The 55,367-nt window shown below is 61.8% G+C and carries 59 protein-coding genes; 31 read left to right on the top strand and 28 right to left on the bottom strand.

The genetic code is table 11. The annotated features are described in order from the left end of the window. The 3 genes from VFF99_RS05845 to moaA form a co-directional block, all read left to right on the top strand. Positions 1–373 (top strand): NapC/NirT family cytochrome c (locus tag VFF99_RS05845; protein ID WP_325015879.1); only part of this gene is annotated, 373 nt, incomplete at its 5' end. A gap of 197 nt (positions 374–570) precedes the next feature. Further along, complete coding sequence (tatA, locus tag VFF99_RS05850) at positions 571–786, top strand: Sec-independent protein translocase subunit TatA (protein ID WP_325015881.1); 216 nt, start codon at positions 571–573, stop codon at positions 784–786. Positions 787–799: 13 nt separating this feature from the next. Further along, positions 800–1,783 (top strand): GTP 3',8-cyclase MoaA, encoded by a 984-nt coding sequence (gene moaA / locus VFF99_RS05855; RefSeq protein WP_325015883.1) that lies wholly within the window; start codon positions 800–802, stop codon positions 1,781–1,783. 28 nt (positions 1,784–1,811) lie between these two features. Here the strand turns inward: moaA and VFF99_RS05860 are convergent, their stop codons facing one another. The 4 genes from VFF99_RS05860 to VFF99_RS05875 are packed head-to-tail and all read right to left on the bottom strand — an operon-like array spanning position 1,812 to position 4,405. Continuing rightward, positions 1,812–3,170, bottom strand: coding sequence for a HAMP domain-containing sensor histidine kinase (locus tag VFF99_RS05860; RefSeq protein ID WP_325015884.1), 1,359 nt, complete (start codon positions 3,168–3,170; stop codon positions 1,812–1,814). Beyond that, positions 3,167–3,907 (bottom strand): response regulator, encoded by a 741-nt coding sequence (locus tag VFF99_RS05865; RefSeq protein ID WP_325015886.1) that lies wholly within the window; start codon positions 3,905–3,907, stop codon positions 3,167–3,169. Before VFF99_RS05865 ends, VFF99_RS05860 begins: the two co-directional genes overlap by 4 nt. 7 nt (positions 3,908–3,914) lie before the next feature. Further along, positions 3,915–4,037 (bottom strand): hypothetical protein, encoded by a 123-nt coding sequence (locus VFF99_RS05870; RefSeq protein WP_325015888.1) that lies wholly within the window; start codon positions 4,035–4,037, stop codon positions 3,915–3,917. Continuing rightward, positions 4,034–4,405 carry a GFA family protein gene (locus tag VFF99_RS05875; protein WP_325015890.1) on the bottom strand — a complete coding sequence of 124 codons (372 nt, stop codon included), beginning with the start codon at positions 4,403–4,405 and terminating at the stop codon, positions 4,034–4,036. The genes VFF99_RS05870 and VFF99_RS05875 overlap by 4 nt, the downstream gene beginning before the upstream one ends. Positions 4,406–4,685: 280 nt before the next feature. On the opposite strand from VFF99_RS05875, the gene VFF99_RS05880 reads away from it, so the two are divergent. Next, complete coding sequence (locus tag VFF99_RS05880) at positions 4,686–5,102, top strand: organic hydroperoxide resistance protein (RefSeq protein ID WP_325015892.1); 417 nt, start codon at positions 4,686–4,688, stop codon at positions 5,100–5,102. A 72-nt stretch (positions 5,103–5,174) separates the two neighbouring features. Here VFF99_RS05880 and VFF99_RS05885 read toward each other — a convergent pair whose 3' ends face one another. Continuing rightward, positions 5,175–5,981: an SDR family oxidoreductase gene (locus VFF99_RS05885; RefSeq protein ID WP_325015894.1), complete on the bottom strand. Its 807-nt coding sequence runs from the start codon at positions 5,979–5,981 to the stop codon at positions 5,175–5,177. Positions 5,982–6,073: 92 nt separating this feature from the next. On the opposite strand from VFF99_RS05885, the gene VFF99_RS05890 reads away from it, so the two are divergent. The 4 genes from VFF99_RS05890 to VFF99_RS05905 all read left to right on the top strand — a co-directional run bounded on the left by VFF99_RS05890 (position 6,074) and on the right by VFF99_RS05905 (position 8,999). After that, positions 6,074–7,030 (top strand): GlxA family transcriptional regulator, encoded by a 957-nt coding sequence (locus VFF99_RS05890; protein ID WP_325015896.1) that lies wholly within the window; start codon positions 6,074–6,076, stop codon positions 7,028–7,030. Positions 7,031–7,307: 277 nt separating this feature from the next. After that, a complete protein-coding gene (locus VFF99_RS05895) occupies positions 7,308–7,709 on the top strand; it encodes a DUF4148 domain-containing protein (protein ID WP_325015897.1) in 402 nt (133 codons plus the stop codon). A 53-nt stretch (positions 7,710–7,762) separates the two neighbouring features. Beyond that, positions 7,763–8,479, top strand: coding sequence for a cytochrome c biogenesis CcdA family protein (locus VFF99_RS05900; RefSeq protein ID WP_325015899.1), 717 nt, complete (start codon positions 7,763–7,765; stop codon positions 8,477–8,479). Between the two features lies 1 nt (position 8,480). Next, positions 8,481–8,999, top strand: a complete 519-nt coding sequence (locus VFF99_RS05905; RefSeq protein WP_325015901.1) for a thioredoxin family protein — start codon at positions 8,481–8,483, stop codon at positions 8,997–8,999. Positions 9,000–9,080: 81 nt separating this feature from the next. Here VFF99_RS05905 and VFF99_RS05910 read toward each other — a convergent pair whose 3' ends face one another. Both VFF99_RS05910 and VFF99_RS05915 read right to left on the bottom strand, forming a co-directional pair. Beyond that, positions 9,081–9,296, bottom strand: coding sequence for a 4-oxalocrotonate tautomerase family protein (locus tag VFF99_RS05910; RefSeq protein ID WP_325015903.1), 216 nt, complete (start codon positions 9,294–9,296; stop codon positions 9,081–9,083). Between the two features lie 46 nt (positions 9,297–9,342). Next, positions 9,343–10,086: an SDR family oxidoreductase gene (locus VFF99_RS05915; protein ID WP_325015905.1), complete on the bottom strand. Its 744-nt coding sequence runs from the start codon at positions 10,084–10,086 to the stop codon at positions 9,343–9,345. Between the two features lie 145 nt (positions 10,087–10,231). Here VFF99_RS05915 and VFF99_RS05920 point away from each other — a divergent pair, with 145 nt between their 5' ends. From VFF99_RS05920 to VFF99_RS05960, 9 genes are all read left to right on the top strand, one after another. Next, positions 10,232–11,164, top strand: a complete 933-nt coding sequence (locus tag VFF99_RS05920; RefSeq protein ID WP_325015907.1) for a LysR family transcriptional regulator — start codon at positions 10,232–10,234, stop codon at positions 11,162–11,164. 178 nt (positions 11,165–11,342) lie between these two features. Then, positions 11,343–14,444 (top strand): response regulator, encoded by a 3,102-nt coding sequence (locus VFF99_RS05925; protein WP_325015908.1) that lies wholly within the window; start codon positions 11,343–11,345, stop codon positions 14,442–14,444. A gap of 19 nt (positions 14,445–14,463) precedes the next feature. Beyond that, the gene (locus tag VFF99_RS05930; protein ID WP_325015910.1) at positions 14,464–15,285 is read left to right on the top strand and encodes a CheR family methyltransferase; all 822 of its coding nucleotides are present in this window, start codon (positions 14,464–14,466) and stop codon (positions 15,283–15,285) included. Positions 15,286–15,296: 11 nt separating this feature from the next. After that, on the top strand, positions 15,297–15,887 hold the full coding sequence (locus VFF99_RS05935) for a chemotaxis protein CheB (RefSeq protein WP_325015912.1): 591 nt from the start codon (positions 15,297–15,299) through the stop codon (positions 15,885–15,887). A gap of 3 nt (positions 15,888–15,890) precedes the next feature. Beyond that, complete coding sequence (locus VFF99_RS05940; protein WP_325015913.1) at positions 15,891–17,042, top strand: hybrid sensor histidine kinase/response regulator; 1,152 nt, start codon at positions 15,891–15,893, stop codon at positions 17,040–17,042. 98 nt (positions 17,043–17,140) lie between these two features. Further along, positions 17,141–17,431, top strand: coding sequence for an autorepressor SdpR family transcription factor (locus VFF99_RS05945; protein ID WP_325015916.1), 291 nt, complete (start codon positions 17,141–17,143; stop codon positions 17,429–17,431). Continuing rightward, positions 17,428–18,093, top strand: a complete 666-nt coding sequence (locus VFF99_RS05950; RefSeq protein ID WP_325015918.1) for an SdpI family protein — start codon at positions 17,428–17,430, stop codon at positions 18,091–18,093. Before VFF99_RS05945 ends, VFF99_RS05950 begins: the two co-directional genes overlap by 4 nt. Next, entirely contained in the window at positions 18,090–18,719 is a 630-nt protein-coding gene (locus VFF99_RS05955) for a phosphatase PAP2 family protein (RefSeq protein WP_325015920.1), read from the top strand. Before VFF99_RS05950 ends, VFF99_RS05955 begins: the two co-directional genes overlap by 4 nt. Positions 18,720–18,847: 128 nt before the next feature. Next, the gene (locus VFF99_RS05960; protein ID WP_325015922.1) at positions 18,848–19,714 is read left to right on the top strand and encodes a DUF6544 family protein; all 867 of its coding nucleotides are present in this window, start codon (positions 18,848–18,850) and stop codon (positions 19,712–19,714) included. A 14-nt stretch (positions 19,715–19,728) separates the two neighbouring features. On the opposite strand, the gene VFF99_RS05965 is transcribed toward VFF99_RS05960, so the two are convergent. The 3 genes from VFF99_RS05965 to VFF99_RS05975 all read right to left on the bottom strand — a co-directional run bounded on the left by VFF99_RS05965 (position 19,729) and on the right by VFF99_RS05975 (position 25,606). Then, the gene (locus VFF99_RS05965; protein ID WP_325015923.1) at positions 19,729–21,813 is read right to left on the bottom strand and encodes a hybrid sensor histidine kinase/response regulator; all 2,085 of its coding nucleotides are present in this window, start codon (positions 21,811–21,813) and stop codon (positions 19,729–19,731) included. Positions 21,814–22,156: 343 nt separating this feature from the next. Next, a complete protein-coding gene (locus tag VFF99_RS05970) occupies positions 22,157–23,914 on the bottom strand; it encodes a DUF4214 domain-containing protein (protein WP_325015925.1) in 1,758 nt (585 codons plus the stop codon). A gap of 162 nt (positions 23,915–24,076) precedes the next feature. Continuing rightward, positions 24,077–25,606 (bottom strand): heme peroxidase family protein, encoded by a 1,530-nt coding sequence (locus VFF99_RS05975; protein ID WP_325015927.1) that lies wholly within the window; start codon positions 25,604–25,606, stop codon positions 24,077–24,079. A gap of 427 nt (positions 25,607–26,033) precedes the next feature. On the opposite strand from VFF99_RS05975, the gene VFF99_RS05980 reads away from it, so the two are divergent. Continuing rightward, a complete protein-coding gene (locus VFF99_RS05980) occupies positions 26,034–26,720 on the top strand; it encodes a response regulator transcription factor (RefSeq protein WP_325015929.1) in 687 nt (228 codons plus the stop codon). 24 nt (positions 26,721–26,744) lie between these two features. Continuing rightward, positions 26,745–28,100, top strand: coding sequence for an ATP-binding protein (locus tag VFF99_RS05985; protein ID WP_325015931.1), 1,356 nt, complete (start codon positions 26,745–26,747; stop codon positions 28,098–28,100). Between the two features lie 60 nt (positions 28,101–28,160). Here the strand turns inward: VFF99_RS05985 and VFF99_RS05990 are convergent, their stop codons facing one another. From VFF99_RS05990 to VFF99_RS06025, 8 genes are all read right to left on the bottom strand, one after another. Beyond that, positions 28,161–28,610 (bottom strand): DoxX family protein, encoded by a 450-nt coding sequence (locus VFF99_RS05990; protein ID WP_325015933.1) that lies wholly within the window; start codon positions 28,608–28,610, stop codon positions 28,161–28,163. Between the two features lie 56 nt (positions 28,611–28,666). Further along, positions 28,667–29,671, bottom strand: coding sequence for an alpha/beta hydrolase (locus tag VFF99_RS05995; protein ID WP_325015934.1), 1,005 nt, complete (start codon positions 29,669–29,671; stop codon positions 28,667–28,669). Positions 29,672–29,674: 3 nt separating this feature from the next. After that, complete coding sequence (locus VFF99_RS06000) at positions 29,675–30,460, bottom strand: DNA-binding domain-containing protein (RefSeq protein WP_325015936.1); 786 nt, start codon at positions 30,458–30,460, stop codon at positions 29,675–29,677. Beyond that, on the bottom strand, positions 30,457–31,290 hold the full coding sequence (locus VFF99_RS06005) for a DUF692 domain-containing protein (protein ID WP_325015938.1): 834 nt from the start codon (positions 31,288–31,290) through the stop codon (positions 30,457–30,459). Before VFF99_RS06005 ends, VFF99_RS06000 begins: the two co-directional genes overlap by 4 nt. A gap of 64 nt (positions 31,291–31,354) precedes the next feature. Next, a complete protein-coding gene (locus VFF99_RS06010) occupies positions 31,355–31,639 on the bottom strand; it encodes a hypothetical protein (RefSeq protein WP_325015940.1) in 285 nt (94 codons plus the stop codon). A 42-nt stretch (positions 31,640–31,681) separates the two neighbouring features. Further along, positions 31,682–32,446 (bottom strand): alpha/beta hydrolase, encoded by a 765-nt coding sequence (locus VFF99_RS06015; protein ID WP_325015942.1) that lies wholly within the window; start codon positions 32,444–32,446, stop codon positions 31,682–31,684. 24 nt (positions 32,447–32,470) lie between these two features. Beyond that, positions 32,471–32,743, bottom strand: a complete 273-nt coding sequence (locus tag VFF99_RS06020) for a DUF2282 domain-containing protein (RefSeq protein WP_325015943.1) — start codon at positions 32,741–32,743, stop codon at positions 32,471–32,473. Positions 32,744–32,969: 226 nt separating this feature from the next. Beyond that, a complete protein-coding gene (locus VFF99_RS06025) occupies positions 32,970–34,403 on the bottom strand; it encodes a PLP-dependent aminotransferase family protein (RefSeq protein WP_325015945.1) in 1,434 nt (477 codons plus the stop codon). Positions 34,404–34,533: 130 nt separating this feature from the next. Between VFF99_RS06025 and VFF99_RS06030 the strand changes: the two genes are divergently transcribed. The 4 genes from VFF99_RS06030 to VFF99_RS06045 are packed head-to-tail and all read left to right on the top strand — an operon-like array spanning position 34,534 to position 37,748. Then, positions 34,534–34,971, top strand: a complete 438-nt coding sequence (locus VFF99_RS06030; protein ID WP_414691506.1) for a carboxymuconolactone decarboxylase family protein — start codon at positions 34,534–34,536, stop codon at positions 34,969–34,971. Positions 34,972–34,982: 11 nt separating this feature from the next. Beyond that, complete coding sequence (locus tag VFF99_RS06035; RefSeq protein ID WP_325015947.1) at positions 34,983–35,429, top strand: cupin domain-containing protein; 447 nt, start codon at positions 34,983–34,985, stop codon at positions 35,427–35,429. 35 nt (positions 35,430–35,464) lie between these two features. Beyond that, complete coding sequence (locus VFF99_RS06040; protein WP_325015949.1) at positions 35,465–36,673, top strand: NAD(P)/FAD-dependent oxidoreductase; 1,209 nt, start codon at positions 35,465–35,467, stop codon at positions 36,671–36,673. Between the two features lie 19 nt (positions 36,674–36,692). Beyond that, positions 36,693–37,748, top strand: coding sequence for an alkene reductase (locus VFF99_RS06045; protein ID WP_325015951.1), 1,056 nt, complete (start codon positions 36,693–36,695; stop codon positions 37,746–37,748). 11 nt (positions 37,749–37,759) lie between these two features. Here VFF99_RS06045 and VFF99_RS06050 read toward each other — a convergent pair whose 3' ends face one another. The 3 genes from VFF99_RS06050 to VFF99_RS06060 form a co-directional block, all read right to left on the bottom strand. Continuing rightward, complete coding sequence (locus VFF99_RS06050; RefSeq protein WP_325015953.1) at positions 37,760–39,739, bottom strand: putative bifunctional diguanylate cyclase/phosphodiesterase; 1,980 nt, start codon at positions 39,737–39,739, stop codon at positions 37,760–37,762. Between the two features lie 134 nt (positions 39,740–39,873). Next, positions 39,874–40,341, bottom strand: coding sequence for a hypothetical protein (locus VFF99_RS06055; protein ID WP_325015955.1), 468 nt, complete (start codon positions 40,339–40,341; stop codon positions 39,874–39,876). 23 nt (positions 40,342–40,364) lie between these two features. Beyond that, positions 40,365–41,063 (bottom strand): pirin family protein, encoded by a 699-nt coding sequence (locus VFF99_RS06060; RefSeq protein WP_325015956.1) that lies wholly within the window; start codon positions 41,061–41,063, stop codon positions 40,365–40,367. 168 nt (positions 41,064–41,231) lie between these two features. Between VFF99_RS06060 and VFF99_RS06065 the strand changes: the two genes are divergently transcribed. After that, positions 41,232–42,146 (top strand): LysR family transcriptional regulator, encoded by a 915-nt coding sequence (locus VFF99_RS06065; RefSeq protein ID WP_325015958.1) that lies wholly within the window; start codon positions 41,232–41,234, stop codon positions 42,144–42,146. Between the two features lie 6 nt (positions 42,147–42,152). On the opposite strand, the gene VFF99_RS06070 is transcribed toward VFF99_RS06065, so the two are convergent. Continuing rightward, a complete protein-coding gene (locus tag VFF99_RS06070) occupies positions 42,153–42,725 on the bottom strand; it encodes a cupin domain-containing protein (protein ID WP_325015960.1) in 573 nt (190 codons plus the stop codon). A gap of 194 nt (positions 42,726–42,919) precedes the next feature. Here VFF99_RS06070 and VFF99_RS06075 point away from each other — a divergent pair, with 194 nt between their 5' ends. The 6 genes from VFF99_RS06075 (at position 42,920) to VFF99_RS06100 (ending at position 49,687) form a co-directional block, all read left to right on the top strand. Next, positions 42,920–44,188, top strand: coding sequence for a M20 family metallo-hydrolase (locus VFF99_RS06075; RefSeq protein ID WP_325015961.1), 1,269 nt, complete (start codon positions 42,920–42,922; stop codon positions 44,186–44,188). Between the two features lie 61 nt (positions 44,189–44,249). After that, complete coding sequence (locus VFF99_RS06080) at positions 44,250–45,608, top strand: MFS transporter (protein ID WP_325015963.1); 1,359 nt, start codon at positions 44,250–44,252, stop codon at positions 45,606–45,608. Between the two features lie 49 nt (positions 45,609–45,657). Next, positions 45,658–47,121, top strand: coding sequence for an amidase (locus tag VFF99_RS06085; protein WP_325015964.1), 1,464 nt, complete (start codon positions 45,658–45,660; stop codon positions 47,119–47,121). 67 nt (positions 47,122–47,188) lie between these two features. Beyond that, positions 47,189–47,647, top strand: a complete 459-nt coding sequence (locus tag VFF99_RS06090; protein ID WP_325015966.1) for a RidA family protein — start codon at positions 47,189–47,191, stop codon at positions 47,645–47,647. Positions 47,648–47,809: 162 nt separating this feature from the next. Then, positions 47,810–48,553 (top strand): EAL domain-containing protein, encoded by a 744-nt coding sequence (locus VFF99_RS06095; RefSeq protein WP_325015968.1) that lies wholly within the window; start codon positions 47,810–47,812, stop codon positions 48,551–48,553. Between the two features lie 210 nt (positions 48,554–48,763). Then, a complete protein-coding gene (locus VFF99_RS06100; RefSeq protein WP_325015970.1) occupies positions 48,764–49,687 on the top strand; it encodes a LysR family transcriptional regulator in 924 nt (307 codons plus the stop codon). Between the two features lie 16 nt (positions 49,688–49,703). Here VFF99_RS06100 and VFF99_RS06105 read toward each other — a convergent pair whose 3' ends face one another. The 6 genes from VFF99_RS06105 to VFF99_RS06130 all read right to left on the bottom strand — a co-directional run bounded on the left by VFF99_RS06105 (position 49,704) and on the right by VFF99_RS06130 (position 54,880). After that, complete coding sequence (locus VFF99_RS06105; RefSeq protein WP_325015972.1) at positions 49,704–50,075, bottom strand: hypothetical protein; 372 nt, start codon at positions 50,073–50,075, stop codon at positions 49,704–49,706. A gap of 35 nt (positions 50,076–50,110) precedes the next feature. Next, the gene (locus tag VFF99_RS06110) at positions 50,111–51,724 is read right to left on the bottom strand and encodes a methyl-accepting chemotaxis protein (protein WP_325015973.1); all 1,614 of its coding nucleotides are present in this window, start codon (positions 51,722–51,724) and stop codon (positions 50,111–50,113) included. 220 nt (positions 51,725–51,944) lie between these two features. Further along, complete coding sequence (locus VFF99_RS06115; protein WP_325015975.1) at positions 51,945–53,351, bottom strand: hypothetical protein; 1,407 nt, start codon at positions 53,349–53,351, stop codon at positions 51,945–51,947. A 220-nt stretch (positions 53,352–53,571) separates the two neighbouring features. Continuing rightward, positions 53,572–54,387, bottom strand: coding sequence for a TonB-dependent receptor domain-containing protein (locus VFF99_RS06120; RefSeq protein ID WP_325015994.1), 816 nt, complete (start codon positions 54,385–54,387; stop codon positions 53,572–53,574). After that, complete coding sequence (locus VFF99_RS06125; RefSeq protein WP_325015977.1) at positions 54,354–54,536, bottom strand: TonB-dependent receptor plug domain-containing protein; 183 nt, start codon at positions 54,534–54,536, stop codon at positions 54,354–54,356. The genes VFF99_RS06120 and VFF99_RS06125 overlap by 34 nt, the downstream gene beginning before the upstream one ends. Positions 54,537–54,649: 113 nt before the next feature. Beyond that, complete coding sequence (locus tag VFF99_RS06130) at positions 54,650–54,880, bottom strand: hypothetical protein (protein ID WP_325015979.1); 231 nt, start codon at positions 54,878–54,880, stop codon at positions 54,650–54,652. Positions 54,881–55,052: 172 nt separating this feature from the next. Between VFF99_RS06130 and VFF99_RS06135 the strand changes: the two genes are divergently transcribed. Beyond that, positions 55,053–55,340 carry a hypothetical protein gene (locus VFF99_RS06135; protein WP_325015981.1) on the top strand — a complete coding sequence of 96 codons (288 nt, stop codon included), beginning with the start codon at positions 55,053–55,055 and terminating at the stop codon, positions 55,338–55,340. Positions 55,341–55,367 lie beyond the last annotated feature (27 nt).

Below are 55,367 nucleotides of genomic sequence, written 5' to 3' on the forward strand. Positions count from 1 at the left end.
CCACTACAGCAACCGCAGCGGCGTGCGCGCCATCTGCTCGGACTGCCACGTGCCGCACAACTGGACCGACAAGATCGCGCGCAAGATGCAGGCGTCGAAGGAAGTGTGGGGCAAGATCTTCGGCACCATCGACACGCGTGAAAAGTTCGAGGGTCACCGGCTGCAGCTGGCGACGAACGAGTGGAACAGGCTGAAGGCGAACAACTCGCTGGAATGCCGCAACTGCCACCAGTTCGAGTCGATGGACTTCACGAAGCAGAGCAAGCGTGCCTCGGAAGCGCATTCGACCTATCTCGGCAGCGGCGAGAAGACCTGCATCGACTGCCACAAGGGGATTGCGCATCAATTGCCTGATATGGCGGATGTGAAGTAGCGGTTGGGCGGAATGGGGCGCGGTGGGTTTCGCTACGCTCTACCCACCCTACGGTTCTTTATAAAGGATGGTAGGGTGGGTAGAGCGAAGCGAAACCCACCATGCGCCCCTCGATAAAGAATCGTAGCGTGGGTAAAGCGCAGCGAAACCCACCAGCGCTCCCGCGATGAACAAACGCAAGAGAAAAGGAAACTGAAATGGGCTCAATGAGCATTGCGCACTGGCTGATCGTGCTGGCCATCATCATGCTGGTATTCGGCACGAAAAAGATCGGCTCCATCGGCAGCGATCTCGGCAAGGCAATCAAGGGTTTCAATGACGGCGTCAAGGGCGCCGACAGCGACCAGGCGGCGGCAAGCGACGGCCAGGCCCGTCAGGAAAAATCCGCCCCGGCAAACGGGAACAACGCGTAACGGGGACGACAAGGTGCCGCATCAAGGATGGGTCGACGGTTTCGGCCGTCGCATCGACTACCTGCGCATTTCCGTCACCGACAGGTGTGACCTGCGTTGCAGCTACTGCATGCCGGAGCACTTCCGCGATTACGAGGAGCCTGCGCACTGGCTGCGCTTCGATGAAATCGAGCGCATCCTGCGGATTTTCGCTTCACGCGGTCTGGGCAAGGTGCGGCTGACGGGAGGCGAGCCTTTGCTGCGCGGCGGCATCGCCGACCTGGCGGCACGCATCAAGCGGCTGCCCGGCATGGCGGACTTGTCCATCAGCACCAACGGTACCCAGCTTCTCAAAAGGGCCCAGGCGCTCAAGGATGCGGGCGTGGACCGTCTCAATGTCAGCCTGGATACCCTCGACCGCGAGCGCTTTGCTTCCCTCGTGCGCCGCGATGTGCTCAAGCAGGTCGTCCTTGGCCTGGAGAAGGCTGCTGCACTCGGATTCGGCAAGATCAAGATCAATATGGTCTGGCTGCCGGAAACCAGCGCTGCCGAACTCGATGCGATGATCGATTTTTGCCGCGCGCACGGCTTCATCCTCCGGCTGATCGAAACCATGCCCATGGGCGGCACCGGCCGGGCTGCCGGCCATGCCAGCCTGCAGCCGACAATCGCGGCGTTGCGGGAGCGTTACGGCCTGATCGACGGCGTCGTCGCCGGAGGCGGCCCGGCGCGCTACCTGGTCAGTCCGTCCGGAGATTTCAGCATCGGCTTCATCACGCCGCTGTCCCAGCACTTCTGCGAGACCTGCAACCGCGTGCGTCTGACGGTCGACGGCGTGCTGCACCTATGCCTGGGCCAGGAAGACCAGCTCGACCTGCGTGCATTGCTGCGTGGCGGTGCCAGCGACGAAGAGGTGATCGCCGCGATCGACGCAGCCTTGCTGCGCAAGCCGCACAGGCACGAGTTCGGGGAAAAGCCGATGAAGCTGGTGAGGCCGATGTCGAAGACGGGCGGGTGAGGCTTCACCGGCTGTTGCTCCAACTCCATCAACCTATCGGTTCGCGTCCAGCGCATGACGGGTGCGTCTGGTCCAGGTTTTTCAGTGTCAGCCTGGCTTCCAGCCCGCCGCCGGCGCGGTTGTGCAGTGAAACGGACGCGTCCATCGCCAGCGCGAGCTGACGCGTAATCGCCAGGCCCAGCCCGGTCCCGCCGGTATGGCGGTTACGCGATGCCTCTACCCGGTAGAACGGTTCGAATACGGATTCCAGCAAGTGCGCGGGTATGCCGGGCCCGCGGTCGAGCACGGAAATCCTTATCTCGCCGTCCAGGCGTGGCGCCACCACGATTTCCGCGGCCCCGGCGAACTTCAATGCATTGTCGACTAGGTTGCCCAGGATGCGGCGCAGCGCCTGGGGACGCGTGACGAGCGGCGTACCGATCCTGCCCTCGAGGGAAACGTCTTGCCCCGCATCCACGTAGTCGAAGACCAGGCTGTCCAGCAGGGCATCAGGGTCGATCCTGCACGGCACTTCCGCCGCGCCGTGCAGGGTACGGGCGTAAGTGACGCCTTCTTTCACCAGCGATTCCATTTCCTGCAGGTCTTGCAGCATGCGCGCGTGCTGCGGGTTGTCGTCCATCACGTCGAGCCGCAGGCGCATGCGCGTGATCGGTGTCTGCAAGTCGTGCGAGATTGCCGCCAGCACCTGGATGCGCTCGGCCATGAAGAGTGCGATCCGTTCCTGCATGGCGTTGAAGGCGCGCGACGCGCGCGCGACTTCCGACGGGCCGTCTTCCGGAAGACGCTCCGATTTCAGCGACGGCCCCAGCGCGTCGGCGGCTTGCGCCAGCCGGTGCAGCGGTTGAGTCGCCTGCCGCACGGCGAGCCAGCAGCAGAGGGCCAGCACCGCCAGTTGCAGCACGAGTGCCATCGGGAGCCAGCCCGACATCGGGGCCCCCGGCATGGGGCGCACGTCGATCGTCAGCGGGGACCCGTCGCTCAGTTGGAGGTGGACTTGCATGCGCTCCCGCTCGCCCGGGATGGCATTGACGGTGAGCGGATAGTTTGTCCCGACGCCGTCGGCGATCGATGCGGCGACCAGGGCCGACAGGCGGGCATCGGGCGGACTGCCGGTCATGCCCGGGCCGAGGATGAACTCGTAGCTGCGGCGCGCCAGACGGGGCAGCCACTGCGGACGCTCGGCGGCCGGCAATCGATCGAGCAGGGCAACCGAGCTGGCCACCTCGCGCTCGATATAGCCGATCATCAGGTTGGTCGTGGCCTGTTCGCGTTCCATCATCGTGACCCAGAACGACAGCCCCTGGGCCAGGGCCAGGCCGACGCACAGGATGACGGTGAGCCTGGCAAACAAGGTGCGCGGCCAGCGCAGCAGCGACTTCGGGTTCATTGCGCGCCTTCGATCACGGTCACCGCCGCCGAGAACACGTAGCCTTCGCTGCGCATCGTCTTGATGTAGCGCGGCTCGCGCGCGGTATCGGCCAGGCGCTGGCGCAGGCGGCTGACCAGCAGGTCGATCGAGCGGTCGAAAGCGTCTGCCTGACGGCCTTGGGTCAGGTTGAGCAGCTGGTCGCGCGTCAGCAGGCGCTGCGGATGGTCGAGGAATACGCGCAGCAGGCGGTATTCCGCACCGCTCAGGGCGACCATGGTCCCGTCCGGCTCGAGCAGGTGGCGTGCCGCGGTGTCGAGCCGCCAGTCGCCGAAGGCGAGCATCTTCGCGGCTTCGGTCACCTGCATGTTCGGCGGCAGCATCCGGGTCCGCCGCAATACCGCGCGGATGCGCGCCAGCAGTTCCCGTACGGCGAACGGCTTGGGCAGGTAATCGTCGGCGCCCATTTCCAGGCCCAGGATGCGGTCCGCCTCTTCGTCGCGCGCGGTCAGCATCACGACCGGCAGGGTGCGGTACTTCGAGGCCCGCAGTTCCCGGCACAGCGTCAGGCCGTCTTCTCCCGGCAGCATCAGGTCCAGCACGATCAGGTCGGGCGTGCTGCGCTCGAGCGCGGCGCGCATTTCGCGGCCGTTGGCAGCCAGCGAGGCTTGCAGCCCGTTCTTTTCGAGATAGGCCGCGAGCAGTTCACGGATGCCGCGGTCATCATCGACGATCAGGACGTGGTCGATTTTTTCCATGGTGGGCTCATTCCTTGCGGTGATTCATGCGCACGCGAGCGGTATGCAGCAAGGAGCAATGCACCGGCTGCACCATTTCCGCCGCTGCCGTGCCGGCAAAAAAAGCAATGATGGCAAACAGGCGCCTCATGCATCCTCCACCACCGACAGGCTCGCGCCGTCGCTCAAGCTTGCCTCCAGCGCATACGGGTCCACCCCGTCCAGGCACCCGATGTTGGCACGCCAGAGGGCGGGATCCTTGCGGGTCTGGTGGAACGGATAGATGCCGCAGTGGCGGCAGAAATAATGCTTTGCGGTACGGGTATTGAACTGATAGAGCGTCAATGCCTCCTCGCCGCTGAGGATCTTCAGTTCGGCCGCGGCGAAGGGCGGCGTCATCAATGCGCCCTTGCGGCGGCACAGGCTGCAGTTGCAGCGCGCGGCCGGTGTGACGGCCGTCCTGACTTCAAACTTGACAGCCCCGCAATGGCAGGATCCATGCAGTACGTCGGCGGGCATAGTGAGCTCCTTGATGGTCAATGTCCGCTCTTTATAGCCGAAGCGGCAGCCGGCTTTGTGTCTCAATGTATCCGCCCGGCGCCAGACACCTGCGGGTACAAAAAGCCGTCCGGCAATACACAGCCGAGATACAAGCCGGACCTACTCTGTCGATGAGCGGGGCGGCCGTGCAATGCGGCGCCGCGCTTCATCATGCTTTACCTGAACTTGTCCTGCATCCCGAGGAATCCGGAAGCGATCAAGAGACGGTCTTAATTATCACCTTATCAAGGAGTCCTCGATGACCAAACTCGAACATGTACTGTACACCGGGAAAACCCGCACCACAGGCGGCCGTGAAGGCGCCTCCCGCAGCAACGACGGCCGGCTCGATATCAAGCTGTCCTCGCCGGGTACCAAGGGCGGCGGCACCAATCCGGAACAGTTGTTCGGCGCCGGCTGGTCGGCTTGTTTCATTGGCGCAATGCATCTTGCCGCCGCCCGGATGGAAGCCGTACTCCCGCCGGACCTCGCCGTCGCCGCGGAAGTGGACCTGGGAACCGCCGACGGCGCTTACTTCCTGCAGGCGCGCCTTTACGTCAGTGCGCCGGGGCTGGCACCCGAAATCGCGCAAGCGCTGGTGAACGAGGCGCACCGGACATGCCCGTATTCCAAGGCAACCCGCGGCAATGTCGACGTGACGATCACTCTCGTCTGATGTAGCGAAAAAAGACGGAAGGCCGGCACGTATTGTTCGTACCGGCCGTCCGCCTCATTCATTCCTCGTCTGTTACTGCACTTTTTCCGTCAAATAGCGCGCCGCCGGCGTGTTGCGCGACAGCCTTGTCGCCATTTCCATGCGCGCCGCGTTGAAGCGCTCCCACTCGGCAAGGTCCGGCAGCGACGGAATGGTGACCACTTCCCCCTGGTCCAGCCCCGCGAGCGCGGCATCGACCATGTCTTCCGCCGTCATCACGATTTCCTGGGGCAGGTACTGCACCGGCGTGCCGGCGACGTCCCAGAACGCGGTGCTGGTGGCGCCGGGCAGCACCGCCTGAACGCGGATCTTGTCGCCCAGTTCCTTGTGCATCGACTGGGTCAGCGCCAGGACGTAAGCCTTGCTGCCGCCATAACTCCCGTTCAGGACTTCCGGAGCGATCGCCACGATGGAGGCGATGTTGATGATGGTGGCATTGCCGCGGGCGGCAAAGCCGGGCGCCGCCGCGTGCGTCAGGCGGGTGAGGGCGATCACGTTCAGGGAAATCATGCGGTCCAGGTCTTCCACTTTGGATTCCAGCAGAGGCGCAGTGGCACCCACGCCTGCATTGTTGACCAGCATGGTGATGCGGCTGTCTTCCGCCAGGCGCCGCTCGACCGTCCGCAGGTCCGCCGCGACCGTCAGGTCCGCCTTGAGGGTACTGACCGCGCGGCCCGTTTCCTTGCGCAGGCGGGCTGCAAGCGCGTCAAGTTTTTGCTGGTCGCGCGCGACCAGGATCAGGTCGAAGCCACGGCGCGCGAGGCGGTCCGCATACACGGCGCCGATGCCGGTCGAGGCGCCGGTGATGAGCGCCGTGCCCTTGGATTGCTGGGTTGTCATGAGCAGTTTCCTTTCATCTGTTGGTTTGACAGATGCAGTGTAGAGGCCTAGATTAAGGCCCATAGGACGTATTTACCTCAGTTTGGGACATCATGAAGCGACACATCGGCCTGCTGGTTTTTCCCGGTTTCCAGATCCTGGATCTTGTTGCAACGACCGTGTTCGAGCTCGCCAACGGTTACGTTGGCAACAGTGCGGCCCCGGCCTACGAGGTGACGCTGCTGTCCGAACACGGCGGCCTTGTGACGAGCTCCTCCGGTGTGCCTGTCGGGACAACAGCCTTCGGCGAGCATGCATTCGATACCGTGATGGTCGTCGGCGCGCTCGAGCCGCGCGCATCCAGCCCGGGCTTCCTGAACTTTCTCCAGGCAGCCAGCAAGGCGTCGCGGCGTACCGCGAGCATTTGCACCGGGGCGCTCTGCCTGGCGGAAGCCGGCATTCTCGACGGGCGCCGCGCCACCACGCATTGGTGCCTGGGGCGGGAATTGCAGCGCCGGTATCCGAAAATCAAGGTCGAGGAAGACCGCATCTTCATCAATGACGGCGGTGTCTGGACATCGGCGGGGATGACGGCATGCATCGACCTGTGCCTGGCCCTGGTGGAGGCGGATCACGGCGTGGAGATGTCGCGGCAGATCGCGCGCAAGATGGTGGTGTATCACCGCCGCAGCGGCGGACAGTCGCAGTTCTCGGCGCTGCTGGAACTGGAGCCGAAATCGGATCGTATCCAGAGTGCGTTGAGCTATGCGAAGAGCAATCTCCGCAAGCCGCTGTCGGTGGACGAGCTGGCCGACGTCGCCAACCTCAGCCGGCGGCAATTCAGCCGCAGTTTCCGCATCGAGACGGGGCAGTCGCCGGCACGCGCCGTCGAAGTGCTGCGCGTAGAGGCGGCGCGCGCGATGATCGAGGAAGGCACGCATCCCATCGACGTGGTTGCGCGCGAGACGGGCTTCGACGATCCCGAACGCATGCGGCGGGCGTTCCTGCGGGCCTACGGACAGCCGCCGCAGGCCGTCCGGCGGGCTGCCCGTCAGGACGCGGCCGCCTGACTCCGCGCCCGCTGCACCAACCCATCCTTCACTCCATCCCGCCTGCTGCGCGACGGGCGCATCCGGACGGAAACACCCCCCGTCGATTCTCTGTATCTGCCATGTATCCGGCCACGTCAGTGGTACGGCGTCATACAAAAAGCCGCTTGCCGAGACATATTCGGGATACAGCCGCTGCGCATACTCCATTCCAGCTGCCGGCCCATGAGGCTGGCGCCGGCCGGGCACTACCGCTATGAACCCCGGCCCTACCTGTCACCTGAATTGGAGAACCCAAATGAATGCCAAACACCTCATCGCCGCCTTCGCCGTCCTTGCCGCCAACGGCGCCGCATTTGCGCAGGAGTTCGTCGAGCCCGGCGTGAACTTTGTCTCGACGCGCACGCGTGCCGAAGTCATTGCCGAACTGAAGCAGGCGCAAGCCGACGGCACCTACCGCGTATCGGATGCGGACTACCCGATCATCAAACAGGTCGGCACGCCAAAGAGCCGCGCCGAAGTCCTCGCCGAACTGAAGCAGGCACAGGCCGACGGCACCTACTACGTAAGCGACCTCAACTATCCGCCGCTGCCGCCGGCAGGCACGCCGCGCACGCGCGCGGAGGTGCGCGCCGAGCTGGAACAGCACCTCAAGGCGCATCCCTTCGGCACGGTCGACACCCGGTACTCCGGTTCCTGAACTGATGCACCGCGGCTGCCGCAACGAACCATTCCAACCGACCTGAGCGCACCATGACCAATTTGATCGAAGCGCCCCTGGCCCTGCTCGCCGGCGTGTTCACCATTGCCTCGCCCTGCATCCTCCCGATCCTGCCTATCGTGCTGGGCAACGCAGTGACCGGCGCCGGTGATTCCCGCCGCAGCCGCCCGCTTTTCATCGTGCTGGGCTTCGTACTGTCGTTCACGGCGCTCGGCATGTTACTGGCCACCGTCTCGCAATCGGCAGTGGCGGCGAGCGAGGCGGCGCGCCTTGCGGCGCTCGTCCTGCTCGGGTTGTCCGGCATGGCGATGCTGTGGCGGAGGCCGTACGACTGGGTGATGGCGCGTGTTAGGGAACCTCTGGACCGGATCGGTTCAGGTGCGGCCGGCGCCGGCTCCGGACACCTTGGAGGCTTCGTCCTCGGCATGTCCCTTGGCGCCGTCTGGACACCTTGCGCCGGCCCGGTGCTGGCCTCGATCCTCGTGCTGGTCGCCACTGCGCAGGACGTTGCGTGGTCGGCGCTGCTCCTGACGCTCTATGCGATAGGAGCAGGGATCCCCATGCTGGCGATCGCCTACGGCGGCCGCTTCATGACGACCCGGGTGCGTGCGGTCGCACGCCATGCGCAGCGCCTGCAGCAGATTTTCGGCGCATTGATTGTGATGACAGCCGTTGCCATCTACTTCCATTACGACGTCCTGTTTTATGCCTGGCTGTCGAACTACTTGCCCAACCTGAAAGGAATTTGAGATGAAAACAATGTTAAAGGCGCTGCTCTCCGCGACCGTTCTCTGCGCCGCCGTGGCCCATGCCGCCCCCTTGGAAAGTCAGGGGCAGGCGCCGGAATTTTCCGGCATCGACAAGTGGCTGAATTCGGAACCCCTGTCCATGCAAAAGCTGCGCGGGAAGGTGGTGCTGGTCGACTTCTGGACCTTCGACTGCATCAATTGCATCAACACCCTGCCGCACGTGAAGAGCTGGCACGACAAGTACAAGGACCAGGGCCTCGTCATTGTCGGCGTGCATACGCCGGAGTACGTCCATGAGCGTTCCACCGCCAACGTCATCTCGGCGTTGAAGCGTTTCGATATCCGCTACCCGGTGGCGCAGGACAACCGCTATGCCACCTGGAGCGCGTACAACAACCGCTACTGGCCGGCGACCTACCTCATCAACAAGAAAGGGCAGATCGTCTACAAGCATTTCGGCGAAGGCAAATATCAGGAGACGGAAGCCGCGATACGTGCCTTGCTTGCAGAACCGGCGTGAGAATGACGAATGCCGGGATTGCATCCCGGCCGACCGCTTGGGGAATGAAGCTGGTAGGCTGGAATGAAATCCCGGCATTCATCAAATGTTCACCGTGGATTCGCGCTTGCGCCGCGCCGTCGTGTTCTCGCCGGCCACTCCCCAGTTGTCGGTATCGACTTCATCGATGATGACGAAGGTTGTCGCCGGATCCTTGTTCAGAACACGTACCAGCAGATCGGTCGCCCCTTCGATCAATTCCTGTTTCTGTTCGGCGGTAACGCCCTCGCGGGTCACACGGATGTTTACGTAAGGCATGGTCAAGTTTCCTTTTCAAGAAAGTGAAGCGGGGTGAGGTTCGCGATTACCAGGTGCCGGCCGTGGCGCCGCCATCGACGGTGAGTACCGCGCCGCTGGTGAACTGCGCGTCGGTCAGGTAAAGCACGGCATCGACGATGTCCCTGGTCGAACCGGTCCTCCCGGAGGGCGACAGCGACTTCAGGAACTTGCGGGTGCCATCGTCCGTGCCATGCATCGGCGTATCGATGATGCCCGGCGCGACCGCATTGACCCTGACGTTGGACGCCGCCAGTTCCAGTGCCAGGCCGCGTGTCGCATGATTGAGTCCGCCCTTGATCAGGACGGGCAGGAGGGCAGGGACCTTCACGTTCGGCTGCATGGCCACGCTCGCCGTGATCGTCACGATATGGCCTTCGCGCCTGGTCCCCATGTGAGCCGCGGCCTCCTGGGATGGATAGAAGAATCCCTTGAGATTGGTGTTGACGATGGTGTCGACGTCTTCCTCGGTGTAGCAGGTGACCGGCTTGGCGGTAAAGATCCCGGCGTTGTTGATCAGGATATCGACCTTGCCGAAGGCGGCGATGGCCTTTTCGAACAGCGCTCTTGCGGTCGCCGGTTTGGCGATATCGCCCGGCACTTGCAGGAAGCGCGAGGAATTGCCGAGTTTCGCTGCCGCCTCTTCCAGGCGCTCCGCGGTGCGGGCATTGCCCACGACGAAATAACCGCGTTTCAAATATTCCTCGGCCAATGCAAAACCGATGCCGCTGGATGCGCCGGTGATGATGACTGTCTTGTTAATCGCGTTCATTGATGCCTCTTCAAAAGTTGTCGCTCGGTGCCTGCACCTGTTGCATGCCATTCCGATGTGGAGGACTATACTTTTGCTCCAGGCGTCGATAAACATCGCGCCGCGCAATTGAATTGATACACCGTGTAATGAATGGACGGATCCGATGAAACGGCATTTCGACGACGTCCTGCTCGGCAGCATCGAGCTGTTTTGCCTCGCGGCAGAGCTGGGAGGTTTTACTGCGGCAGCCAATGCGGCGGGCCTCACACCGGCCGCTGTGAGCCGTTCCGTCGCCAGGTTGGAAGAGCGCCTCGGGGTTCGGCTGTTCGTGCGCACGACAAGGCAGATCAGGCTGACCGACAGCGGCCGTCTCTATTTCGACCAATGCCGCCCGGCGCTTGCGCAAATGGTCGACGCCGAGCGCCAGGTGACAGGCGGCCAGGTCGCGCCGGCCGGGGTGTTGCGGATCAGCATGCCCACGCCCTACGGGCATTACCGGGTCTTGCCGCTCCTCCCCGAATTCCGGCAGCGTTACCCCGGTGTGCGGGTGGAGAGCCATCTCAGCAACCGGAACATCGATTTCTCGGACGAGGAATATGACCTCGCGATCCGCGGGCGCGCGCCCGACGATTCCACGATGATTGCCCGCAAGCTGGAAGACGCCGAGCTGGTGCTGGTGGCGGCGCCGTCCTACCTGAAGCGTGCAGGGAAGCCGAAGACGCTCGAGGACCTGCAAAAGCACGAATGCATTCAATTCGAGCTGCCCAGTACAGGCCGTCGTCTTCCCTGGCTTTTCCGCGCCGGCGGCGAAGGCAGCGGCAAGGCGGCCGAGGTCTTTACCAGCGGGGCATACGCCTGCGCGGATGATGTCCTTGGCATTGTCACCCTCGCGCGCAGCGGAGCGGGGCTGGCGCAGACCTACCGGTTTATCGTCGACAAGGACATCAGGAATGGCGACCTGGTCGAACTCATGCCGCAATGGGGCGGCACGTCGCGTCCGTTCTACCTGATCTATCCGCATGCGCGGCATGTTCCGTTGCGGGTGCGGACCTTCGTGGAGTTCTTGATCGGGAAGACGGGCGATGTGAGGCCTTGACGGCGTGCGTCCGACTCGCAACGACGCCGGCCAATCTTGCATACTGGTAAACTACACCGGTTTTGCCGCGCTTCACTTTTCTGCTTGTAGTGCCGAGGACTGATTCGTATCAGGCATATAGGCCTCGGGCCGCAAGCAGGAAGCGATGCAGCGATTTCCGGACCTACACACAGCCGCCATGCCAGTTCTCAAGCAAACAACGTTCAACGACGCCTATCTCGTCGGCCTTGCCATCCTGGTGTTCGTCATCGATGCCGTCACGCCACTCGGCTATTCCGAATGGGTGCTTTACGTGCTGCCGGTGGCGATCTGCGTGCGCCAGTCCCGTCCGCAGTTGCCGCTCCTCGTCGCGGTGGCGCTGATGCCCTTGCTTATCCTCGGCTATTTCCTGTCGCCACCCGGCGTCGACACCGAGATGGCTATCATCAACCGCCTGTTTTCGATTCCTCCGGTCTTCGGCGTGGCCTACCTCGCCCGTTGGGTGATCGAGGAGCGCCTGCTGGCGCAAAAACTCATGTGGTTCGAGCACGGACGCGCCGAAGTGGCGAAACACCTCCTGGGCGAACCCACGGTTGGCGAAGTCGCCGAAAATATCCTGCACTCCCTCGCTCGGTATTTCGATGCCCAGGTGGCGGTGCTTTACCGGCTGGACGGAGACGCATTGCAGCGCACCGCGACCTACGCACTGGATCTGTCGCAGGCTGCGGAGCGCATTCCGGCCGGGAGCGGCACGGCCGGGGAGGTCGTCCGCGAAGGCAAGGCAGTGGTGCTGCGCGGCCTGCCGGGCGATTTCCTGCGCATCAGCTCAGCCATCGGGAGCGCCGCGCCCGCGCATGTCGTCGTTGCGCCGTTGATGGCCGAAGGCCACGTGGAAGGCGTCGTCGAGTTTGGGTTCCTGCGCCAGGACAGCTTCGAGAACGAGGTCAGGTTGCTGGAGCTGGTCGCCAACAAGATCGGCAGTGCGCTCCGCTCGGCACTGTACCGCCAGAACCTGAAGGACTTGCTGGAAGAAAGCCAGCGCCAGGGCGAGGAGCTCCAGGCGCAGCAGGAGGAATTGCGGGTCACCAACGAGGAACTGAACGCGCAGGCGAAGGCGCTCCAGGAGGCGCAAGCCGAACTCGAAACCCAGCATAGTGTGCTGGAGCAGGCCAACGTGCAACTGGAGGAACGCAACGAGCTGCTCGAGCAGCAGAAGCGCAACCTGATCGCGGCCCAGCAAGCGGTTGAAAGGAGTGCCGCGGAGCTGGAGCGGGCAAACCGCTACAAGTCCGAATTCCTCGCCAACATGTCGCATGAGCTGCGTACCCCGCTCAACAGCTCGCTCATTCTTTCGCACATGCTGGCCGAAAACAAGACCGGTACGCTGACGGAAGAACAGGTCCGCTATGCGCGGACTATCCATTCGGCCAACACCGACCTGCTCAACCTGATCAACGACATCCTGGACTTGTCCAGGATCGAAGCGGGCCAGCTGCTCGTGCAGGCCGAACCGGTCCGCCTGCAGCCGCTCCTCGAGTCGCTGCGGCAGGCGTTCGAGCCGGTGGCGTCCCAAAAGGGCCTCGGCTTTTCCATTTCCGTCAGTGCGGACGCGCCCGCAGAGATCGTGACGGACGAACTGCGGCTTTCGCAGGTCGTAAAGAACCTCTTGTCGAACGCTTTCAAATTTACCGAAACGGGGGAAGTTGAACTCCAGGTCGCCCTGGCAGCCCAGGGCAGGATGCGGTTCGCCGTCCGGGATACGGGGATCGGCATCGCACGTGAACAGCAACAGGTCATCTTCGAAGCCTTCCGGCAGGCCGACGGCAGTATCAGCCGCACGTACGGCGGCACGGGCCTGGGCTTGTCGATCTCGCGAGAACTGGCCCGCCTGCTCGACGGCGACATAGAAGTAACGAGCAGCCCTGGCATCGGCAGCACCTTCACGCTGGAGTTTGCGGCCCGGCTCGACACCGAAGCGTCACCGCGAGCCACCGTGACAGAACTGCCGGCCGCCAATGACGTGCCGCGCGCCCGGCTCCAGGCTGCAGAAGGCGCTGTCGCCGAAGCGGACGAGGCCCGCCCGTCCGTGCAAGACGACCGGGGCGAACGCCAACACGAAAGGCTGATCCTGATCGTGGAAGACGATGACAAGTTCGCCTCCGTCCTCTGCGACCTGGTGCGTGAAATGCATTTCGACTGCCTCCACGCGCCCACCGCGAACGCGGCCATCCAGCTTGCGCAAGAGTACCGGCCCGATGCGGTCCTGCTGGACGTGCACCTGCCCGACTACTCGGGCCTGAGTGTGCTCGAACGCCTCAAGCGCGAGTCGTCCACGCGGCATATCCCCGTGCACATGATCTCCGTCGATGACTACCGGAAAACTGCGCTGGAGCTGGGAGCCATCGGCTACACGCTTAAGCCGGTCGCCAGGGACGAGGTCGCGCGTTCGATCAAGCGGATCGAGGAAAGGCTCTCGCGCCGGGCCAGCCGGATCCTGATCGTCGAAGACAACGCCTCTCTGCGCGACAGCATGGCGGCCATGCTGGGCGCGCAGGGAACCGATATCGTCAGCGTCGGCACCGCAGAGGAAGCGCTGGAACAGCTCGCCGCCGTGACCTTCGACTGCATGGTGATGGATTTGAACCTGCCGGACAAATCCGGTTTCGACGTGCTCGATCAAATGGCCAGGGAGCAGAAATACGGGTTCCCGCCGGTGATCATCTACACCGGGCGAGTCTTGTCGCGGGATGAGGAACAGCGGCTGAGACGGTATTCTCAATCGATCATCATCAAGGGCGCCAGGTCGCCGGAACGCCTGCTGGACGAGGTGTCGCTGTTCCTCCACCGCGTCGAGGCGTCGCTGCCGGAGGATCAGCAGGAGATGCTGCTGCGTGTCCGGCAGCGCGATGCCGCATTCGAGGGCAGACGGATCCTGATCGCGGAAGACGACATTCGCAACGTATACGCGCTGACCAGCATTTTCGAGCCGCTGGGCGCCGAGCTTGTCATTGCCCGCAATGGCCGGGAGGCGCTGCAACGGCTGGCCGAGCATGAGATCGACCTCGTGCTGATGGACGTGATGATGCCCGAAATGGATGGCCTGTCCGCCATCCGGGAGATCCGCCGGCAGGCACAGCACAAGAACCTTCCTGTCGTGGCGCTGACCGCGAAGGCCATGACGAACGACCGCCGCGACTGCCTGGAGGCAGGCGCCAACGACTATATCGCCAAGCCGATCGACGTGGAGCAGCTGGTATCCCTGTGCCGCGTCTGGATGCCGCGTCACTCGCTGCGTGCATAACGGACATCAATGGACATCAATGGACATCGACCCCGATTTCGATATCGAACTCAAGCTGCTGCTCGAGGGAATCTATCTCAAGTACCAGCATGATTTCCGGCACTACGCCGTGGCCTCGCTGCGCCGGCGCGTGCGCCTGGCGATGGACCGGTTCGGATGCGCGACCGTCTCGCAGCTGCAGGACAAGGTCTTGCGCGACCCGGCACTCTGCAGCCAGATGCTGCGCTTCCTGACCGTGCAGGTGAGCGAGATGTTCCGTGATCCAGGCTATTTCCGCGCCGTGCGCGAGCATGTCGTGCCGGCCCTGCAGACCTATCCGTCGTTCAAGGTATGGATCGCCGGCTGCAGCACCGGGGAGGAGGTGTGGTCGATGGCGATTCTCCTGGAAGAAGAGGGCGTGCTCGATCGCAGCGTGATCTATGCGACAGACATCAATCCGGACGCGCTCAAGACGGCGGAAGCCGGCGTCTATCCGGTCGAGCGGCTTGCCCAGTTCAGCGCCAGCTACCAGGCCGCCGGCGGCAAGGGAAGCCTGTCCGATTACTACACGGCCGCCTATGGCAGCGCGATGTTCCAGCAGCGGCTCAAACGCAAGGTGGTGTTCGCCGACCACAGCCTGGCGACTGACAGCGTGTTCTCGGAGACGCATTTCATTTCCTGCCGCAACGTTCTCATCTATTTCAATCTCGCATTACAGAATCGGGCGGTCGGCCTGTTCAAGGATTCGCTGGTGCGCCGCGGATTCCTTGGGCTGGGCACCAAGGAAAGTCTGCGCCTGACCGACTATGCAAGGGATTTCAGGGAAGCGGTTCCGCATGAACGAATCTACCAGCGGGAATGAGGTAGTGAGCAATGGCCAATACGACGAGCAGCATTGATGCAGTAGTGATCGGCGCCTCCGCCGGCGGCGTCGAAGCGTTGTTGCATGTGCTTGGCGCACTGCCGGCGGACTTCCAGGCGGCGGTGCTCGTGGTCATGCACCTGGCCCCGGACCGGCCATCGATCATGCCGCGCCTGCTGGCGCAGCGCTGCGCGATGTCCGTCAAGGAGGCAGACGACAAGGAAGAGATTCGCGCCGGCACGGTGTATCTCGCAGTGCCGGACTATCACCTCCTGGTCGAGCCCGAAAAACGGCTTGCGTTATCCAGGGACGAGCCCGTGCATTATTCACGGCCGTCGATCGATGTGCTTTTCGAGTCGGCAGCGTACGCCTATTGCAGCCGGCTGCTGGCGATCGTCCTGACCGGCGCGAGCAATGACGGGGCGGATGGCCTGCGGGCCGTGCGCGCAGCCGGCGGCGCCGCATGGGTACAGGATCCTTCCGAGGCAACAGTGGATATCATGCCGGCTGCCGCGCTGGCGCAGGCTGGCGCGGACCGGGTACTGACATTGAGCGAAATTGCGGCCGGACTTGCGGCCATTGCAACCCAACAAGAAAGATAAGACATGCTTCCCGCATTTTCCGACCCTGTGAAAGTGCTCGTCGTCGACGACGTCGAGAAGAACCTGCTGGCCATGCAGGCGTTGCTGGAACGCCCCGGTCTTGAGCTCCTGTGCGTCTCGTCAGGCGAAGCGGCACTCGAACTGCTGTTGCAGCACGAGGTCGCACTGGCGCTGGTCGACGTCAACATGCCCGGCATGGACGGCTTCGAGCTGGCGGAACTGATGCGCAGCAACGCCAGGACACGAACGATTCCAGTCATCTTCATCACAGCCGCGCTGCACGATGCAAGTCGCGCCTTCCGCGGGTACCAGGCGGGGGCCGTCGATTTCCTCTACAAGCCGTTCGAGCCCGATGTCCTGCGCAGCAAGGTCGATGTCTTCGTCGCGCTCTTCACCCAGCGCAAGCAACTCGAGCTGCATGCCGCCGAGCTGAAGCACGCCATCTATGTCAACGATATGTTCAATGCCGTGCTGGGGCATGACTTGCGCACGCCGCTGGCGGCGGTCATGACAGGTGCGGAGGTCATCATGCATACGGCCGCGCAACCAAACATTGTGTCGACGGCTGCGCGGATTCGCTCAAGCGGCGAGCGCATGGAGAAGATGGTCGCGCAGCTGCTCGCCCTCGCCGGGACGCGTTCGGGCGAGATACCCTTGGAGCTGGCCAACGGCGACTACGGCGCGGTCTGCGAACAGATCATTTGCGAGCTGACCAACCCGGCTTCGCCACAGCATGGGCGGGATGACGTTCGCCTCACGATCGAGGGCAATGCCGAAGGGCTCTTCGACAAGCACCGCATCGCGCAGGTACTTTCCAACCTCGTCGCCAATGCCCTACTGCACCGGACGCCCGGCACATTGGTTGAGGTGACGATCGACGGGTCAAGGCAGGATCGGGTAAGCATCCGCGTAGGGAACGAAGGCTGCATCGAAGCCGACGTCCTGACCACGATATTCGAGCCATATCGCAGCGGCAAGCGCGCGTCCACGAACGCGTCTGGGCTCGGGCTGGGGCTGTATATCGTCAAGCGGCTGGCGGAAGCCCATGGCGGCGCCGTGACGGTTCAATCCAGTGTTGGTGAAGGAACGCAATTTGAAGTCGCCTTGCCGCGCATTCCACCGAACGTGAAATCCGGCATTGCCAATCCGCAATGAGGGAAGGGGGCTTGCCCCGAACAGGATCCTTGCTCTTGCTCAAGAACCCTGCCTGACGCCCGCTTGACCTGTAATTCGGTGTTTGCCAAAATAGCGAAATGGACTCCGTTTTCAAGGCGCTGTCAGACCCGACGCGGCGCCAGATCCTCAAACTCCTGCGCGAGAACAATCTCAGCGCAGGCGACATCGCTTCGCATTTTGCCGTCTCGAAACCCACCATTTCAGGTCATCTCTCCGTGCTGAAAGAAGCTGGCCTGGTGGACGTGGAGCGGCATGGAAACGTATTGATCTATCGGCTGAAGCTGAGCGTGCTGGAAGAAACGATGATTCCCTTCATGGAATTCTTCGCACGGAATCAGGATTCGAGAAACAAGAAGGAAAAGAAATGAAACATCCTGCGGTACTGGTCCCGCTGGTTCTGGGAAGCCTTGCGCTTGCCGTATCCGTCCTGCTGCATGGACGCCTTCCCGAATCGATGGCGATCCATTGGAACCTGAGCGGCGAGCCCGACGGGTTCGCCTCGAGGCAGATCGGCGCTTTTGCTCTGCCCGTTCTGACACTTCTGCTTTCATTGGGACGCACCGTGATACACCGCCTCGAGCCGCGGGCGCCGAACCTCGAACGCTCTTCAAAGGCACTGTCAGCGCTCGTCGTGGCCATGGCGCTGGTGTTGACGCTGGTCCATCTCACAATCCTGGCCGCGGCGATCGGCATGACGATCAATCCCGCGGCAGTGGCGATCGGCGCCACCGGACTGCTCTTGACGCTCTCCGGCAACTACATGGGCAAGACACGTTCCAATTTTGCCATCGGGATCCGGAACCGTTGGACCTTGTCCGACGAGCAGGTATGGGACAAGACGCATCGCGTTGGCGGAAGGCTGTTTGTCGCCGAGGGCGTCGTAGCCTTGCTCATATCACTCACCGGCTTGAGCGGGACGGAAACAGCAATAGCACTGTTTGCCGCAGTCGCCGCGACACTGGGGGGCCTGCACTTGTATTCTCTGAGTTTGTGGCGCAATCGCGCCCCCGGCGGCGGGCGCACGCGATGATGTTCTGGAAAGAACTCACCGCCCTCGGGGACGCAAGCATTACACTGCCCGCAGCCATCGTCATCGCTCTGTTGCTCCTTGCCCCGACCACGAGAGGGCTGGCGCTGCGGTGGTTTGTCCTGTTCGGAGCGATGTTAGCCTGCGTGGTCGCCACGAAGCTGGCATTTCTTGCCTGGGGTGCCGGAATTGCGGAGATCAATTTCACCGGTATCAGCGGACATTCCTCTCGGTCGGCCGCCGTTTGGCCTGCGCTTGCCTTTGTACTCGTCTGGAACAGCAGCAAGGCAACGCGCAGAAACGTTGTTGCGCTCTCTTTTGTCATTGCCGCCTTGATTTCCGCATCACGCGTGATCATTGACGCGCACTCGCTTTCCGAAGCGTTGCTCGGCTTTGTACTTGGTTCGGTGGTCTCTATGCTTTTCATGCAGCGCGCAGCCGCATATCAACCTCGTCCTGTCGGTCACCCGATTCTTGCGGTCGGGGCTGTCATCCTCGTTGGCTCGGCTCTGCTCGGCCCGGCGCCCACGAAGACATGGATGCGCGAGCTGGCCTTCTATCTGACGGACCGTGATGAACCGTACAGCCGCAACGAGTTGATGCAAGGTACTGGAGGAGCGCGGCAATAGAACTGGCGCGTCCCTGCGCGCGCGATTGTTTCCCCATATTCATGGGAGGAAACTGAAAGGAGCGTGTGCTTAAATGCCTTACTCCCAACCAGACCTGCGCAAGCGCGTGGCGCTGCTCGCGGCATAAAATGACAAGACAAGTATTGTTGGCATCAAGTGTATTGCTGTCGCTTCTCATCATGCTCGCCCTTCTCATGCAGGGCTGGCGAATGAGAGATGAACGTGCTGACGATGCCGGCTGGGCGCAACTGCACGCGTCGCAACCAGGCGATCACAAGGTCTTCGAACCTGCGATGGTTCAGCACTTGCCGGACCCGGCCCGCCGCTACTTTCTTTTCACGATAGCACCTGGCACACCACTGGTTCCGGTAAGCGAGATTCGAATGCATGGGGAGATCGGCCTGGGCAGCAAGGACGCTCCCGGTTACCAGCCGATGCGCGCACACCAGATTCTCGCCCCGCCTCACGGCTTTATCTGGCGAGTTGATGCGGGTTCCGGCGCGATGCGCATGAGCGGCTCGGACGGCATGCTGCAAGACCGTGCGTGGACCCGATTCTGGCTCAACTGGACGCTTCCGGTGGTGCGGGCAGGCGACGACGAGAATGTCCTGCGCTCAGCGTTCGGCCGCGTTGCAGCAGAGGCGGCGTTCTGGGCGCCTGCATCGCTCTTGCCGGGGAATGGCGTCATTTGGGAGAGCGGTGATGGACCGAACCGTGCCAGGGCAACCGTGAGGCGGGGTGCGCTCACCCAGTCGCTCGAGATGGAGATTGCAGAAGACGGACGGCCCCTGTGGGTAATGATTCCGCGGTGGAGCAATGTCAACCCTGAGGGGGAGTGGCGCGTCCAACCGTTTGGCGGCACCCTCGCAGACTTCCGCAGCTTTGGCGGCTATACCCTCCCGACACGGGTCGACGGCGGCAATCATTTTGGCACCCCGGACTACTTCCCATTCTTCCGCGCCCAGGTCGAGGAGATAAGCTTCCCCCGGCAATGATTCCTGCGAATGCGCTATGCGGCTGCTTCTGTCAAAGCCCGCAATGCATCGGCAATATCGTAGGGTTTTGGAAGGACCTGTACCCCCGGAATCGACACCCGTTGTTCGGAGTAGCCGGTGGTAAGCACAACACCGACTTGGGGGCGGCGCTCTCGAAGCGATGCGGCCAGCTCAATGCCGCTCATCGAGCCTGGCATCACAACATCGGAAAACACGATATCCACGGGTGCGCCGGTATCGAGCAAAGCCAATGCATGATCGGCACTCTCCGCCGTGAAAACTTCGAAGCCTGCCTTCTCGAGCGCTGGTACCACGCTTTCCCGCACAAGAGGATCGTCCTCGACAAACAAGAGCCTGATGCCCGCGACGGGGGCGGCTTCCTTTTCCCGCATCTCGATCGTCTGCCCGGCAATCGGTCCAGCCGACTTCGGCAAGTAGATCTCCACGGTTGTTCCATGGCCCTCGCTGCTATGCAGGAGCAGCGTCCCGCCTGACTGCCGGGCAAAGCCGTACGCCTGGGGCAGTCCCAAGCCGGTGCCTTGGCCGATTTTCTTGGTCGTGAAGAACGGGTCGAGCGCCTTTCCCATCACCTCCCGGGTCATTCCCAGGCCGGAATCGGCCATGCACACACGGACATACTCTCCTGCGGGGATTCCCTCCAACGGAGAGGCGAGCATCTCGTTGCTGACCGTCAGCCGGATGGTGCCGCCGGCAGGCATTGCATCCTTTGCGTTGAAGGCGAGATTGATCAGCGCCAGTTCAAACTGGGTAGGGTCTATGGTGACAGCCCAGAGACCGTCAGCGACATCGACTTGCAGATCCACGTTTGACGGCAAGATGTTCTCGACCAGCTGCTCAAAGTCTCTGACGTGCCGGTCCAGGCTGACGGTTTCCAGTCTTGCGTCCTGCGTCCGGCCGAATGCGCTTAGCTGGCCGGTCAAGGAAGTTGCCCGGTCCAGGGCTTTGTTGCAGGTATCGATCAGGGACTGCACGCGCTCCTGGCTGGAGATCATCCGGGCCAGTTGCAGCGCGGTGGTCAGCGTCTGGAGCAGATTGTTGAATTCATGGGCAATGCCCGCGGTAAGCCTGCCCAGCGCATCCATTTTCTGACTTTGGAGCAGGGCTCGCTGTGCCCGCTCGGTATCGGCAACGGCCTGGGCTACGCGGTGCTCCAGTTCCTGCTTGCTTCGCCGGATCTGTCTGCTGGCATCGGTAATGCGGGCGCCGACAGCATCCACTTCAACCAGCCCCTGGGGCTGATAGAGGACTTCTTCGCCGCGTCCCAGCTTGTCTGCAGACGCGCCCAGCTGATTCATGCGCCCGATGACTCTTGTGGCAATGCGCTGGGCAAAGATGAACGAGATCCCCAGCAGTATTGCCATCATGAAGGCCAAAAATGCCGCGGCCCGAAATGGAGTACGACGGAGTTCGGCTTCCGGAATGCTCAGGACGATCGTCCAATCCGAGATCGGAACACGCTTGAAAAAGGTTTTCACCGGAACTCCGTCCAGCGTCACCGTCTGGACGATTCCTTCCGTTGTCGAGGAAAAGAGCTTTTGAATGCTCTCGTCAGACGATTTGCCGACATACTGCTGATGATCCCGGGATCGTGCCACGATCACGCCCTTGCGGTCCACGATCACTCCCAACCATTGGCGAGGCAGATCTTGCTGCACCAGGAGAGACTGCATCGCCAAGACATGTACTCCCATGATGAGGAAGTACTGAATCTCGTCTCCTTGCATGATCGGAACCTGGAGTATGAAGTCGTGGCGCTTAGCTACTGGAGCGAGAAAGACGTCCGAGACGAGGGTCTGCGCTGCGCCATGCCGCTGCATGAGCGCGTCCATGTTTGAAGCACGTTGCTTCGGAAGCGGTGCCCCGAATGGCGCGCGGGTATTCAGTAACTGGCGGCCGCTCTTGTCCACAAGAATAATGGCCGTCTCGGGAGTGGGCGCCATTTTCTTTGCGTAGGCATAGAACTCTTGCAGATCGCCGCTGGCGAGAGCCGGGAAATTGGCGAGTGTCTTGAGGATGCCTTCCTTCGCCTGCAGTTCATTGTCCACCAGGAGGGAAAAGGCCCGGGCGGCTTCGGTCATCCCCTTCTCTTGTGCCGCCTGCTCTTCCCTGTAGACATACCATACGGCAAGTATCGAGGCCAGAAAGGCTGGAATCACAACAGACAGGACCAGGATAATCAGTTGACTTCTAAAACGCATGGTCGCCGATCAGGGGTAAGCGGGTGACACTCCTGTGGAGTCAGCCCGCTGTCTTTGATGAGAAACATGGGGTGAATATACAGCAAGACTGCCGCTGGGGGTCCGGGCGGCGAAGCACGCACGTGAAGACTTTACGGGTAGAAGTTAACCGGTAGAAACGGGCGTGGAAACGGCGCTTCCGGTCCGGCTGTTTGCCGAGGTACGTAGCCCCTTGCCTGCAGAATCAAACAAGAATCTGCCCGGCATCCACTTGGCCGACCAGTGTAAGCAGGGTCAAAGGGTCTTCATCGACGCGTGCCGTCAGGGCCGTGAGTTGGGCCGGGGTTGCCTCCTTCTGCGATGCCGTCAGGTGTCCGACGCTGAAAATCCCCCAGTCCACCCGATTCTGGAAGAAATCCTTTCCGTCGACCTCGTCGGCGACGCCGAGGGCCGCATTGGTCATGTTGATGACAAGTTGTCCGCGGCTATGCGTGGCCAGCTGGTTGGACCAGTATGCCAAGCCTTCCGCATCGGGCGCCTTGTCGAACACGTTTTGATAGATGGACGTCACGAAGGATGTCGGCGACAGGGTAGTCGGATAGATTGCCTTGACGATGTCGAGCGAGAAGATGGTGTCGGCCACGGCCTCCAGGCCCTGCGCGTTCTTTTGCTGCGCCCAGTAGTTGTATCCCTCCTTTTCCGGTGCCCGGCGAAAACCGGCGACGTAGATCTGGACCAGCGATGCATCGATCCCCGAGTAAGCCGCCACAGCCGAGAGCGGCACATCCCTGTCCGACAGCCGCACAGTTTCCACATCGCGGCAGATGGCGATGTTGTCCGCGCTATCCTGGATCAGGAAGCTGTTGTCGCGCAGCTTGGCAATGCCCGCGTCGCTCGAACTGAAGTTGACCCAAAGGATGTCTGCCCCGTCGCCGCCGTTAATGCCGTCCTTGCCCGCAATGTTGACGAAGATGTCGTTACCGCCGCGGGCATACATCATGTCGTCCCCGCCGTTGCCGGCAATCCAGTTCGGCGACGCCGAACCGGTAATGACGTCATCGTAGTTCGAGCCATTCGCATTTTCGATATCGCCCGTCAGCCAGTAGAAGCTGGTCGGACTGGTCTCGATCGCGTCGGAAAGCGGGATCGCGAAGCCAGCGCTGGTATCCACGATGGCAGACGGCCTTGTATCGGGAAGTGCAATGATCCAACCCTCGTCCGACGCCGCCGCGCTGGCCGTATCGAGCCCGCCTGCATCCCAGAGAGTGATGTAGTCGCCATAACGTAGAAGCGAGTGCGTCGTATCGCCGGCGTTCGTCTGCATGTTCTTGCCATAGAGGTACTGCAGCGCAAGAACATCCATCAGCATCGGCGTGGCCGGATCCCAGGAAATGTCGTTGTAGTCGTAATCGTCCTGATAGGACATGACCGTGAACCAGTCGTTGTCCATGTATTCCATTCCCAGGTCCTGCAAGGTTGGCCGTCCCGTTCCGCCATCGTCATGCGGATGCTTGAGGCCGAGCGCGTGGCCGATCTCATGCATGAAAAGGAAATAGCCGGCGGAACCCGGCGCGTAACTGGGCAGTGAATTTGCCTCGCTATTGACGTTGAGGAACACGTCGCCGGGCGCGCCGGTGTAGTAGATTCCGTTATAAGACGTGTTGGAGAAGAATGCGCGGCCCCATGCTGAAGCGCTCGAAAAAATTTCCGGCGAGCCGCTGAGTGAAATCGTTATATCCGAATAGGGGCTGGCACTCACCGGCGAAGAATATGCGCCCGTATACTCGAAACGGACGTTGGCGTAGTAGGAGATAGCGTCGAAGATGGGCGTGATCTGTGCAGCTACCCGAGCCGGGTCGAGCCAGACCTCGCCAAAAAGTCCGCCGGCCACGCTCCATCGAATCGTTCTCGATGCATCGAGCGTCCAGTAATAGCCGTTGGTGGCGGCGTCTACAAGGGCATCGCCGGTCAGGTTGAAGGGTGCGCTCGAGGGAATCGCCATGTTGTTCTCTTGTTCTGTATTTGTTGGAGGCCGACATGGCGAAGATAAGCCTCCCGGATGTGGCTGCCTATGGCTGGCACCGACAAGTTGCAGCAAGTTTGATATCGACCAAACCGCGGCAGGCTGCGATCGAATCCCAGCCTGCGCAGGTGACGATGCGTTTTACAGCGGAGGCACGACGCCGGCAAACCTCAGCAAGTCTGCCATCAGGAAGGTTTCAGGTTTTGCCGAAGGAAGCGTCGGCTTCCAGTCAGGCTGATTGCTCAGGTAAGAAGTATCGTCCACCTTCAGTACACCGATGAACACTTCCCCCACGATACGGCTGCCGACCGGCCCGAGGCGCAGGCCCTGTTCCATCACTTCCGCCTCTTTGAGGATGTAGTAAAACAGCGGCGTGTCGTTGTCCATCGTATGCCTGCTGTCCGGTGCATAGGTCGCCAACTCGCTCAACTGCTCCCTCGACAGGGTCGGCAGGTTCATTTTCTTTGCCACTTCCTGTCCGGAGGGCAGGCCGAAATTGACATGGCGCGCCAGGGTCCGCGCAGGCAGCGCCTGCAAGCCGTCGGCAGGAAGCCCAGGCGATGGACTCCGCGCTCCGGGCAGGTTCATCACGACTGAAGACAGCTTGGTGTCGATACGCTTGTTCGGCCGGGAATTTCCGTCGCCGAAATTGAAGAAGGTCTGCCAGTCGACGAACCGCCGCGGCGCACGCTTGCCGCCGCGCAGGTCCTGCGGATCGGGATTATTCGGGTCGATGGTGTCGTCGAACAAAAAGGCGAAAAAAGGCGTTCCGCCGCTAGGGCCGAAATTGAGCCGGTAGCTGGGCCGGATCTGCGAATGGCCGAAGCGATACGCCCCCACGGAGAACTCGATAGGCAGCAATGCGACGCGGCGCCCGGAGCGGGTCTTGATGTGGTTCGATGACTGTTCCGGCTTGTAATATTTCAGCCCTTCGCTGAGGAGCTGGTCCACGCGTTCCTGGCCGATGGTCTGCGGCAAAAATTCATGCAGGATGATCCACTGATAATGCCAGGTCACCAGCCGGCGCGCCTCGTCAAAGATCCGTTCGGGGGAAGCATGCCGGTATTCCGGCTGCCGGTCCAAATAGTCCGTCACGGCATTGTGAAAAGAGAGGATCGCCAGGTGCATTTGCGAAACGACGGAATTTTCATCGTTGCGCCCCTCGGAAACAATTGCATCCAGCTCGTCGCGCGGCAGGTCACTGCGCTGCGCCCCATTTCTCGACACCGACTCGGAACCCGGATTGGCCTCGACAATGAACTTGATCAGATCACCGTTCGTTTCGTAAAGCTCCGGCGACCCCGACGGCCCTTCGCCATACACCGAATCCAGGTCGAACGCGGCCGTGCGGAAATTGCTTGTCTGTTCAGGGGCTTCGTTCTCATCCAGTTCGGAATCCCGATCGAAGGCCAGGTCGTGATCCAGGAACTGTCCGAGAAAGGTAATTCCCGCCGTCATATTTGGATTGTCGGGGTTGTTCGGGCTGAACCGGGCGGGATTGATGATCGACTGTACCGGGTCGGAGAGATCGTCCTTCGCGTTCAGGATTCCGTCACGCGCTCCGAGTTGTTTGGCTGCGGTCCGTGCGCTCTCGGTCTGTTCACTGAAGGCGGGCAGATCCGGAAACATGCGTATGAAGACATTACCGGGTTCCGGCGCAATTTCTTCCATTGGCGTTTCCACTGTCTGCTGAGCCCAGCCAGGGTGAAGAACCAGGCCCGAACCGAAGATGGAAGAAACGAATATGAATCGCCAAGTCATCGCCATGCAGAGCCCTCGTGCATCAAAGAAAAAACACGGATGGTAAAAAACTGCACAAGTTAAAAATATAAGCCTATGGCTTGCAAGTTCACTATATGGTGCGACCCTATGAATGCATTCTTCTTTACCTAGCTTTACATTAGACATGCCTGGATAAAGGGGTATTTTCATGCGCTGAGACAAGTATCGGCAGCGGCGTCTTCAATGAGAGTCGATTTTCCAGGCCAACGCGTCGAATCGTTTTGCCGATCAATGATCGAAGTAATAGCGCGCGGGATTCCACGAGGGAAATTGCCCCGGATCGCGCGCAGGGTCGTTCATCACGAAGGAACGCTGAATGAAAATTCTATTGATTGATGACGATGTCTCGCTTGCCCACATGCTGGAAGAATATCTGCGAAGTGAAGGCTTCGATGTTCTTGTTCTGCACGATGGAAGTACCGCGATTGCCGAACTTGCCTCCGGAGCGTATGGAATCGTCGTCCTCGACATCATGATGCCTCGGATGAATGGCCTGCAACTATTAAGGCAGATCCGCGCGTCCAGCCAGATACCGGTACTGATGCTGACCGCCAAGGGAGATGATGCAGACCGCATTACCGGGTTGGAACTTGGCGCGGACGATTACGTACCCAAGCCTTGCACGCCTCGCGAACTGACCGCGAGGATTCGAGCGATTCTCCGCCGCACCCAGTCGCTCGCCACGGCAGTTTCCATGGAGTCCACGTTCTTCGTCGGGCCATTGCGGCTGTGGCCCGGAAAACGAAAAGCGGAATGGGATGGGCAGCCCGTTCAGCTCACCAGCACCGAATTCAGTCTGCTAGAGGTCCTGGTAAGAAATGCAGGCCGTCCGGTGAGCAAGAACGCGCTCTCCGAGCAAGGCTTGGGCCGCTCGCTGGCGCCCTATGACCGCAATATCGATGTTCACATCAGCAGTCTTCGGCGCAAGCTTGGACTGACGAAAGACGGCTCGCCCTGGCTACGCACTGTTTATCGGATCGGCTACCAGTTTGTCAAAGAATAGGAAACCATAGGAAACGGGGCGCGAATGGGGCGCTTGTTCTGGAAATTCTTTATTGCCATCTGGCTGGCGCAGCTTCTCGGCACGATGTCGGTCATGTTCATCGTCGAGACCGTATACCGGATGGAAGAAGCTGGACGACCGCGGGCGGCTGCGGATCAGTCGGCGAATCTTTTGATCGACTCCGCCGCCGCGACCCTGCGCTATGGAGGGACCAAGGCACTGCAGATCATGGTGGAAGACACCGCAAGGCAGAGCTTGATGGTGGTGGACGAAAACTACCGCGAGATCTTCGGCAGGCCGGTAGACCCTGCCGCTTTGCGATCGGCGCTGGATAAAAATCAGCAGGGAGAGGATACCGAAAGCGTCCGCCAGGTGGTTTTACCCGACGGGCATAGATACCTGCTGTTTATTCAGGATGCGGTGCAAAGTTCGAGGCAAAACGATCGCGCGCCATTGCCGCCGCACGGCGCAAGGCTGCTTCCGACGGAGCCTTTGCTTGCGCACCTGATCGCGAGCTTGGTTGTTGCTGCGCTTCTTGCCCACTACTTGTCGAGGCCGATACGCAGTTTGAGTTCGGCGATCCGGGACATGGCCTCCGGGAAGCTTCAGGTGGCCGTGGCCGCCGCCGTCGAACGGCGAAAGGACGAACTGGCGGACTTGTTGCGTGATTTCGATGACATGGCCCGGAGAATCGCCACCCTGGTAGATGGTCAACGGCAGCTGTTTCATGATGTGTCGCATGAGCTGCGCACGCCGCTCGCGCGTATGCAGGTTGCCATCGGCCTGGCAAGGAAGCAGCCGGAGAAAATCGAGAAATTGCTGGAGCGGATAGACGGCGAGATTGTACGGATCGATCGATTGATCGGCGAATTGCTGGCCCTGTCGAGGCTCGCGGTTACGGAGGTCGGGATGACGGATGAAGAGTTCAACATCCATGCACTTCTTGCGGAGATCGTGGACAACGCCCGATTCGAGGGGAAGGCGAAAGGGCAAAAGATTCAGTATTCAGGTGATAGGGAAGTGAGTATCAATGGGAGCCCCGAACTGATGCGCCGGGCGATTGAAAATGTGGTCCGCAATGCCGTCGAACACACGCCGGACGACTGTGTGATTTCGGTCGAATCCCGAATGGATGCCGCGCGTGCCCGCTTGCGGATTGTGGTCTCCGATACCGGGCCGGGTGTATCGGGTACCGAGATGGTCAGCGGGACGAAATCGGGACGCTCTGCGGATGGTCATGGATTGGGACTGTCAATCTCGAAACGCATCATCGATGCCCACCGTGGGGAAATTCGGATACAAAACCAGGCAAAGGGCGGCTTGAGTGTCGTGATCATGTTACCGGTGTCCCCTGGCCCGGACGCCGGGGGACACCCGTAGGCTGGGATGTAATCCCAGCACTGTTTGCCGGTTTGGTGAATGCTGGGATTGCATCCCAGCCTACCGGCGGATTGGCTTTTTCAGGCGGCCCAGCAGGCGATCGAGCGAGATGGCGCCACCTCCGTACGCGACGATTGGCAGCAGCAAGCCGGCCCAGGTCAGATGGGTTGGCCATGCAGCCGGGTAAACAAAGACCTGAATCACCGCAGTCATGGCAAGCAGTGCCAGCGCCGCCGGCCTGGTGAACAGGCCGATCACGAGCAGGATCGGGAACAGGTGCTCGGACCATGTCGCCAGCTGCGCGGCGAACTCGGGGGCGATCAGCGGTAACGCATACTCGTGTTCGAACAGGGCGTAAGTGGTGTCCTTGATCGTGAGAAGGTCCTGCACCTTGGTGCGTCCCGAGAGAAAGAAGACGGAGGCGATGCCGACGCGGGCAATCAGCAGTAGCACGGCCTGCGGCAACAGACGCGACGGCCATGCGGGCGGGGCGATGGTGTTTGTATCCATGGTTGGGCTCTTTCGTATAAGGTAAATCGTCGACAGGCGGGCAAGCGTCAGGTACGTCAGGTGCGCCATTTGCCGTTGCGGACCAGTTCAATGACGGCGTCGGCGAACGCCTCCGGCGCTTCCTGCGGCAGGTGATGGCCTGCGCCGGGAACAGGGTGGTGGCTGTAAGGGCCGCTGAACCTGTCCGCAGTGTCCCTGTCCGGCACCACCCCGCTGGCGTCCCCGGCGAGGACGATGGACGGCACGGCGATCAACGGCCTCTCTGCCAGCTTTCTTTCCACCGCCTCGTATCGGGCATCGCCTGCCACCCGGCCGAGACGGTGGCGCCACGAATGAATGACGACGTCGACATAATCCGGATTGTCGAAGGCAGCCACGGCGCGCTTCAGGAGGGCGTCGTCGAAGGGCCAGCCGGGAGAGTTGTCGGCCCACAGGATGCGGGCGGCGTCGCCCCGGTTTGCCTCGAGGCGGGCGCGGCCGCGCTCGGTCTGGAAATAGTAGTACTGGTGCGCGAGCGCCGCTTGGGCCTGCCGCGATAAGGGCGAGGTCAGATTGCCGGCCGCATAGCCGTTCACGGCGACGACGCCGACACAGCGCGTCGGTTTGAGCACGGCAGCGACGCAGGCGGCGCGCGCGCCCCAGCCGAAGCCGGCGATCACCGCTTCGGGAATGTGCAGCACATCCATCAAGGCGATCACATCACTGCCGACCGCAGCCTGCTGGCCGGATCGCAGCGTCGATGCATGATTGAAGCGTGTCGTACCATGCCCCCGCAGATAGGGCACGATGGCGCGATAGCCCTCGGCGGCCAGCAATCGGGCGACCTCGGTGTAGCTGTGGATGTCGTAGCCGAGGTCGTGCAGCAGGATGACCGGCCTGCCTTCCTCCGGCCCGGCCGCGTGGTAGCCGAACTCGAGCAGGTCGCTCCTGGCCTGTTCTACCCGCAGCCTTGGCAGGGGTTCCGATGCGGCGCCGGCGAGCGGCACGCCGCCGGCGGCGAGGCCGCTGATGGCTGCGACGGCCAGCATGAAGTTGCGGCGCGAGGTAATGTTCCGGGACACGAGTCAATCTCCTTGATTCGGTGTTGTGAAAATTGGAAGCGCGCGGTCGACGCCGGTGACGAGTTCGCTGCCGATCCAGCCGGCGAGCATGGCGCCGGCCCTGATGACGCCTTCGCTTTCGCCGACCCGGCCGACCAGCATTTCGCATAGCGCATGGAAGCTCCCGTTTGCCTGTACATGCAGAATCGCTTCGTGCTCCAGCATGTCGACGGTGTGCAGGCGGGAGACGAATCCGCGGCGCCAGACCAGCAACGCGCAGGGCTGCGCCAGCATTTCCGCTTCCGGCCTGTCCCTGCCTTCGTGCAAAGCCGACCAGATGCCAGCGGCGTTGGTCGTGGCGGGCAGCGTCAGCAGGGAGGGCGCCAGCAGCAGCCGTGCAGCGTCCCAGTCGATGTTCGCGAGATCCGCGGCTGCTACCGGCGCTGCATCGCGCGCGACGAAGGCTGTGGTCAGAGCGGCCTCGATCCAGGCCAGCTCGTGGATGTCGGGATTGCGGGGAAACAGTGCTGCCAATGTCGCGCCGAAATTGTCGGCATACGCGTCGAGCGTCCAGGAATGCGGCGGATGCCTGTCGATGTGGCTGACGGCGGCGTAATGGAAAGCTTCGGCGCCCATCCATGCCCGTACTTGCGGAAAGGATTGCTCGAGGCAGCCGACGAGCTGGGCACGGTAATTGTTCTGGTAGACGGCAAGGCCGGCGCGCTTGCCGCCACCGAGCCGGGCGGCTGACTCGTCGGACGCGCTGACGAGCCAGGCGCGGAAATCGCGCTGCAGTTCGGCCAGCGTCATGCCGCCTCCTTCAGGCCGAGATGGCGTGCGATATCGAGTTCTTCCAGCAATACGGGCAACGGCGGAATGCTGTCGTCACGCTCGATCATCGTGGCCACGGGTCCGCATCGGGAAATGGCCGTGGCGTACAGGCGCCAGACCGCGTCGATGACGGCTGCGTCGTGGGTGTCGATCAGCATATCCCGGCCCTGGCTGTGTCCGGCGAGGTGAATCTGGCGCACGCGGTCCGCCGGAATGCCCTGCAGATAATCGAGGGCGTCGAAACCGTGATTGCTCGCGCTCACGAAAACATTGTTCACGTCGAGCAGCAGGCCGCAGCCGGTGCGCTTCGTCATTGCGGCGATGAATTCCCATTCGCTCATGGCGCCGTCGAACGCCACATAGCTGGATGGATTTTCGAACAGCATCGCGCGGCCGAGCGCATTCTGCGCCCTGTCGATGTTGTCGCAGACGATGTCGAGCGCTTCCTCGGTATAGGGCAGCGGCAGCAGGTCGTGCGAATTGAAACCGTCGATGCGTGTCCAGCACAAGTGATCAGAGACGAACAGGGGCTCGATCTCGTCGACCAGTGCTTTCAGGCGCTGCAGGTAGCCATGCCTGATGCCGTCGGCGGAACCGATCGACATCGATACGCCGTGCAGGATCACCGGGTGCCGTTCGCGCACCCGGCGCAGGATATGCAAGGGCTGTCCGCCATCGATCATGAAATTCTCAGAGATGACTTCGACGAAATCGACGGGCACACGGGTTTCGAGGAAGTCCTGGTAGTGTTCCTTGCGCAGGCCGAGGCCGTAGCCGGCGAAGGGACGTGGAAGGGGAAATGCGGGCATCGTACGTCTATTGAAGGAGTGGTGGACCAGCCTGCCCGGCCGTGCGGCCGGGCGGCTATGGCGCTTATTCAGCTTCGGTCAGCGTGCCGCCGAGCGCACGGCACTCCGACGGGGTCTTGACCAGGACGCCCTGGCCCTTGCATTCGTTCAGACCCTTGCAGTCATTCTTGGCCGTGGCGCACAGGCTGGTGCCCTTGCAGGTATTGATGCCGTAGCAGCGGCCGGGCTGCTCCTTCTCGGCCGCCTGCCCGGCATCCTGGGGCTGGGCGGCGATGGCGGCGGCCGAGGAGAGGGCGAGCAGGGCGGCGGCAGCGGCAAAACTGACGCGGGATTTGATGGCGTTATTCATGTGGTTTCCTTTGTTGATTGGGTTTGCATTGCGTTGATACGCTTACCTGGCATTCAGCGCCGCCTGCTCGATGACATTCGCCACCTCGTGCGGCTTGGAAATGTAGACGGCATGGCTGGCCTTGATCTCGGTGACCTTGGCGCCGGCGCGCTTGTACATCCACCGCTGCAGCTCGGGGTTCAGGTACCGGTCCTCGGTCGCGACGACGCCGTAGCTCGGCTTGTCGCGCCAGGCAGCGCCCCACGAGGCGGCGTTGAGGGTGGCCTGGGTAATCGGCACCTGGGAGGCCGCCATGATGTTGGTGCGGTTCTGCGGCAGGTCGGCGGCGAGATCCGCGTGGTACCTGGCCGGATCGAAGTAGCTGGTGCCCAGCCAGTTGGTCCGCAGGGAGTTACTCGCGGCCGGCATGGAGGCGTTCAGCTGCCTCGCGTTCTCACCAACCGCCGGCAGCAGGGCGGCGACGTAGACGAGCGCCTTTACCTTGTCGCCGCCGCCGGCGATGGAGATCGCCGATCCGCCGATGCCGTGGCCGACGAGGACCACCGGACCGACCTGGTCGAAGAGGACCTTGCGGGTGGCGGCGACGTCGTCGTCCAGCGTGGTGTGCGACGGCTGGACGATGCTGACCTTGTAGCCCTTCAGCCAAAGGATGTCATGCACAAGGCGCCAGCTCGAGCCGTCGACGAAAGCGTCGGGGACAATGACGACGTTCTTGACACCCGCCGGCACGGGCAGCGCAGGAGTGGCCGCGGCGGTAGCCGGTCCGGCGATCGCCAGTGCGATCGTCAAGGTCGAAACGAATTGCATGGAGGTGCTCCTCGATGTAAGAGATTACGCACGCGGCGTAAGCGAGCCGAAGCCCTTCGGCGTCTTGATGGTGGTGCACGTTCCTTTGTCGACGAGTGTCCAGGCATCGCCCTGGTAATCGACTTTCGAGGTGCCCGCGCAGGATGTGCCCGGCCCCGCAGCACAGTCGTTCTGGCCGGCGAGCGATACGCCGTAGCATTTCTCGGTCGCTTTCTTTTGCGGCGCCTCGGCCTGCGCGCCGGATGCAACGAATGAAAAGGCGAGTGCAGCCGCGAGGGCAGCGTGGGTGGTCTTCATGGGATCTCCTTGAATGAAAGTGGTGGCGTCGGGCGGTATCAGTGGCGCCTGCCCGTGCGTGCCGCTACAGGGCTTGCGCACGGAACGCAGTATGCGCAGCGTGGGTATCCCGAATATGTCGCGCGGACAGGCTTTTTGTATGACGCCGTACCAGGGTCATGCGGAGATACATTCCGGATACACGGCGGCCGTACCCGGTTTGGAAGAGAGTGCGGGGCAGAGAGCGTCAGGACACCTGGATCAGGACATCCCTGACCCGGTCCAGCGCCGTGTCGATGTCGATCGTGTCGATCGCGCCGAAGCCGAAGAACAGGCCGCTCTTCGGCGGCGGGCCATGATAGAAGGGATCGGTGGCATACAGTCCGACGTCGAGCCGGCGTGCCAGCCTGCGGAGAAGATCGATGTCCACCGGTTCGCGAAAAAGGGCGGCCATGTGAAAGCCGGCAGTGAACGGCACCGGGTCGAGCCATGGTGCAAGGTCGGTCGTGAACCGGTGCAGCAGTTTCTCGCGGCGCGTGGCATAGATTGCATGGCAGCGCCGGACATGCCGTTGCAAGTGACCTTCCTTGATGAACAGGGCCAGCGCGTTCTGGATCAGGGTGGCGTTGTGGCAGTCGGTCAGGTACTTGGCCTTGAGCACCGCTTCCAGGATCGCCGGCGGCGCAACGAGATAGCCGACGCGCACTTCGGGCAGCATGACTTTCGAGAAGGTCCCGACGTAGGCAACGAGACCGTGCGTATCCATGCTTTGCAGGCAGTCCGCCGGCCGTCCCTCATAGCGGAAGGCGCAATCGTAATCGTCCTCGACGATGATTGCGCCGATCGCCAGGGCGCGTGCCAGCAAGGCTTGCCGCCGTTGCTGCGACATCGCCAGGCCAAGTGGGAACTGGTGCGCCGGGGTGGTATAGATGAGCCTGCAGCCGGCAGGAATGGCGTCCACCACCATTCCCTGGTCATCCACGGGAATGCTCACGATCTCGGCGCCCTGGCTCGCAAACAGTTCGCGCGCCGGGGGATAACCGGGCTCCTCGACCGCCACGACCGCTCCCGGCTCAAGGAGCACGCGCGAGATCAGGTCGAGCGCTTGCTGCGCGCCGTTCGTGATGACCACGTCTTGCTCGCTGCAGCGCACGCCGCGCGTAAAGCCGGCAAACCCGGCGACGGCCGTGCGCAGGCCGGGCAAGCCCTCGGTCAGCGCGTAGCGGCCACGGGTTGCGTTCTCCAGCTGCAATGCCCGATTGATGCAGCGTCGCCATTCCGTCGCCGGAAACGGGGTCTTGCTGGCGTTGCCGCCAATGAATTCGTAGCGGGACTGGCCTTCGGGTGCAGGGTGACGTAGGGGTGTCTCGATGCCGGCCCAGCGGCTGACCACCGCAGCGCCGGCCAGGTCACCCGCGGTCTGCTCCCGGGGTTTGGGCGCGGGCATGGAACGCACGAAAGTGCCGATCCCGACCTGGCCGACCAGCAGCTTGTCGAGACTGAGGCGCGAGTAGGCTTCCGAGACGGTCTTGCGTGAAACGCCGAGTTGTTCGGACAACAAGCGTGAAGGAGGCATTTGTTCGCCCGCGGCCAGCCGGCCGGTGTGGATGGCGTCGCGCAGCTGGCGGTAAAGCTGTCCGGCAAGATCCTTCTTGCCCTCTATCACGATATGCAATTCCATGGCTTGGTCCCGGTGCGGGCCCCTTCATCTGGGGGAATGGTCTCCTCATTTTAGATCGAATTGGCACCTCCGCTGCCCCGGGTGGACTCCTATAGTGTGGACTCCATCGACATTCAACAAGGAGCCCACCGTGGACAAGCGCATCGACCCCTACACCTCTTCCAAGGAAGCCATGGAAGCCATGCTCAGCCTGGAGAAGTCTGTTTCCAGGCTGGGACTGGAGCCCTCGCTGCTGGAACTGGTCAAGCTGCGTGCCTCGCAGATCAACGGCTGTGCCTATTGCGTGGACCTGCACACCCGCGAGGCGCGCGAGGCCGGCGAAACCGAACGCCGCCTGTATGCGGTCTCGGTATGGCGCGAGACCCCGTTCTTCACCGATCGCGAACGCGCCGCCCTCGCCTGGACGGAAGCCCTGACGCTCATCGCAGCCACCCATGCCCCGGACGCCGACTACGCCGCATTGGCGGCCCATTTCAACAAGAAGGAAATGACGGACCTGACGCTGGCCATTGTTGCCATCAACGGTTGGAACCGCATCGCCGTCGGCTTCCGCAAGATGCCGACGTGAGAAGGATGGCCATGACCAGTTTCCGTGATTTCCGTTCTGCCGCGGCCCTCGCCGTGGCCGGCCTTGGCATGCTGGCTGCGAGCTGGGCCGTCGCGCACGATCCCGCCCCGGACGCGCGACGCGGCGGAGAAAAGACCGTGGTCCTGCAAAAGCAGGGGCTCAAGGACCTCCCGGGCAAGCAAGCCCGGATGGTGACCGTGGACTACGCGCCCGGGCAAGCCTCCATCCCGCACGTACATCCGGGCTCGGTGTTCGCATACGTGCTGGAAGGTGAAGTCGTTTCTCAGCTCGAGGGCGGCGGCGAGGTGACCTACCGTGCAGGCGAGTCCTGGTACGAACCGCCCGAAGTGCCGCACCTGGTGTCGCGCAATGCCAGTCCCACCAGGCCGGCCCGCTTGCTCGCGGTCCTGATTACCGGGGAGAACGAGCAGCTCAAGCGTTCCCTGCCTGACCGCTAATCATTTTGTCCGTCATTTATTGAAAGAAAGTCATCATGTCAAAGAGAATCTTGATCGTTGGTAGCGGGTTCGCCGGCTTGTGGGGCGCATTGGGAGCCGCACGCATACTGGAAAACGAAGGAAAGACGGCCGACGTTGAAATCGCGCTTGTCTCGCCCGAGCCCGTGCTTCACATGCGTCCGCGCCTGCACGAAACCGAACCGGAGCGCATGGGTACGCCGATTGCCGCCCAGTTGGAAGCGGCGGGCGTGCGCTATATCCAGGGCGCGGTTGAACGCATCGACGCGCAGCACCGCCGCGTCGAGGCGGTGACGGCCGCCGGGGAGCGCATCGGCATCGACTACGACCGCCTGCTGCTGACGACGGGCAGCAAGATGTATCGGCCCGATGTGCCGGGCCTGCTGCAGCACGGGTTCAGCGTTGACCAATACGATGAAGCGGTCGCGCTCGACCAGCACCTGAAACGGCTCGCGGCACATCCGCCGTCGGCGGCGCGCAACACGGTAGCGATCGTCGGCGGGGGATTCACGGGGATCGAGGTGGCTGCCGAGATGCCGGAACGCCTGCGCGCGATATTCGGCGAGAACGTTGCCGCACGCGTCGTGCTGATCGAGCGATCGCAGGAGATCGGCCCCGAGCTCGGCAGCGGGCCGCGGCCGGTCATTGAAGAAGCGCTCGGCGCGCTTGGCGTGGAATGCCAGTTCGGATCTGCCGTCGTATCGCTGGACGGGAACGGTGTGACGACTGCCGACGGCACGCGGATCGATGCGATGACCGTGGTCTGGACCGGGGGCGTACGCGCAAGCGGGCTGACCGCGCAGATCACGGCGCAACGCGACCACCTGGGCCGCCTGCTCGTGGCGGACGACCTGCGCGTGCACGCCACGACCGGAATCTTTGCCGCGGGCGATGTCGCGTCTGCCGCAACCGACGAACATGGCAACCAGACCATGATGGCGTGCCAGCATGCGATCGACATGGGCCGTTATGCAGGCCATAACATTGCCGCGGACTTGCTGGGACTTCCCACGGTCGCCTACCGGCAGCCGTTCTATGTCACCTGCCTTGACCTCGGCGGATGGGGCGCGGTGTACACGGAAGGCTGGGAACGCAAGGTAAAGATGCGCGGCGCACAGGCAAAGGCATTGAAAACGCAGATCAATACCAAATGGATCTATCCGCCGGATGCGGACCGCGCTGCGCTGTTTAAGGCGGCCGATTGGCGGAATACCGCAGTGGCGTGATGCGAACTGGAGAAACTACATGACTGCTTTATTTGATCCGATCAAGATCGGCGATCTCATTCTTCCCAACCGCATCGTCATGGCACCGCTGACGCGGTCCCGCGCAGTCGGCCGCGGCCGCGTGCCGAATGCATTGATGGCCGAATACTATGCGCAGCGCGCGTCTGCCGGCCTGATTCTCACCGAAGCCACTGCAGTGACGCCGCAAGGTGTCGGTTATGCCGACACGCCGGGCATCTGGTCGGATGAACAGGTAGCCGGCTGGAGAAAGATTACCGATGCGGTACATGCAGCGGGCGGGCGCATTTTCCTGCAGTTGTGGCACGTCGGCCGCATTTCCGATCCGGTCTTTCTCGACGGCGAACTGCCGGTCGCGCCCAGCGCGATCGCCGCAGCCGGCCACGTCAGCCTGGTACGGCCGAAGCGCGCGTACGTCACGCCGCGCGCGCTCGACCTTGCAGAGATTCCAGGCATCGTCGCGGCCCATCGAAAAGGTGCAGAGAACGCGAAAGCGGCGGGCTTCGACGGTGTCGAGGTGCATGGGGCGAACGGCTATCTGCTCGATCAGTTCTTGCAGGACGGAACCAACAAGCGGACCGACGCCTACGGCGGATCGATCGAGAACCGTGCGCGTCTGATGCTCGAAGTGGTCGATGCCTGCATAGAGGTATGGGGAGCGTCGCGTGTGGGCGTACATCTGGCGCCGCGCGGCGATTCGTACGACATGAGCGATTCCGATCCGGCGGCTACCTTCGGTTACGTTGCCCACGAACTCGGCAAGCGCGGTATCGCCTTCATCTGTGCGCGTGAGGCATTGGGACCGAACCGTCTTGGCCCGCGATTGAAGGAAGCCTTCGGCGGCGCCTATATCGCCAATGAGCAGATGACGAAGGCAACTGCGGAGCAAGTCGTGCAGGCAGGAGAAGCCGACGCCGTTGCCTTCGGCAAGCTGTTCATTGCGAACCCGGATCTGCCTCGCCGCTTCAAGCTGAATGCGCCGTTGAACGAGCCGCGTACCGAATCGTTCTACAGCCCGTCCGCCGAAGGTTATACCGACTATCCTGCGCTCATGTAGTAATCTTGCGCTCACGTCGCCCGGTAGGCGGCAGGAATCGCGCCGCGGGCCGCCCAGTCGATCTGCCACTGCGGGAACTGCTCCACGGGCATCGGCATGCCGATCAGATATCCTTGCGCGACGTCGCAGCGTTCATCGGCCAATCGTTGCCAAATCGCTTCGCTTTCCACACCTTCCGCGACAACATGCAGGTCAAGGGAATGGCCAAGATCGATGGTTGAACGCACGATGGCCGCGGAGTCAGAACTGTCGATCATCGGCATGACGAACGATTGGTCGATTTTTATGCCGTCCACCGGGAACTTCTGCAGGTAGCTAAGACCCGAGTACCCGGTGCCAAAATCGTCGATCAGTAGTTCAACGCCCATTGATTTGAGTCGCGACAAGACAACCAGCGTCGCCCCGGGATCGTCGATCAATGCGCTCTCGGTAAGTTCGAACTGCACGAGCGCAGGATTCACGCCCCAGACGGATAGCAGATTCTCGACCTGCCGCGCAATGGACGGATTGCGAAAGTCATAGGCCGACAAGTTGATCGCGAGTGTCTGCGCTGTCCCTTGCATTTTCAGGTTGCGTAACGCGCTGAAGACCGAGTCGAGCAACCAACCGGTCACCCTCGTGATGATTCCACTCTGTTCAGCCAGTTTGATGAAGCGGACCGGCGGGATCATCCCCAGGACGGGATGTGCCCAACGGACGAGCACTTCGGCGCCAACAACGCGGCGGGATCGAATCTCTACCTTGGGCTGGCAATACAAGCGCAATTCATTGTGCTCGGCTGCACGGCGCAGGTCGCCCATAAGGGCCAGGCGGCCGGCATGGTCTTCGAGGCGGGCGTCGGCCGCGACGGTGACGCGGTCGTTGACGGGGACACCGTGATACAGCGCTGCGTTGGCATGTTTGAGCAGCGTATCTGCATCGGTGCGACCGACCGGCTCGCAGGCGACTCCTGCATGAATCGGCGCATCGAGCACCACCCCCACCAGGTCGATCGGCTCATCGAGCGCATGGCAAAGAGCACGTGCAAATGCGATGGCGTCCGCAGACCCGGATCCGTACAGGATCATGCTAAAGCACGCTTCGCCGACCCGCGCCAGCGATCGATCGGGAGTGGTCCAATCCAGCAGGCGTCGAACCACTTCCCGAACCAGTTCGCCGGCAATGCGATAGCCGAATACATGGCTGATCTCGTTAAAGCGGCAAATCTTGAAGTGGACCAGCGACAGCGGGACGGCGTTTGAGCTGGCGCGCTTGAGTGCCTCGGAAAGCAATTGTTGCTGGCGGACCCTGTTCGGAAGACCGGTCTCGGGTTCATAAAAGGCGAGGCGTTCGATGGTGGCCTGTGCGGCCCGATGCCGCTCCCGCAGGCGCAGGCTGGCAATCCCGAAGGCCAGGTCGTCAGCCAACTCCGCAAGCAGCCGCACTTCTTCATCATCAAAGGCGTCGGGTTCGGTCGCGGCCATGAAGAGCGCACCGAGCGGCTCTCCATCCGTGATCAGCGGGAAAGCAGTAATGGCAGCATAGCCGTCCTGTATGGCGTGGGCACGGAAGACCGCCATGTTCGGGTCGGCGTAGATGGGGCCATTGAGTACATCACGCCCCACGCAAGGCAAACGGGTCCGGATCGCGGTGCCCACCGCTGTTTTTCCAGAGGCATCGTCGGCGTAGGTGAAACCGAATTCATTCAGCCAGTTGATGTCCTCCGATTGGGGACGGCCATCCTGGTCTCTCACCCAAACCATCCATTGGATGGATTGCCGCTGGTCCTGCTCGGCGTAGACGACGCCGGCGCGGCGATAACCGCCGGTACCGACGATGACGGCGCACATGTCTTCGAGTAGCTGTGCCTCGTCGGTGGCGCGCAGCAATATCCGGTTGCCGGCACTCAATGTGCGCAATGCGCGGGTTGCCCGCTCCAGTGGAGTTGCACCGTGCTGCATCTGACGCCCGGCAATGTGAGACGCCTCTGGTCTCTCGGGTTGCTCGTCCATCACGACCTCCGGTTCACGCGCTACCAGTATAGGCGTTCCGCGCGGCGCGCCAACTCGGAAACCGGCCGAAGCCAGATGTTTTCGAGACGCCGGATCTTGATGGTGCTTGCCGGCACGGTGCCGAGCGGCGGCAGCTACGGCAGCAGGCCGATGCCACGCCCGCCCGCCCCGCCTTGCTTTCGACGGGGCCCGTCCTGCAGCGCCCGCAAGACATCGACATGCGCGATCACGACCGCCGGGTCGGCGTGGAGCGCCGCGAAGTAGCGCGACGAAAAATCGGACCCGTTGCCCTCCTTCAGGATCAGCAGCGTCTCGACTGCGTCGTACGCCGTCTGCGCATCGCGGGCAGCCGGCTGTTCGAGATCCAGGATTTCGTCGATGTCGACCATCATCTCGCTCAGGGCGTGCAGCCAGGCGAAATCCGGATGGCGCGTAAGCAGCTGAAGCATTTGACCGGCATCGACGGTGCCCCATTTCTTTTCGTATTCTCGCTGTGCCGTCTGCACCAGGGCCTGGTGCAGGCGCCGCAGCGAGCGGGTCAGGTTGACGAGCGCCTTGCGGACGTCGGGGTGGTCGACCACGGGGTGGTGCAGTGTGTTCATGCCGGTCTCCGGAAAGCACAACATCAGGGTAAATCGAACAACAGGATTTCTGCGGCATCGGCATGCGACAGGGTGACCAGGCTTTCGCCGGTGACCTTCAGGGCATCGCCCCCCGCCAGCCTCACGCCGTTGGCGACAATGCTGCCGCGGATCACGTGCACATAGGCCCGGCGTCCGTCTGCAAGCTCGGCCTTCACCTCGTCGCCGCCGTTGAGGATGGCCGCGTAGACCGACGTGTCCTGGTGCACCATGACCGAGCCCTGCCTGCCGTCGGCCGAGACGATCAGGCGCAGCCGGCCAGTCTTCGAGGCCGCGTCGAAATGCCTTTCCTCGTAGCTCGGGGCGATGTTCTGCACATTGGGCTGGATCCAGATCTGCAGGAAGTGCACCGGCTCGCTGGGCGACGGGTTGTATTCGCTGTGCAGCACCCCGGTGCCGGCGCTCATGCGCTGCACGTCGCCGTAGCGCAGCACCGAGCCGTTGCCCATGCTGTCCTTGTGCTCCAGCGATCCGCTCAGCACATAGGAAACGATTTCCATGTTCCTGTGGCCGTGGGTATCGAATCCCGCGCCGGCCTCGACGCGGTCGTCGTTGATGACGATGAGCGGACCGAAGCCGGTGTGGTTGGGATCGTAGTAGTGGCCGAAGGAAAAACTGTGGTTCGATTGCAGCCAGCCGAAATCCACGGCGCCACGCTCAGTACCCTTGCGAATTTGCAACATGACCAATTCTCCTGAAGTACATTCGAAAATATTGAAAATGCGGTGAGATGCGACACCGGGAGCCTTGTTACAAACTTCCTCCTTGGGCGCTGTCATGTGAAGTATTATGGGGACGAACTGCCGGAAACAAAAACGGAAAATTTACCTCTTTATAATCGAAATTTTCGAATGCTTAAACTCAGCCTGGATGCACTGGAGATCATCGACGCCATCGACCGCCGCGGATCGTTCGCCGGCGCGGGGAAAGAGTTGTACCGCGTACCGTCGACCATCTCCTACACCGTCAACAAGCTGGAAGAAGACCTGGGCGTGCAGCTATTCGAGCGCAACGGCCCGAGAGTCGCCCTCACCGCGGCCGGCCGCGAGCTGCTCAAGGAGGGGCGCCACCTGCTCAAGGCCGCAAGCGATCTCGAATGCCGGGTGCGGCGTGTGTCGTCGGGCTGGGAGACGGAATTCGTGATCGGCATGGATTCGCTGTTTTCACCGATCGCCCTGCGTGAGGACATTGCCGAGTTCTACGCCTGCGCCGATCAGACGCGCCTGCGCATCGTGCAGGAATCGCTGTCCGGCACCTGGGAGGCACTGCTCGACCGTCGCGTGGACCTGTTGGTCGGCGTTGCGGGCGAGGGGCCGTCCGGGGGCGGCTATGCCGCACTCCCGCTGGGCCAGATTTCGTTCGTCTTTACGGTCGCGCCGGCGCATCCGCTGGCGCGCTTGCAGCGTGTGCTGACAAAGGCGGACCTGTACGCGCATCGCGCCATTTCCGTGGCCGACTCGGCACGGCGGCTGCCGGTGCGCACCGTCGGCCTGTTGTTCGGACAAGATGCGCTGACGGTGCCCGACATGCGGACCAAATATCAATTCCAGGTGGCGGGAGCAGGCTTCGGTTTCCTGCCTGAACCGTGGGCGCGCCACGGCATCGAGGCAGGCCTCCTGGTCGAAATGAAGGTCGAGGAAGCCAAGCCGGCGGAAACCTTCTACCTGGCCTGGCGCAGCGGCGAAGAGGGGCAGGCCTTGAAGTGGTGGGTGGAGCGCATGCAGAAGCATCCGTCGCTGACCAGGCTGCTGGACATGCCCAGCTGACAGGCGTCAGAAGCTCTGCGGGGTATTGACCCACAAGACCTGCGCTTCGATGCTTCCGATGTTGCGATAGCCGTGCGGAAGGTGCGAAAGGAAAAAGAACGAGTCGCCTTTGCCGACCCGGATGGTTTGATCGGCGACCGTCAGCTCCAGATCCCCCTGGAGCACATAACCCATCTCTTCTCCCTGGTGTTCAAGAAAACCCTGGGTCGAGGTGCCGGCCGGAATGTGGTGGATATTCGCTTCCAGAAGTGCGCACAGATGGTTCGGGAGCAATGTCTCCAAAGAGATGCCGTCGCCCGCCCGCAGGTGTTCGGTACGCAATAGCTGGCGCTGACCGTTTCGCATGACAGTGACGGGACCGGCACTGGCCTCTTCTTCGGCAAAGAGCCTGGCGACACTGATCCCGAGGGTCACCGCGATCTTGTGGAGCATGGTGATGGACGGCCGGACCTTGCTGTTTTCGACCTTGGACAGGAAGCTCTCCGTGCATCCGACTTTTTCGGACAACTGGCGCAAGCTCAGTTTGCGATTGAGCCTGGCGTGTTTCAGCCGCGCACCGATGACGATTTCCTGATTCATTTCCTGGTTTTCCATATGGAGGAGTGAAGGCCGCAATATTCACAACGCGTGAGTATCAACCGGAACCTTCACTCGTGCAAATTCCTGGCCTTGCCCTGACAATGACAGCATGAGTCTTTTTAGTCAAGTTACTTGACTAAACCGATTTCGCCTGCCACACTCGATTCACGATCAACGAGATTCCCTTCGACAAAGTGAAAACCGCCCATTCCACACAGACGCACGTGCCGATGATCAACGCTGCCAGGCTCTCGACCCGCCTTCATGCGATGGCCCAAATCGGCGCAACCGGCAACGGCGGTGTCAATCGCCAGGCACTGACGGCCGAAGACACCAGCGGACGCCGGCTCCTGTTGGAATGGGCCGCCGGCAGGGGCTACACGAGCGCTGTCGACCCTATCGGCAATTTGTATATTCGCCGTCCAGGCATCCGCCCCGAACTCAGTCCCGTCATGACCGGATCGCACCTCGATTCCCAGCCCACAGGTGGAAATTACGATGGCGTGTTCGGCGTGCTGGCAGGTCTTGAAGTGCTCGAAACGCTGGACGACTTCGGCGTTGCGACCGAGCGGCCGCTGGAACTGGTGGTCTGGATGAACGAAGAGGGATCGCGATTCTCGCCGCCGACGATGGGGTCGGCCGTTGCCGCGGGCGCCATTCCGCTTGACCGGGCACTGGCTACACTGGACAGGAACGGCGTCAACGTCGGCGAGGCCCTCGCAATGCAGATGGCGGAACTGCCCCCTCTTGCAGCGCGGCCCCTGGATGCGCGAGGGTACGCGTATATAGAAGCGCACATCGAGCAGGGCCCGATTCTTGAAGATGAAAATTGCGACATTGGTATCGTGAGCGGTATACAAGGGCTGCATGCCTACCAGGTGGAAGTGCGCGGCGCGGAAGCGCATGCCGGCACCACGCCTTTGCGGCACAGGAAAGATGCGCTGGTCGCGGCAATGTCGCTGATCGCGCGGATCCGAAGCGAAATCGCCGATCCGCTTGACGTATTGCGATTTACCGTCGGGAAGTTCGAGGTGGCGCCGGGCGCATCCAGTACGGTTCCCGGGAAAGTGACCTTCCTCATCGACCTCAGGCACCCTGATCCGGAGCACCTGGCGCAGACAGGGGCGAAGATCCTCCGGTTGTGTTCGGGCCAAGTCGAGAATTGCGGCGTCTCCGCGAAAGTGCTGTTGCAGTCGACGCCGGTGCAGTTTGACGAGAAGGTCGTCGCGGTCGTACGGGAAGCAACGGCGCGGCGGCAGCTCAAGTCCATGCGCATGATTTCCGGCGCGACGCACGATGCCAAATACATGGCGGGACACACGCCGACAGCGATGATTTTCGTGCCATGCGAGAAGGGCATCAGCCACAACGAGGCCGAACATGCGCGAGACGAAGACCTGGCTGCAGGCGCGCAAATCCTTTGCGACGCCATGCTGGCCGTCATGTCAGTAGAAAAAAACTAATGCGCACTGACCACCCAAAATTGGCCGTCGGCCAACGGAACTCACCCGCGAGGAGACAAACGTGTCAGCAACAAATCCAGTAACAGAGAGCGGGGCGGCGGCATCGTCAGTGTCGTCCGTCTATCGAAAGATCAATTGGCGCCTGCTGCCATTCCTTTTCATCGGGTTCATGTTCGCGTACCTCGACCGGGTCAATGTCGGGTTCGCGAAACTGCAGATGCAAAATGACCTGGCACTTTCCGATGCGGCCTATGGCGTCGGCGCGGGGATCTTCTTTGTGGGCTACGTGCTATTCGAGCTGCCCAGCAACCTGTTGCTTCCGAAGATCGGCGCGCGCGTCACCTTCAGCCGGATCATGGTGCTGTGGGGAATCACCTCGATGTGCATGATGTTCGTGAACAGCGTTCCCGTTTTCTACGCGTTGCGTTTCCTGCTCGGCGTCTTCGAAGCGGGTTTTGCACCGGGCGTGCTGTTTTACCTGTCGCGCTGGTACGGACCGAAGCGTCTGGCGGGCGCGATCTCGCTCGTCTGGCTCGCCGGCCCTGTCAGTGGAATCCTGGGCAGCCCGCTGTCGACCTGGATAATGACGACGTTCGACGGCATGAACGGTCTCTCGGGCTGGCAATGGATGTTCTTGCTCGAAGCCGCTCCTTGTGTCGTGCTCGGCGTGATCGCATTCTTCATCCTGTCGGACAGCCCGGCTGCCGCCAGTTGGCTCAATCCCGAAGAAAAGCGATTACTCAGCAGGGAAGTGGACGCGTCCGCGGGGCGGCATGGCTCCTTCCGTACCGTCATCAGGGATCCGAAAATCTATATCCTTGCACTGACCTACCTCTGCATCATCGCGCCCATCTATGCGATCAGTTTCTGGCTTCCAACGATCCTCAAACTGGAGGGCGTGGTCAGCACGCAGCAGCTCGGCTGGTACGCGGCCATTCCTTCCATCGCTGCGGCGCTCGCCATTATTTACGGTGGCCGCAGCTCCGACAGGCATGGCGAAAGGCGTTATCACATTGCGTTGCCGGTGTTCGTCGCCTTCCTGTCCATCGTCGCGTGGGTATGGATCGGCAAGAGCCTCATTGCCACGCTTCTGCTGCTCACGCTTGCAACAGGATTGATGTGGATGGCCAACATCGTGTTCTGGGCCGTTCCGCCGGAATACATCCAGGGCGATGCGAGAGCGGGAGCGATTGCGCTCATCAACACGATCGGCCTCTCGGGCGGGTTCTGGGGGCCGAGCATCATCGGCTGGTCGAAGTTCCTGACGGGCAGCGTGGATCTTGGCTTCCTCATCATGGCTGCGATGTTGTTCATCTCCGGAACCACTATTCTGTTGCTGCGGCTGAAACCGAAGCAGGCTGCAGACTTCGCAGCCCCCGGGCATGCTGCGATGCCGGCAGGGACGCAAGGAGCCGACTGATGCCTCGCCGCATTCCTTTTCTCACGCAGGGCTTCACTCTCGCATCGCTATGAAACTGGCCGAATACGCGTCCCTTGATGGTGTGGGGCTACACCATCTCATCGCGAGCGGGCAGGTCAGCGCCGCGGAAGCGGTGTCCGCCGCGCTGCGCGCGATCGAGGCCGTCAATCCGCGGATAAACGCACTGGCCGAATACTGGCCGGCGGAAGAGGGCGCAGCAGCGTCCGCGGAGGGAAACGATTCGCCGCTTTCAGGCGTACCTTTCCTTATCAAGGACCTGGGCGTCGCCATGAAGGGGCGACGAAGCGAAATGGGCAGCCGCCTGGCGGAAGGACTCGTTGCGCGGGAAGACTCGAATCTGATGGGCCGGTTCCGGAAGGCGGGCCTGCTGACCCTGGGCCGGACGACGATGCCGGAACTGGCGGTGAGTACAACCACGGAGGGCCGCCTGTGCGGGCCGACCCGCAATCCCTGGCGCCTCGTTCACGGCGCCGGAGGCTCCAGCGGCGGTGCGGCGGCCGCCGTCGCCGCCGGCATCGTTCCGCTTGCCCACGCAACGGACGGCGGTGGATCGATACGCGTTCCGGCTTCCTGTAACGGGCTGTTCGGCATGAAGCCGACACGCGGGCGCGTGTCCAACGGCCCGGCCGTCGACGAGGTGTGGAACGGACTCGGAATAAACTTTGCAGTGAGCCGCTCGGTGCGCGACAGCGCCGCGCTGCTCGATGCGGTCAATGGTGGCGGCATCGGTGAGCCGTACACCATCGCGCCGCCCGCCAACAGCTATCTGTCGGAAATCCGGCAATGTCCGGGAAGGCTCAGGATCGGCTTCACTGTGCATTGGCTGGAAGCGGTGCGGACTGCGCCCGTCGTGTCACAAGCCTTTGCCGGCGTTGTCCGGCATCTCGAATCCCTTGGCCACCATGTTGAGGAAGTGTCGCCGGACCTCGGCACGAGCTGGGACAGTTTCGTCCACGCCAACGCCCAGATCTGGACGGCGAATGCCGCAATGAGGATCAACGCGCTTTCATCGGCAACCGGGCGGCCGGTCACCGCCGATATCCTGGAGCCGGCAACGTTCGCGGTCTACGAGTACGGACGCCGGGTGAGCGCCACCGATCTCCTGGGCGCGCTGCAGGTCAGGAACGCGGTCACCCGGGCCCTGGGCGGCTTTTTCCAGCACTACGATATCTTACTGACGCCGACGCTGCCCGACCTTCCTCCGCGCCTGGGCGAGTACAACAAGGACGAGCAAGCCATGGATGGGTATGGATGGATCGGCCATGTGCTGCGCCAGTCGCCATTCACTGCCTGGGCGAACGTGGCCGGTCTGCCCGCCATGTCGGTTCCCTTGTCCTTCGACGCCGAAACAGGTCTGCCGATCGGCACGCAATTCGCGGCGGGATTCGGAAGAGAGGACATCCTCTTCCGCCTTGCCGCCCAACTGGAAGCTTCCCTGCCGTGGGGTGGCCGGCATCCCCCGGTATGGGCAGGGAACGATTGCAAGAGCTAAGTCTTTGACCGGCGCAGTCCCTCGCGCGCAGATATCGCCTTTTCCCGAAACTCCATTGGAGCACTGCATGTCCATCTATACCCGCCTTCAGGAACTCAACATCGCCCTGCCAGCCACGGCAGCGCCCGCCGCGTCCTATGTGATGCATGCGCAGACGGGCAACACCGTCTTCCTGTCCGGCCATATCGCGAAAAAGGAGGGTAAGCCATGGACCGGCCGGCTCGGCGGCGACATGGAGACCGAAGAAGGCGCGCTCGCTGCCCGCGCCGTCGGCATCGACCTGATCGCAACGCTTGAAGCGGCCTGCGGCGGGGACCTGAATCGCGTGCGCCGCATCGTCAAGCTGACAAGCATGGTCAATTCCGCCGCCAGCTTCACGGAACAGCATCTCGTAACCAACGGCGCCTCCGACCTGTTTGCCCAGGTGTTCGGCACGCAGGGCAAACATGCCCGTTCGGCGTTTGGCGTGGCCCAGCTTCCCTTGGGCACGTGCCTTGAAATCGAACTGGTGGCGGAAGTGGACTGATAGCCGCGATGACGGCACGGGGTATCACAGCCCGGAACTCACTGTTTCTACGGGTGCAACCTTGGATGGTTCTCCGCACTGTCCGCCCGGAGTACGATGCAGACCTTTCGCAAATCGACTTTACGCCATGTGGGCAGGTAGCAGCACAACATCGGAGACCTGATGCAGATGCTTCAAGATATTCACGAGATACTTTCGACGCACGACTTGCTGGCCGAGTTCCAACCCATTGTGGATCTGCGGACGGGGCACATTTTCGGACACGAGGGATTGATCCGCGGGCCGAAGGGCACTGCTCTCGAATCGCCCCTCTCCCTGCTTGGCGCAGCCCGGCAAGCAGGGAGGGGAGGGGAGCTGGAGCGGCTATGCGTACGTATCCTGTGGGAACGTTTTCAGTCCCTCGGCCTTCCCGGCATGCTCTTTCTTAACCTGAGCCTGCCAGCGCTCTGCGCAAAGGATGAACATGGAAGCAGAACACCTGCCTATCTCTCCGCCCTGGGCATGGACCCGCGCCGCATCGTCATCGAGCTGACCGAAGACCAAACCGTCTCCTGCTATCGCCGTGCCCGCCGGGTCGTATCCCTGTGCCGGCTGCGCGGGTTCGCCATCGGGATCGACGATCTCGGCGCCGGGTACTCGTCTCTCCGGTTGTGGCTCGAGCTCGCACCGGAATACGTGAAAGTCGACATGGCTTTTGTCCGTGGCGCCGACAAGGATGACAAGCGGCTGGAATTTCTCCGCTCCGTACAGAAGATTGCTGCGACCTTCGGAACGAAGGTGATTGCGGAAGGAATCGAAAGCGAAGCGGAATACGACGCCGTTCGCCGCCTTGGCCTTCCATACGGCCAAGGCTACTTCATCGGCCGCCCGTCTGCGTCGCCGGCGGCGTCGATCAGAGCGGCGTAGGCCCGGCGAATGCCTGTAATACCGTTCACTCACGATCGATCCCACCACCGTCATCCCGACGAAAGCCGGGATCCAGCGTCTTGCGTGCGTCGTTCAACGTCACTGGATTCCTGCTTTCGCAGGAATGACCTCCTTTATTTGCGACCTCAGGCACACCGCATTACCGCGAAAACCTGTCCCTTGCTTTCAACGCAGTATCCGGCCTGACTCATGAAGTGGCAATTTGAAGAACTGGTAGCTTTCCTTCGGGTCATGGAGACCGGTACGCTCACTGCCGCCGCGGCACAGTTGAACGTATCCAAGTCCGTCATCAGCCGGCGCATCCAGAAGCTGGAATCCGCACTCAAGATCGAGCTGTTCCATCGATCCCGCCGTCTCATGAGGCCGACGGAATTGGCGCTTGAACTGCACCAGCAGATGCATCCGCTCGTCCTGGAAATTCAGAAGGCGGTGGAAGCGACGACGACAGACAAGGATACGCTGGTCGGCCATCTGCGCGTGACCGCACCCGTCATGTTCGGCATCATGTTCCTGAGCCGGATCGTCGCCGAGTTCGGACGCTTGCATCCCCGGCTCCACGTTACGCTCGATCTCGACAACAAGCGGGTCGATCTCACTAAGTCGCCGTACGACGTGGCCGTTCGCGTCGGAATGCCCGGCGATTCCTCATTGCGGGCGCGAAAGCTGGGCATTTGCGAACGCGTGGTCTGCTGCAGCCCGGAGTACGCGAAGAAACACGGCGTCCCGGATTCCATTGCCGGGCTCTCGGCGCACGAGAGCATCGACTACACCTATGTGCACGCAAGCCAGTTGTGGCAGTTCGAGAACAGTTCGGGGCATGACGGCATCGCGGAGCCGATCCGGGCGCGCATGCGGAGCCGCATCGCATCAAACAATGGCGCGGCGATACGGGAGGCTGCGATCGCGGGTCTCGGTCTCGCTATCCTCCCGGCATACTTCGTTGCGAAGGATATCCGGGAAGGAAGGCTTGTCGCCGTGCTGCAGCATGAAAAACCGGTCCCCGCCGGAATCTATGCCATGTATCCGATGACACGGCACGTTGCCCCCAAGGTGCGGGCCTTCATTGACTTTCTGGTGGACGCCCTGCCTGCACGCCTGGCCGGGGCGCAGTAATGCGCCCGCACGGAGTCTAAGCGGGCTTCTTCGGCTCCTCTTCAGCCTGCAGCAAGGCCGCCGCTTGCGCCGCTGTTTCGGATGTCTGCTCCTGGAGGTATTTCAGCATGGCCTCCAGCGAGCCATCGCTGCTCAGTTCAGCCGGCAAGAGTACGCCGCAAGTGAGCACCTCGGACTTTTTCACGACGCCATCATTATTGGCATCCATGCGCCTGAAATAATCGCTTGAAGTCACCAGGGGCTTGTTGTCTTCGTCATGCGGGACCCCGGGCTTCAGAACCTCGTAGAGCAGGTTGAACTCCGACCTGTTCAGATTGCCGTCCTTGTCCCGATCCAGTTTATCGAATGCCTTGCCGAGCAGCGTGGACAGGGGATTAATCGTCGTCATTGGCTTTCCCTTTCGTGCGGATTGATTTTTTTCGGCTACTGCCTCGCGCCCAGTTTGAACACGCTGGCGGCTTTCTCCAGATTGCCGGCCTGCTCCTGCAGGGCTTCCGCCGCTGCCGCCGCCTCCTCGACCAGCGACGCATTTTGTTGGGTGACGTGATCCATTTGCGAGATCGCCTGGTTGATCTGCTCGATGCCGACGGTTTGCTCCCGGCTCGCGCTGGTGATATCCCCCATGATGTCGGTGACGCGTCTGATGCTCAGTACGATCTCCTCCATGGTGACGCCGGCCTGGCTGACCAGTTTCGCTCCGGTGTCGGCTTTCTCGACCGAGTCATCGATCAATTCCTTGATTTCCTTGGCGGCGCCTGCCGAGCGCTGCGCAAGCGTGCGCACTTCGGCGGCGACCACGGCAAAGCCGCGGCCCTGTTCACCGGCCCGGGCCGCCTCGACCGCGGCGTTCAGTGCCAGGATGTTGGTTTGGAACGCGATGCCGTCGATCACACTGATAATGTCGACAATCTTCCTGGCCGATTCATTGATCGAACCCATGGTATCGACCACTTGCGAGACGACGATACCGCCTTTGCTCGCCACTTCCGATGCGGACAGCGCCAGTTGATTCGCCTGGCGCGCATTCTCGGCATTCTGCTTCACGGTCGACGTCAGCTCCTCCATCGAGGATGCCGTTTCTTCCAGCGAAACGGCCTGCCGTTCGGTTCGGGAAGACAGGTCCTGGTTTCCGGTTGCCAGCTGGCGCGATGCAGTAGCGATCGTTTCGACGCCCTGGCGGACCTCGCGCACGATACCGGTCAGACCTGTGCTGATGCTCTTCACCGCTTTCAGCAGCCGGCCGATTTCATCGTCGCGATTGACGTCCAGCGCGATGTTCAAGTCTCCGGAAGCAAGCTTCTGCGCGGCACTGATTCCCTTCTCCAGCTCGTTTCTGATCAGGCGGTAGATCATGAACAGCGCAGCGGCGGAGGCAAGCAGGGAAAAGCACAGCAGGGACACCGCGATGACATAAGCTTGGCGCGAATTCTCGTTCGCTTGTTTCACGGCATCGCCGGTACGCATCTCAAGCAAGGCGAGAAATTCATCGACCGGCTTCATGATCATCGCTTTGTTCTTGTGATACTCGCTGTTGTGCACGAGGTCGCGCGCCAGCTGCAGATCGGGTTCGCCTTTCTTCGTGAACTTTCCGTTCTCGTCTGCAAACAAACCTTTCACTGCATTCATCGCGATGGTTTCCGCCTTCACCAGGCCGTTCGAGGCATCCTCGGACTCTTTCAGCTTGGCGAACTCGCGATCGGAAAATCCTGCCTGCTTCATCAGCGCCTGTAGCGAGATCGTTTTGCCGTCCTCGCGCGGCTTCAACCCATTGCGCACGTCCAGCACATCGAAGTATTGCTGTTCATAGGCGGCATCGCCCGTCACCACGTAGGTACGGGCGAGGCGCGTCAGGTCATCCGAACTTTGGCGCAGCTCGTCGGCGAGACGATAGGACAAATAGCGTGATTGGTTTGCCTCTGTGGCTTCGTCTTGCGCTTCCGAAATACGGAACATGCCGAGAAGCGTCAGGCAGGACAAGATAGCCGTGAACGCCAGAAAGCCGAGCAGGATTTTCTTTAAAGTCAGTGCAGGTTTCATGTGATGGGTTTTGTTGTACCGCCTGGGCGCGCGCTGTGGTCTCATCCACCGGCGCCCCGGTTGCAACGATAGTAGCCCACGGCCATGGGAAACTCGCGGAGATTGCTAACCCCATTCAGGCAACTCTATGTTCCTGATTCCGCAACAAGTCCGCATCCCCGGGCGGGGATGCATTCATCTCAGTGCGGTTCGGCACCTGCACAGGTACCGGCGACAAATCTCAGCGAGACGCCGCGCTTTGACTGACGCTGCCCGCTGGCCGCGCGCCGTCGGCGACGGCACGGATGAACAGCCGCGAATGGGTGCCGAAATTCATCATCAGAGCGGTCACCAGCGAGTTCATCTCCTCGCGCGCCGCCGGTGCGCCCGCTGATACCAAGGCGTGCAGGTCCACATCCTCGCCGGAGGCAGACATCACATAATCCGGATCCGAGATGTATTTCGCCGGAACGCCACGCTCCAGGGCGGCATCCGTCGCATCCGCCGCAGCGTGCGACTGCCTCGTGATGGATTGCCGCACCACCGTGGCGGTATAGCGCGGGTAGGCACTATCGCCGGCAACATTGCGGGCGGCGCGCAGCAGTGCGTCGTCGTCATTCTTATTCAAATAGGCTTCCCGCATTCTCCTGAACTGGTAATTCTCAAGCGCCTGGTGGCGGTTCGACACGAGCGAGATCGCATGTTCCTTCCGCGTCGGGAATCCGATCATGGCGAGGGAATTGATCCACAACAGAGAAGGCGTGCCGAGGCCGGGCACGACACGCGCGTGATACGGTTGCGTCAGATCCTGGATGTAATGCAGGGCCCAGCCCGCGAAGCGCCAGCCCCAGTAATCGTGGCCCGTGCGAAGGGCGTGTTGCGCAAGGGTCTGATAGAGGTGGATACGGTACTCCGGATAAGTTCGAAGCAAGAAGGGCGCCGCCTTGTACAGAATCCATTGCTCATGGAAGAACCCCATGTGCATCGGCGCCTGGCTGGAAAACTCCAGCGCCGGATTGCCGAAGGGTTGCTTGCCGAATCCGTACTGCTTGCCGTAGTCCGTGCCGTTGTCTTCCCAAATGCCGAGGTCCAGCCCGAAATCCGGCTCGTCCGAGGCAGTCGCCAGCACATCCAGCGCCTGCACCACGTCGCCCTCGCGCAGACGAAGGAAGGCTGCCTTGTTGTGGTCGTCGCGCTGACCGACCGTAGTTACCTCGGCGCGCGGCATGGCCGCAGCAGGGGAAATCTCGGCGCCGGGGCGGGCCTGCATGAACAGCGTCAACCGCGCGGACGGGTTGATCCGCAGCGCCGACAAGAAGCGCCGGCGCAACTCCGATCCGCTGCCGCCGGCTTTGAAGCGCAACGCATCCGGCCGAGCCGGATAGTGCGGAACGTTCGCCCGGGCCCAGGATTCTTCCGCTTCGAGGAGGCCTTCCAGCGCAGGCCCCTCTGCGGCAAGAAACGCTTCCAGGCTTTCGACGCGGACCGGTGCCGCCTGCGCCACCTCCGACAACGGAGCAAGTGCCTGCCACGTCCCCAGGGCATGGTTGCTCCATGCCCATGCGGACGGAGAGAGGGCAAACGCCAGTGCGGCGACGGTGGACAAGCGCCGTACTGCGGTCAGAAGCTGAGCGCGTCGTAACATCATTGTTTTTCTCCCTGTTGGATGACCGTTGCTCGATGGAAGATTTTAACGCGGGCATACACATAAAAATGTGCGGCCCAGCCGAGAAATAACTCGCTGATTTTAAAGGAAGAAGTCCTTTTTCAGAGTCTAAACTTACTTTAGCAAATGCAAAGGAAAACTGTTCGCTCATCACCGTTTTAAGCGATATTGTTCGTTTCCCACCTCGAACACCGCACCGGGCTCAGGACCACCTCGAACTGCCCCCGCTCACACTTCCGCAAACACGTACATAAAAAAGTCCTTGATCTAACAGGCTGGCGGTACGGCGCGGCGTGTTTTCCGGCGTGCGGCCGACGGTGATAGCGTTGGCGGCGTTCAGTTGCTCGGCGTCGAGGAATAGCAGCGAGCCGATCAGTGCCAGTGGCTTCGTCGCTTCGCCGGACGCGGTGAGTTCCACGCCCTTGTACTGCGCCAGCCCGTTAAGCACGAAGCGGTTTGCCGCGTCCGTCGTGGTCGACGGGCGCTTGATGTCGAAGTAGGCGGTCTGCAGCAGCACGCCCTGGGCGACTTCGGCCTTGAAGCCGATTTCCTTCTGCTTGGCGACCGCGGGCGGCAGTAGCTCGCCGGCATTCGCACGGTTCGAGCCAGCCTGGCCGCTTTCCTCGACGCCTTCGATATAGCTGCCGTAGCTGGAGATATTGCGGGCGGGCTTGTACATCAGGGCGAGGGCGGGATTGACCTCGTCGGCGGTGTAGCGGGCAGTGCCGCTGGTGCTCGTGTAGTCGCTGCTGCGCACGCCTGCCATCAACTTCCACTGCTCGCCGAAGGAAATGCGGTCGGACAGGTACCAGCCGCGATCCTTGATGGCCGGACAAGATTGATGCGCGCGCCGAACGGTTCCTGTTCGCCGAAGCGGCGGCCGATGTCCGCATGCACTGCCGCGCCGCCGTGCTCGTTCGCCGTGATCCCGAGACTGGTGACCGGCTCCTTGCCCGCGCGCTTGGTGACGAGATTGACGCTGCCCTACGGGGGCACGAAGCCGTAGTAGAGGGAGAATGCGCCCTTGAGCACTTCGACCCGCTCCTTGTTCTCCAGGGGGACGTCGATCAGGTTGATGATCGGGAGGCTGCCGTTGAGCCGATAGTTGCCCCGGTTCTCGACCACGATACCGCGAATGGCGACATTGTCATAAGTCGAACCGTTCAATTGGGAGCGGGTGACGCCGGCCGTCCCAGATGTTCGTTTGCTGCTGCGCCACGCTGCCGCTCGAGCGGCAGCTTTCGGCAAACAAGAAGACATTGATAAAAAATTACAAGATGTCAGCATCCGGCCAATACCGGTCCCTGACACTTGCCGCGTAATTGTTCGTTTTGCACCGTGACGGACTGAGGAACAAACTGTCTTTTCATTCTTGAAAGAACTTCTGACAATACCTGTCGTTGGCCGGTAACATCACTCACCAATGTGCTGTAAACCGCTTCGGTTCCGCTTTCCACGCCGCTATAGTCGAAGTTGGAAAACCATGAAGTGCCGGGCATCGAACCGGTCATGGCAGATGTAACAGCTGACGTATTTCACGGGCTGTTATTTGACGCATAAAACGGCTGCTATCGAAAAACCGAGGAGTGATGCGGGTTTCGGGGGCCGGGTGTCCGGGTTTATCAATCACTGTCCTGGTTTATCAGTCAAACCGTGACGTATAAATCTAGTTAGGTATCGGAAATGGAAGTTGTGTTACACCAGAACCGACCGCATATTGCTTCACCGTTTCTTTACGCGGCAGTTGCCATACTCGTTGCAATCTTCGTTGTCGCAGTCCTCATGGTGCTGGAAAGAACGGTTCCTTTCTGGCCTGCGCATTTTTACGCGCTCGTGGCCATGTTATTACTCTTCAGTTGCCGGACAGTCATCAAAATGCGGCCTGCGCGGATGAGAAAGGGCCGTTTTGACCAGAAGATGCATGAACCGGAAGAAGCGCTAGCAGTAGCGCTTCCTTACCTCGAAACATGACCAGCGTTCGCGTTCCGGTGCCGTGGC

The sequence above is a fragment of the Noviherbaspirillum sp. genome (assembly GCF_035654295.1).
In the GTDB taxonomy this organism is placed as follows: domain Bacteria; phylum Pseudomonadota; class Gammaproteobacteria; order Burkholderiales; family Burkholderiaceae_D; genus Noviherbaspirillum.

What these genes read in the sequence shown, in the direction of transcription:
- VFF99_RS05905 (WP_325015901.1), top strand. Translation starts at nt 8,481, where the DNA reads ATGAAAACAATGTTAAAGGCGCTGCTCTCCGCGACCGTTCTCTGCGCC.
- VFF99_RS05895 (WP_325015897.1), top strand. Translation starts at nt 7,308, where the DNA reads ATGAATGCCAAACACCTCATCGCCGCCTTCGCCGTCCTTGCCGCCAAC.
- VFF99_RS05980 (WP_325015929.1), top strand. Translation starts at nt 26,034, where the DNA reads ATGAAAATTCTATTGATTGATGACGATGTCTCGCTTGCCCACATGCTG.
- tatA (WP_325015881.1), top strand. Translation starts at nt 571, where the DNA reads ATGGGCTCAATGAGCATTGCGCACTGGCTGATCGTGCTGGCCATCATC.
- VFF99_RS05940 (WP_325015913.1), top strand. Translation starts at nt 15,891, where the DNA reads ATGCTTCCCGCATTTTCCGACCCTGTGAAAGTGCTCGTCGTCGACGAC.
- VFF99_RS05945 (WP_325015916.1), top strand. Translation starts at nt 17,141, where the DNA reads ATGGACTCCGTTTTCAAGGCGCTGTCAGACCCGACGCGGCGCCAGATC.
- VFF99_RS06010 (WP_325015940.1), bottom strand. Translation starts at nt 31,639, where the DNA reads ATGAATAACGCCATCAAATCCCGCGTCAGTTTTGCCGCTGCCGCCGCC.
- VFF99_RS05935 (WP_325015912.1), top strand. Translation starts at nt 15,297, where the DNA reads ATGGCCAATACGACGAGCAGCATTGATGCAGTAGTGATCGGCGCCTCC.
- VFF99_RS06095 (WP_325015968.1), top strand. Translation starts at nt 47,810, where the DNA reads ATGCAGATGCTTCAAGATATTCACGAGATACTTTCGACGCACGACTTG.
- VFF99_RS06130 (WP_325015979.1), bottom strand. Translation starts at nt 54,880, where the DNA reads ATGACCGGTTCGATGCCCGGCACTTCATGGTTTTCCAACTTCGACTAT.
- VFF99_RS05880 (WP_325015892.1), top strand. Translation starts at nt 4,686, where the DNA reads ATGACCAAACTCGAACATGTACTGTACACCGGGAAAACCCGCACCACA.
- VFF99_RS06135 (WP_325015981.1), top strand. Translation starts at nt 55,053, where the DNA reads ATGGAAGTTGTGTTACACCAGAACCGACCGCATATTGCTTCACCGTTT.
- VFF99_RS05965 (WP_325015923.1), bottom strand. Translation starts at nt 21,813, where the DNA reads ATGACCGAAGCCGCCCGGGCCTTTTCCCTCCTGGTGGACAATGAACTG.
- VFF99_RS06085 (WP_325015964.1), top strand. Translation starts at nt 45,658, where the DNA reads ATGAAACTGGCCGAATACGCGTCCCTTGATGGTGTGGGGCTACACCAT.
- VFF99_RS06015 (WP_325015942.1), bottom strand. Translation starts at nt 32,446, where the DNA reads ATGCAATTCGTTTCGACCTTGACGATCGCACTGGCGATCGCCGGACCG.
- VFF99_RS05885 (WP_325015894.1), bottom strand. Translation starts at nt 5,981, where the DNA reads ATGACAACCCAGCAATCCAAGGGCACGGCGCTCATCACCGGCGCCTCG.
- VFF99_RS06110 (WP_325015973.1), bottom strand. Translation starts at nt 51,724, where the DNA reads ATGAAACCTGCACTGACTTTAAAGAAAATCCTGCTCGGCTTTCTGGCG.
- VFF99_RS06100 (WP_325015970.1), top strand. Translation starts at nt 48,764, where the DNA reads ATGAAGTGGCAATTTGAAGAACTGGTAGCTTTCCTTCGGGTCATGGAG.
- VFF99_RS05925 (WP_325015908.1), top strand. Translation starts at nt 11,343, where the DNA reads ATGCCAGTTCTCAAGCAAACAACGTTCAACGACGCCTATCTCGTCGGC.
- VFF99_RS06035 (WP_325015947.1), top strand. Translation starts at nt 34,983, where the DNA reads ATGACCAGTTTCCGTGATTTCCGTTCTGCCGCGGCCCTCGCCGTGGCC.
- VFF99_RS05955 (WP_325015920.1), top strand. Translation starts at nt 18,090, where the DNA reads ATGATGTTCTGGAAAGAACTCACCGCCCTCGGGGACGCAAGCATTACA.
- VFF99_RS06065 (WP_325015958.1), top strand. Translation starts at nt 41,232, where the DNA reads ATGCTTAAACTCAGCCTGGATGCACTGGAGATCATCGACGCCATCGAC.
- VFF99_RS05865 (WP_325015886.1), bottom strand. Translation starts at nt 3,907, where the DNA reads ATGGAAAAAATCGACCACGTCCTGATCGTCGATGATGACCGCGGCATC.
- VFF99_RS06090 (WP_325015966.1), top strand. Translation starts at nt 47,189, where the DNA reads ATGTCCATCTATACCCGCCTTCAGGAACTCAACATCGCCCTGCCAGCC.
- VFF99_RS05985 (WP_325015931.1), top strand. Translation starts at nt 26,745, where the DNA reads ATGGGGCGCTTGTTCTGGAAATTCTTTATTGCCATCTGGCTGGCGCAG.
- VFF99_RS05915 (WP_325015905.1), bottom strand. Translation starts at nt 10,086, where the DNA reads ATGAACGCGATTAACAAGACAGTCATCATCACCGGCGCATCCAGCGGC.
- VFF99_RS05990 (WP_325015933.1), bottom strand. Translation starts at nt 28,610, where the DNA reads ATGGATACAAACACCATCGCCCCGCCCGCATGGCCGTCGCGTCTGTTG.
- VFF99_RS05910 (WP_325015903.1), bottom strand. Translation starts at nt 9,296, where the DNA reads ATGCCTTACGTAAACATCCGTGTGACCCGCGAGGGCGTTACCGCCGAA.
- VFF99_RS05950 (WP_325015918.1), top strand. Translation starts at nt 17,428, where the DNA reads ATGAAACATCCTGCGGTACTGGTCCCGCTGGTTCTGGGAAGCCTTGCG.
- VFF99_RS06060 (WP_325015956.1), bottom strand. Translation starts at nt 41,063, where the DNA reads ATGTTGCAAATTCGCAAGGGTACTGAGCGTGGCGCCGTGGATTTCGGC.
- VFF99_RS05875 (WP_325015890.1), bottom strand. Translation starts at nt 4,405, where the DNA reads ATGCCCGCCGACGTACTGCATGGATCCTGCCATTGCGGGGCTGTCAAG.
- VFF99_RS05870 (WP_325015888.1), bottom strand. Translation starts at nt 4,037, where the DNA reads ATGAGGCGCCTGTTTGCCATCATTGCTTTTTTTGCCGGCACGGCAGCG.
- VFF99_RS05960 (WP_325015922.1), top strand. Translation starts at nt 18,848, where the DNA reads ATGACAAGACAAGTATTGTTGGCATCAAGTGTATTGCTGTCGCTTCTC.
- VFF99_RS06040 (WP_325015949.1), top strand. Translation starts at nt 35,465, where the DNA reads ATGTCAAAGAGAATCTTGATCGTTGGTAGCGGGTTCGCCGGCTTGTGG.
- VFF99_RS06020 (WP_325015943.1), bottom strand. Translation starts at nt 32,743, where the DNA reads ATGAAGACCACCCACGCTGCCCTCGCGGCTGCACTCGCCTTTTCATTC.
- VFF99_RS05890 (WP_325015896.1), top strand. Translation starts at nt 6,074, where the DNA reads ATGAAGCGACACATCGGCCTGCTGGTTTTTCCCGGTTTCCAGATCCTG.
- VFF99_RS06050 (WP_325015953.1), bottom strand. Translation starts at nt 39,739, where the DNA reads ATGGACGAGCAACCCGAGAGACCAGAGGCGTCTCACATTGCCGGGCGT.
- VFF99_RS05920 (WP_325015907.1), top strand. Translation starts at nt 10,232, where the DNA reads ATGAAACGGCATTTCGACGACGTCCTGCTCGGCAGCATCGAGCTGTTT.
- VFF99_RS06055 (WP_325015955.1), bottom strand. Translation starts at nt 40,341, where the DNA reads ATGAACACACTGCACCACCCCGTGGTCGACCACCCCGACGTCCGCAAG.
- VFF99_RS05860 (WP_325015884.1), bottom strand. Translation starts at nt 3,170, where the DNA reads ATGAACCCGAAGTCGCTGCTGCGCTGGCCGCGCACCTTGTTTGCCAGG.
- VFF99_RS05970 (WP_325015925.1), bottom strand. Translation starts at nt 23,914, where the DNA reads ATGGCGATTCCCTCGAGCGCACCCTTCAACCTGACCGGCGATGCCCTT.
- VFF99_RS06115 (WP_325015975.1), bottom strand. Translation starts at nt 53,351, where the DNA reads ATGATGTTACGACGCGCTCAGCTTCTGACCGCAGTACGGCGCTTGTCC.
- VFF99_RS05975 (WP_325015927.1), bottom strand. Translation starts at nt 25,606, where the DNA reads ATGGAAGAAATTGCGCCGGAACCCGGTAATGTCTTCATACGCATGTTT.
- VFF99_RS06000 (WP_325015936.1), bottom strand. Translation starts at nt 30,460, where the DNA reads ATGACGCTGGCCGAACTGCAGCGCGATTTCCGCGCCTGGCTCGTCAGC.
- VFF99_RS06025 (WP_325015945.1), bottom strand. Translation starts at nt 34,403, where the DNA reads ATGGAATTGCATATCGTGATAGAGGGCAAGAAGGATCTTGCCGGACAG.
- VFF99_RS06070 (WP_325015960.1), bottom strand. Translation starts at nt 42,725, where the DNA reads ATGAATCAGGAAATCGTCATCGGTGCGCGGCTGAAACACGCCAGGCTC.
- VFF99_RS06105 (WP_325015972.1), bottom strand. Translation starts at nt 50,075, where the DNA reads ATGACGACGATTAATCCCCTGTCCACGCTGCTCGGCAAGGCATTCGAT.
- VFF99_RS06045 (WP_325015951.1), top strand. Translation starts at nt 36,693, where the DNA reads ATGACTGCTTTATTTGATCCGATCAAGATCGGCGATCTCATTCTTCCC.
- VFF99_RS06005 (WP_325015938.1), bottom strand. Translation starts at nt 31,290, where the DNA reads ATGCCCGCATTTCCCCTTCCACGTCCCTTCGCCGGCTACGGCCTCGGC.
- VFF99_RS05900 (WP_325015899.1), top strand. Translation starts at nt 7,763, where the DNA reads ATGACCAATTTGATCGAAGCGCCCCTGGCCCTGCTCGCCGGCGTGTTC.
- VFF99_RS05930 (WP_325015910.1), top strand. Translation starts at nt 14,464, where the DNA reads ATGGACATCGACCCCGATTTCGATATCGAACTCAAGCTGCTGCTCGAG.